This window comes from Marinobacter sp. F4216 (assembly GCF_019931195.1).
Taxonomy (GTDB): domain Bacteria; phylum Pseudomonadota; class Gammaproteobacteria; order Pseudomonadales; family Oleiphilaceae; genus Marinobacter; species Marinobacter suaedae.
This window is the reverse complement of record NZ_JAIOUO010000002.1, coordinates 688165-745835: the sequence shown is the minus strand read 5'-3', so window position 1 is coordinate 745835 and position 57671 is coordinate 688165. Positions and strand designations below refer to the sequence as shown.

Annotated in this window: 41 protein-coding genes and 1 other RNA gene (1 of these 42 running past the window's edge); 19 read left to right on the top strand and 23 right to left on the bottom strand. The window is 53.9% G+C overall.

What is annotated here, in order from left to right:
- The 5 genes in view from K8I84_RS03905 to K8I84_RS03885 are tightly spaced (at most 9 nt apart) and all read right to left on the bottom strand, a layout consistent with a single transcriptional unit that may run on beyond the window.
- Window positions 1–329 carry the 5' portion of a hypothetical protein gene (locus tag K8I84_RS03905; RefSeq protein ID WP_411722652.1) on the bottom strand. It extends 28 nt beyond the left edge of the window, so 329 of the gene's 357 nt are visible here — the first part of the coding sequence; it begins with the start codon at window positions 327–329; its stop codon lies beyond the left edge, outside the window.
- 9 nt (window positions 330–338) lie between these two features.
- Entirely contained in the window at window positions 339–818 is a 480-nt protein-coding gene (locus tag K8I84_RS03900) for a tetratricopeptide repeat protein (protein ID WP_223793399.1), read from the bottom strand.
- Complete coding sequence (locus K8I84_RS03895; protein WP_223793398.1) at window positions 805–3615, bottom strand: tetratricopeptide repeat protein; 2811 nt, start codon at window positions 3613–3615, stop codon at window positions 805–807. The genes K8I84_RS03900 and K8I84_RS03895 overlap by 14 nt, the downstream gene beginning before the upstream one ends.
- Window positions 3612–5267 (bottom strand): hypothetical protein, encoded by a 1656-nt coding sequence (locus K8I84_RS03890; RefSeq protein ID WP_223793397.1) that lies wholly within the window; start codon window positions 5265–5267, stop codon window positions 3612–3614. The genes K8I84_RS03895 and K8I84_RS03890 overlap by 4 nt, the downstream gene beginning before the upstream one ends.
- Before the next feature lie 6 nt (window positions 5268–5273).
- Complete coding sequence (locus K8I84_RS03885; RefSeq protein ID WP_223793396.1) at window positions 5274–5822, bottom strand: AraC family transcriptional regulator; 549 nt, start codon at window positions 5820–5822, stop codon at window positions 5274–5276.
- A 525-nt stretch (window positions 5823–6347) separates the two neighbouring features.
- Here K8I84_RS03885 and K8I84_RS03880 point away from each other — a divergent pair.
- Window positions 6348–6944, top strand: a complete 597-nt coding sequence (locus K8I84_RS03880; protein ID WP_223793395.1) for a PEP-CTERM sorting domain-containing protein — start codon at window positions 6348–6350, stop codon at window positions 6942–6944.
- Window positions 6945–7027: 83 nt separating this feature from the next.
- On the opposite strand, the gene K8I84_RS03875 is transcribed toward K8I84_RS03880, so the two are convergent.
- The 11 genes from K8I84_RS03875 to K8I84_RS03825 all read right to left on the bottom strand — a co-directional run bounded on the left by K8I84_RS03875 (window position 7028) and on the right by K8I84_RS03825 (window position 15597).
- A complete protein-coding gene (locus K8I84_RS03875; RefSeq protein WP_223793394.1) occupies window positions 7028–8206 on the bottom strand; it encodes a vWA domain-containing protein in 1179 nt (392 codons plus the stop codon).
- 22 nt (window positions 8207–8228) lie between these two features.
- On the bottom strand, window positions 8229–9071 hold the full coding sequence (locus tag K8I84_RS03870) for an AAA family ATPase (protein ID WP_223793393.1): 843 nt from the start codon (window positions 9069–9071) through the stop codon (window positions 8229–8231).
- Between the two features lie 244 nt (window positions 9072–9315).
- A complete protein-coding gene (locus tag K8I84_RS03865; protein WP_223793392.1) occupies window positions 9316–9660 on the bottom strand; it encodes a hypothetical protein in 345 nt (114 codons plus the stop codon).
- Window positions 9660–10106 (bottom strand): YcgN family cysteine cluster protein, encoded by a 447-nt coding sequence (locus K8I84_RS03860; RefSeq protein ID WP_223793391.1) that lies wholly within the window; start codon window positions 10104–10106, stop codon window positions 9660–9662. The genes K8I84_RS03865 and K8I84_RS03860 overlap by 1 nt, the downstream gene beginning before the upstream one ends.
- Complete coding sequence (locus K8I84_RS03855; protein WP_223793390.1) at window positions 10103–10396, bottom strand: YcgL domain-containing protein; 294 nt, start codon at window positions 10394–10396, stop codon at window positions 10103–10105. Before K8I84_RS03855 ends, K8I84_RS03860 begins: the two co-directional genes overlap by 4 nt.
- The gene (locus K8I84_RS03850; protein ID WP_223793389.1) at window positions 10393–11544 is read right to left on the bottom strand and encodes a ribonuclease D; all 1152 of its coding nucleotides are present in this window, start codon (window positions 11542–11544) and stop codon (window positions 10393–10395) included. The genes K8I84_RS03855 and K8I84_RS03850 overlap by 4 nt, the downstream gene beginning before the upstream one ends.
- Before the next feature lie 16 nt (window positions 11545–11560).
- Window positions 11561–12163, bottom strand: coding sequence for a recombination mediator RecR (gene recR / locus K8I84_RS03845; protein WP_223793388.1), 603 nt, complete (start codon window positions 12161–12163; stop codon window positions 11561–11563).
- A gap of 37 nt (window positions 12164–12200) precedes the next feature.
- On the bottom strand, window positions 12201–12524 hold the full coding sequence (locus K8I84_RS03840; protein WP_223793387.1) for a YbaB/EbfC family nucleoid-associated protein: 324 nt from the start codon (window positions 12522–12524) through the stop codon (window positions 12201–12203).
- Between the two features lie 10 nt (window positions 12525–12534).
- Window positions 12535–14574 (bottom strand): DNA polymerase III subunit gamma/tau, encoded by a 2040-nt coding sequence (gene dnaX / locus K8I84_RS03835; RefSeq protein ID WP_223793386.1) that lies wholly within the window; start codon window positions 14572–14574, stop codon window positions 12535–12537.
- A 179-nt stretch (window positions 14575–14753) separates the two neighbouring features.
- Window positions 14754–14850, bottom strand: an RNA gene (gene ffs / locus K8I84_RS03830) — signal recognition particle sRNA small type.
- A 111-nt stretch (window positions 14851–14961) separates the two neighbouring features.
- On the bottom strand, window positions 14962–15597 hold the full coding sequence (locus K8I84_RS03825) for a 2OG-Fe(II) oxygenase (RefSeq protein WP_223793725.1): 636 nt from the start codon (window positions 15595–15597) through the stop codon (window positions 14962–14964).
- Between the two features lie 227 nt (window positions 15598–15824).
- On the opposite strand from K8I84_RS03825, the gene K8I84_RS03820 reads away from it, so the two are divergent.
- The 7 genes from K8I84_RS03820 (at window position 15825) to xrtA (ending at window position 26604) form a co-directional block, all read left to right on the top strand.
- On the top strand, window positions 15825–16745 hold the full coding sequence (locus K8I84_RS03820; protein WP_223793385.1) for a D-hexose-6-phosphate mutarotase: 921 nt from the start codon (window positions 15825–15827) through the stop codon (window positions 16743–16745).
- Window positions 16746–16773: 28 nt separating this feature from the next.
- A complete protein-coding gene (locus K8I84_RS03815; protein ID WP_223793384.1) occupies window positions 16774–17589 on the top strand; it encodes a lysophospholipid acyltransferase family protein in 816 nt (271 codons plus the stop codon).
- On the top strand, window positions 17589–18536 hold the full coding sequence (locus K8I84_RS03810) for an SDR family oxidoreductase (protein WP_223793383.1): 948 nt from the start codon (window positions 17589–17591) through the stop codon (window positions 18534–18536). The genes K8I84_RS03815 and K8I84_RS03810 overlap by 1 nt, the downstream gene beginning before the upstream one ends.
- Before the next feature lie 49 nt (window positions 18537–18585).
- Window positions 18586–20718, top strand: coding sequence for an XrtA/PEP-CTERM system histidine kinase PrsK (prsK, locus tag K8I84_RS03805; protein ID WP_223793382.1), 2133 nt, complete (start codon window positions 18586–18588; stop codon window positions 20716–20718).
- A gap of 137 nt (window positions 20719–20855) precedes the next feature.
- Window positions 20856–22229: a PEP-CTERM-box response regulator transcription factor gene (gene prsR, locus K8I84_RS03800; RefSeq protein WP_223793381.1), complete on the top strand. Its 1374-nt coding sequence runs from the start codon at window positions 20856–20858 to the stop codon at window positions 22227–22229.
- Between the two features lie 150 nt (window positions 22230–22379).
- A complete protein-coding gene (locus K8I84_RS03795) occupies window positions 22380–24992 on the top strand; it encodes a tetratricopeptide repeat protein (protein WP_223793380.1) in 2613 nt (870 codons plus the stop codon).
- A 106-nt stretch (window positions 24993–25098) separates the two neighbouring features.
- Complete coding sequence (gene xrtA, locus K8I84_RS03790) at window positions 25099–26604, top strand: exosortase A (RefSeq protein WP_223793379.1); 1506 nt, start codon at window positions 25099–25101, stop codon at window positions 26602–26604.
- A 17-nt stretch (window positions 26605–26621) separates the two neighbouring features.
- Here the strand turns inward: xrtA and K8I84_RS03785 are convergent, their stop codons facing one another.
- From K8I84_RS03785 to K8I84_RS03770, 4 genes are all read right to left on the bottom strand, one after another.
- Window positions 26622–27464, bottom strand: a complete 843-nt coding sequence (locus K8I84_RS03785) for a formyl transferase (RefSeq protein ID WP_223793378.1) — start codon at window positions 27462–27464, stop codon at window positions 26622–26624.
- Between the two features lie 55 nt (window positions 27465–27519).
- The gene (locus K8I84_RS03780) at window positions 27520–28755 is read right to left on the bottom strand and encodes a GNAT family N-acetyltransferase (RefSeq protein WP_223793377.1); all 1236 of its coding nucleotides are present in this window, start codon (window positions 28753–28755) and stop codon (window positions 27520–27522) included.
- 15 nt (window positions 28756–28770) lie between these two features.
- Entirely contained in the window at window positions 28771–29625 is an 855-nt protein-coding gene (locus K8I84_RS03775; RefSeq protein WP_223793376.1) for a cupin-like domain-containing protein, read from the bottom strand.
- A 204-nt stretch (window positions 29626–29829) separates the two neighbouring features.
- Window positions 29830–30657 carry a GNAT family N-acetyltransferase gene (locus tag K8I84_RS03770; RefSeq protein WP_223793375.1) on the bottom strand — a complete coding sequence of 276 codons (828 nt, stop codon included), beginning with the start codon at window positions 30655–30657 and terminating at the stop codon, window positions 29830–29832.
- On the opposite strand from K8I84_RS03770, the gene K8I84_RS03765 reads away from it, so the two are divergent.
- The 6 genes from K8I84_RS03765 to K8I84_RS03740 all read left to right on the top strand — a co-directional run bounded on the left by K8I84_RS03765 (window position 30547) and on the right by K8I84_RS03740 (window position 47988).
- Window positions 30547–31191, top strand: coding sequence for a 4'-phosphopantetheinyl transferase (locus K8I84_RS03765; RefSeq protein ID WP_223793374.1), 645 nt, complete (start codon window positions 30547–30549; stop codon window positions 31189–31191). The genes K8I84_RS03770 and K8I84_RS03765 overlap by 111 nt on opposite strands.
- A gap of 187 nt (window positions 31192–31378) precedes the next feature.
- The gene (locus tag K8I84_RS03760; RefSeq protein ID WP_223793373.1) at window positions 31379–37966 is read left to right on the top strand and encodes a polyketide synthase; all 6588 of its coding nucleotides are present in this window, start codon (window positions 31379–31381) and stop codon (window positions 37964–37966) included.
- 6 nt (window positions 37967–37972) lie between these two features.
- The gene (locus K8I84_RS03755) at window positions 37973–44413 is read left to right on the top strand and encodes a non-ribosomal peptide synthetase (protein ID WP_223793372.1); all 6441 of its coding nucleotides are present in this window, start codon (window positions 37973–37975) and stop codon (window positions 44411–44413) included.
- Window positions 44414–44495: 82 nt separating this feature from the next.
- A complete protein-coding gene (locus tag K8I84_RS03750) occupies window positions 44496–45302 on the top strand; it encodes an alpha/beta fold hydrolase (protein WP_223793371.1) in 807 nt (268 codons plus the stop codon).
- Window positions 45295–46152 (top strand): hypothetical protein, encoded by an 858-nt coding sequence (locus K8I84_RS03745; RefSeq protein ID WP_223793370.1) that lies wholly within the window; start codon window positions 45295–45297, stop codon window positions 46150–46152. Before K8I84_RS03750 ends, K8I84_RS03745 begins: the two co-directional genes overlap by 8 nt.
- 282 nt (window positions 46153–46434) lie before the next feature.
- Window positions 46435–47988, top strand: coding sequence for a hypothetical protein (locus tag K8I84_RS03740; protein ID WP_223793369.1), 1554 nt, complete (start codon window positions 46435–46437; stop codon window positions 47986–47988).
- Window positions 47989–48003: 15 nt separating this feature from the next.
- Here K8I84_RS03740 and K8I84_RS03735 read toward each other — a convergent pair whose 3' ends face one another.
- Together K8I84_RS03735 and K8I84_RS03730 are read right to left on the bottom strand one after the other, a co-directional pair.
- On the bottom strand, window positions 48004–49197 hold the full coding sequence (locus K8I84_RS03735; RefSeq protein ID WP_223793368.1) for a DegT/DnrJ/EryC1/StrS family aminotransferase: 1194 nt from the start codon (window positions 49195–49197) through the stop codon (window positions 48004–48006).
- 22 nt (window positions 49198–49219) lie between these two features.
- Entirely contained in the window at window positions 49220–50353 is a 1134-nt protein-coding gene (locus K8I84_RS03730) for a glycosyltransferase family 2 protein (RefSeq protein WP_223793367.1), read from the bottom strand.
- Window positions 50354–50733: 380 nt separating this feature from the next.
- On the opposite strand from K8I84_RS03730, the gene K8I84_RS03725 reads away from it, so the two are divergent.
- From K8I84_RS03725 to K8I84_RS03705, 5 genes are all read left to right on the top strand, one after another.
- Window positions 50734–51762, top strand: a complete 1029-nt coding sequence (locus K8I84_RS03725) for a polysaccharide deacetylase family protein (RefSeq protein WP_223793366.1) — start codon at window positions 50734–50736, stop codon at window positions 51760–51762.
- 23 nt (window positions 51763–51785) lie between these two features.
- Complete coding sequence (locus K8I84_RS03720) at window positions 51786–52871, top strand: glycosyltransferase family 4 protein (RefSeq protein WP_223793365.1); 1086 nt, start codon at window positions 51786–51788, stop codon at window positions 52869–52871.
- A 115-nt stretch (window positions 52872–52986) separates the two neighbouring features.
- Complete coding sequence (locus tag K8I84_RS03715; RefSeq protein ID WP_317848196.1) at window positions 52987–54189, top strand: polysaccharide pyruvyl transferase family protein; 1203 nt, start codon at window positions 52987–52989, stop codon at window positions 54187–54189.
- Window positions 54186–55349 carry a glycosyltransferase family 4 protein gene (locus K8I84_RS03710; protein WP_223793364.1) on the top strand — a complete coding sequence of 388 codons (1164 nt, stop codon included), beginning with the start codon at window positions 54186–54188 and terminating at the stop codon, window positions 55347–55349. Before K8I84_RS03715 ends, K8I84_RS03710 begins: the two co-directional genes overlap by 4 nt.
- Window positions 55346–56836 carry a lipopolysaccharide biosynthesis protein gene (locus K8I84_RS03705; protein WP_223793363.1) on the top strand — a complete coding sequence of 497 codons (1491 nt, stop codon included), beginning with the start codon at window positions 55346–55348 and terminating at the stop codon, window positions 56834–56836. Before K8I84_RS03710 ends, K8I84_RS03705 begins: the two co-directional genes overlap by 4 nt.
- Window positions 56837–56893: 57 nt before the next feature.
- On the opposite strand, the gene K8I84_RS03700 is transcribed toward K8I84_RS03705, so the two are convergent.
- Entirely contained in the window at window positions 56894–57661 is a 768-nt protein-coding gene (locus K8I84_RS03700) for a sulfotransferase family protein (protein WP_223793362.1), read from the bottom strand.
- Between the last annotated feature and the right edge of the window lie 10 nt (window positions 57662–57671).

The window sequence follows — 57671 nt, the reverse complement described above, 5'->3', positions numbered from 1 at the left end:
CCGGGAATCAGTGTTAGTGGATTGAGGGATTCCCGAAAGACACGCTGCCTTTCAAGGACTTCTGCATCGACAGGTTGAGTGAGCGAAGGAGCGCTGCTATTGAGCTCCTGGCGCTCGCGCCGGGGTAGTGTTGGCGGCTGCCATGGCAATATGTAGAGTACCCTTGGGTTATCCTCCCCCACGCTGGTTGAGATACCTTCCACGATCAGTCCCAGCTCGGGTGCCTCGGATTCAGAACCCGCCGCGGCCACCACCGACACCGGGCACAATAGAAGTAGCGGGGGTAACAGGGGCAGCGACTTCAATGAATCCAGCACTTTCAGTCTCATGTTTGGCACTTAGTCTAATCTCCGTTCCAGATCCGCAATCCAGCCAGCCACCCGCTGATCGTCCTGACCCGCCAGTTCCCGATACCGCTGGTAATGGATCAGGGCTTTCTCAAGATCCAGAAGGTAAAGCTCCGCTATCACGCCCAGGTTGTAGTGCAACTCGGCAACATCCGGTGAATACTGAATACCGGTTTCAAGGAGAGTGACCGCTTCCCTGAAGTTCTTGTTTTCCTTTTTGAGCAGGGCAAGATTATTGACCACTGCGGCGTCAGCGGGGTTCAGGCTCACAGCCTTCTGCCAGGCAATTTCCGCAGCCTGTTTACGCCCCTGATCAAAGGCCTGCTTCCCCTCGTTGGCGAACTGCGCTGCCAGTTCCGGCTTCGCTGGTTCCTGGGGTACCTTTACCCCGGGGCCCCCGCACCCGGCCATGAGCGTCAGCAGAACACAGGCCGTTCCAATCCAGAACCACTTGCTGTCAGGCGCCATCATTCACCTCCATTGCCCAACTCATCCAGCGCACGGTCCGGTCATATCGCCCCGGATTCATCTTTGCCAGTGCATCCAGGCTCCTACCTATCCACGCGTTGAAACCGATCGACGCGATGCGCTGGTGATTGTCTGAATGCAATCGGATCGCTTTTTCCTCGAAGGGATAGGCTTCTTCCTCAAGCAGCATCTGATATTGCATCGCTTCCATTTCGTTCAGATCATCCGGGACCGAAGACGCCATCAGATCCTGTGCCAACCCCCGGTAAAGCTCGGCACGGCGGTACAGGGACTCAGAGCGAACCACCTCATCCCCGAACTTCTCTGCTTCAAGAAAACGTTGGCGCGCGCTTTCGAGCGCAACCTGCTTTCTGTCCAGCGAATCTGCCAAGGGATGCGTGAGTCGGATTCCGGTGAATGTCGCTGCGGCCTTTGCGCCAAGAATAAGGGCGCTGCGCGCCGCCCAGGCCAGCGTCTCCTCGGAGTGCCATTGGCTGTCAAGTTCGCTGGCAACAATCGCCTCCTGCAGCTTCAGCGGGTCATCCCCGGACGCTATAAGGCGCTGTCGCATGGTTTGCTGCAGAACATGGTGGTCGGCACTTTCTACCACCGGACTTGTTCCAAGGTACCCCGTATAAATGGTGTTTCTGGACTCGATGGCACCGCCCTCATGGTAAAGCGCCGCTGCCTTGAGCCGTGTCGGCCAGGGATTTGATTCGGACCTGGCAACCAGAAGCAGCTCGTCGGCGGCTTGTGCCGGATCACCGGCCGATACGTGGGCATGGACCAGTTTGTCGCTAATCCCGGCCGTCAGAGAATGATCAGGAAAATCAGCCCGGAACCGGGTAAAGGCATCGATGGCATCAGCGTACTGATGTGCGATTAACAGAGTATTGGCTGCATCGTAACGCCCCTTGATGGCGATCTCGGAACCCGGAAGTGCCGACTCAATGCGCTCGAAATGCTTGACGGCCGCATCCACATTTCCGGCCTCAGCAGCCACTTCACCCTGGCGATAGATAACAGTTGCCAATTGATGTTGGGCAGCTCGCGCATCGGTTGCACCTGCCGGGCTGACCTCGCCACTGCCCAGCTGCTCCAGAACGTTATTCCAGGCTCGCTCTGCCAGCGAAAACTCTTCACGATGTTGCCGGACTTTGGCCACGACCTGCCAGGCTGCGTAACGCTCTGAAGCGTTTGACCCTGGATGCAAAACCGCCTTTTGAGCAGTCTCTATAGCCTTCTCAAGTTCGCCCCTTTCAAACCAGCGGACGGAAAGCTCAGCCAGCAGCCCGGCCAGACGGCCATCTCCGGAGAAGTGGACTTCAAAGCGGACGGCTTCGTGAACAAGATCATCAATGTCAGCTCGGAATCCCGGAGAAGTTCGTTGACCGTCCAGGCCTTCCCGCAGCAGAACAATGGCAGCCCAGCCCGCGTCCGCCGCCTCGGGATAGCCACCGAACGTGTAGGCTGATTCCTGGAAGTCAATCAGCGCTGCACTGTATTGTCCGGACTGGAGTCGGGCATCACCGGCAAGACGAAGAACTTCTCCGGATTCCTCGGTTCTTCCCGCGAGTGCTTCGTAGAAACTTGCTGCGGTGGAAAAGTCTTGCTGGCCGTTTACCCGATTACCTGCGGCCAGGTTCCCGGAACCGGAATGGTAGTGAAAATCCGCCAGTTCGCGACTGAATTGAAGCCAACGCTCCTGTTCCGCCCCGGAGAGCGTTTGGTAAAGGTCCGGCGAAGCAAATTGCGCCACATAATTCGCCTTTGCCGCCCTGACCTTCGCCGGCTTGTCCGCCAGCAGCCAGACATCTGCAACCTGGGCAAGGAAGGCTGGATTGCGCGGATGATTGGGGAAGTAATCAACAAAGGCCTGATTTGCGGCAACACTCTCGGTGTATTGTCCCAGCACTGCGTAGTAATCCGCGAGGCGATCGAACACAACATAGGTCCAGTGCCGGTCCTCTGCCCCGTCGAGCCAGGTATAGAGTCGCTCTGCTCCATCGGTTCGCGCGGCCATCATTGCCAGAACTCGCAGCGTATCGTCGATCGTATCGACGCTGGATCTATCGACCGTCAGCAAACTCTCCTGATCCGGCAGAAACCCATCCAAAACCCGAATAAAATTGTCCGCCGCCCGGTTCCAGGCGGAAACGCCCTGTTTGAACTGGCTCCAACCCATCATAAATCGGGCTTTCGAGCCCAAAGGGGAATCGCCGGAAACCTGATCAAGTACCGCGCGGTATTCGGCTTCCGCTTCCGGATAGTTGCCACTGGCAAAAGCTGATTCGGCCACGCGGAATCTGGCCTCTGGCGCGAAGGGAGATTTCGGGTAAAGCCCTGCCAACTGCTTGAGCCGCGTGATTGACTCATCGGCCTGCCCAGTTAACGCGTGGGCCTTTGCCATCTGGTAGAGCAGTTCATCGAGACGACCGCTGTAGGAACCACGACCGATGATCGATTCGTAGCTCCCGATCGCTTCCCGATAGATCGCGGTTTCTTCCTCTGGTGTAAACCCGATGTCTTCACCGGATAACGTCTGGATATTGCTCAGGCGATTCAATGCATCGATACGAACCTCCGGCTCGTCCGATGAACGGAACAATTTCTGGTACCGCCTCGCCACCTCTGCCGGAGAAATAGCCGGCATCGGTCGTGATTCAAAGGGAAGAAAAACCGGGCGCATGTCGCCGATGGTTTCTCCCTCGCCGCCCAATTCGACACGGAACGCCTCCTGCGCCCATGACAAAGTCGCTACGCCAAAGGAACACAGCAAAGCTGCTACTAGACGCTTCATGGTTCGCGCCCCTCCATCTTGCTGACGGCAAGATATTCGTAGAGATGCGCAATCTGTTGCTCGGCTTTATCTTGTACAAGAACCATCCTGCGGTCCTGCTCCGACACAAACTCGAGCGCCAGCTCATCAAGCTGCCGGTCGGCTTCGCGCCTGAGAACCTGGACCTGCCCGTAGAGACGTTCCGTAGAACTCTTCAACGAGCGGGCTTCGGCCAGCAAGCGCTCGAGTTCCAATGGCTGATTCTGGACAGAACGCCCAAAGGTAGTGAGGTCAGTGGACGTTTCCGCAAGGGTTTCAGCAACGGCGTCGAGTCTGGCCCTCTGGATGGCAGACAATGGCTGCGCCGACAGTGCGGACAGTTCTTTGTGCAGGAATCGCTGGGTGGAAAGCAAACCGCCAACAACATCAGGTTTTTGGCGGGACAATGTCGTCAACTGCGACTTCAAACTGCGGATGAAGACATCAAGGTCCCGCGCTTCCCGCTCAAGCTCACTTCCAACCGCGTCCAGTTCAGCAACCCTTGAAACCGCTTTCTGAGCCTCCGGCTCCTGCAACAGCTCGTGCAGATAGGCAATCCTGGGCTGGGTTTTTATTCGATGGTCTGCCAGGAACCACTCGACGCCAGTATCGCGAGCCTTCGCTAAAAGCGTGTTGTAGGCTCCACCTTCACGAATCTGTTCAGCCAGATTCCGAAGAGTCACGCGTTCGCTTTCAAGCGCGGCAGTTGCAGCCAGGTAGGCCTCACCCGATTGTCCGAGATAACCAGAAAGGTCGTACCCCCGCCCCATCCCAATCCACGAATCGGCAACACCCGGATAAGCCAGCGGGTACTTCTTCGCCCTGTGCCAGCTCTGCATTGCCGCCCGGCTGCTGCCTTTTTTGGACAGCGCCAAACCATGAAAATACAGTGCCTGAGCCGTCAAGTTGTTATCGCCGTCAAGGGACACTCCCTCAAGGAAGCTAATCGCCTTGTCGTAGTCGTTGTTCTGAAGCGCCAGATAACCCGCACGAACGAGCAACCGACCAGTCAACACCTTGCGACGACTCACTTCAGGGTCCTGCTCCGCCATGGCCAGGGCGACTCTCAACGAAACCAGGGCGCGAACAGCATTGAGATCTTCGCGAGCATAATCGCTGGCAAGGTTCATATAGCCGACAGCGGCCCAGTACCCGGCAGCCAGGCCACCCAACACCTGACCGGCTTTTTCGGAATGACCGTTTGACCGGTGCAGTTCAGCCAGATAAAAGCCGGCCTCCGAACCTGTTTCACGCCCTCCGACTCGTACTGCCAGCTCGAGCCATTGCTGAGCCTCCGGATCCTGGTAGTGCAGCAGGGTTTTCCCCAGAAGGAGCGCTGCATCCGCCCGGTGATAATCGCCGTCAATAACGGCTTTAAGCTCGGAGATCGCATCTTCGGTTCGCCCACTTGCCAGTAGCAACTGGGCCCGAAGGAAGTCTGCCGACGGCCCTTCCAGACGGCTGGCAGAGTTCAGCACAGGCGCAAGTTCATTATTCGCGAGGGCAAAGCGCACCAGACCGTTACGTAACTGCTCCGCTGACATGGGTTCTTTACTGGCACCGGCAAATCCGCTGCCAGTTATCGCAAGCCCGAACGTGACCAGCGCGAGCTTCTTCAAAAACACATCCTTCATGGGCAGTTATTTCCACTCATGAAACACAACACGAGGTTCGAAATCCGGTGCCTGGGCATCCAGGCTCATCTGAATCCGGAAGGGGCCGGGACGTTTGGTGAACCGGTAGACGGACTCCCGCCGGACAAAGTGGTCATTCGCAGCCTGGGCGGACACGACGGTTTTCAATTCATGCTCGCCACTGGAGAGGTTACCGGTGAACAGTTGCTGGACGCCGCCGTTATCGAGGGAGCGCAGTTCACGGGCGCTGTATAGGTGCGAGGCTACTGGCTCGCCATCGAGATAGAGCTCAACGGAGTCTAACTCCAGCGTATCCCCGGCCCCGAGTGTCAAAAAGACTGCCAGTCTGGTGTTGGCGGGATGAAGAATACTTTGCTGCAGGGCAAACACATTGGCGCTGTGCTCATGAACCTGGCTCTTGAGCGCCTCTATCCTGGAGTCCAGTTCCGATGCCCGGCTGAGAGAGGTAACACACGCTGAAACTGCGAATAAAAGGACTACTGCGGTTAGCCTGCGGGTTTTGACGGCTTTCCGATCCTTTTGAGCACCGAACATGTCTCTGTCTACCCCCTGCCTTCCTGGTGAAGGTCTTTATTCTTATGTAACTGTTCGAGAGGGAGCGTAACACTTGGTAAACACCAATAACGGTATCCAGATCACCAAATAAGAATCTCCAGACCCAAAAACGTCAGGAAGTGTCGATCAATTTGACAGGTTTTTCGATAAAGAGACGGAACGGTTCGAGGATCGCCGAGATATGGCGCTTACTTCTCTGATTATAAATATCTTTTTACCAATGGCCTTGTAATTGCTGGATCAGAAACCGCGGGATTACTTTTTCAGGCAATCCCGTTTGAAATGCCGAGCTTTGCCGATGCCCTCAACCGCATCGGCTTTTTTTATCAGGTCAGGCTGTTTGAGACTCTTGAACTAAACCTCCGAGTCTAAAACCAACAAAACGACAGCTAAAGAGCCGACAAACTTTACATGTCTCAAAAACCATCTAATCGATAGAAGACCTTAGCTTTTATATTTCTTCAAAATCTGGTGAGTGGGCCTGATTAATGCTTACGGAGCGGTGTGGCTGTATTCACAAATACACCTAAAGCACAGGACACAACAACAATGAGGGAATTAACGAAAGTATTTGCTGCAATACTGGCATTACTGTTGGCTAACACTGCCTCAGCTCTTCTTGTTTATGATCAAAATAATCCGTATGTCTTCCTGGAAAGTGGAGAATCCAAAACCATTACTCATGATCTGACAGACTATGGTGTACCGGACTCTTATAGGGTGACGTCGGCCAAGCTTGTTTTGGGTTTCTCTGATGGGTACTCGTCGGGCGACTACTACAAGGATTTCGCTGAAATCTCTGGGGATGGACTCAGTGGCATTTGGGAAGTGGATGGAACACACGCATACGGCTTTGACATCCGCTGGCTTGAAGTCGGCTCAGGTGGAATAGATAGCCTGAACACTTCGGGGTTGTTGGCAGTTACTGTGACTGCACTGTCTTCCTATGACGGAAAAGATCTGCTGCACAACGATTTCTGGTGGAAAACCTCGAAGCTTAAAGCGAATATTGAGCCGATACCTGTCCCGGAACCCGCTACTTTAGCGTTACTCGGTTTAGGCATTCTTGGTCTTGGAATTTCAAGACGCATTAGCAAATAAGCAGTATTCTAAACGCCAAAAGCCCTCCGGCCCTCCGGGGGGCTTTTTTACCATCGAGAAGTCGAAGCCTTGCCTCCACCGCTCTATTTACTCAACTGCCTCATTGCCCCTTCCAGGCCCTCGATAGTGAGCGGATACATCTGGTCATTCACTAACTGACGAGTCATTCCCAGGGAGCCACCAGTTCCCCAGTAACTCTCGGGGAGCGGGTTCAGCCAGACCACCTTCCTGAAATGATCGTGCACTCGCTGGAACCAGGTGGCTCCGGACTCTTCATTCCAGTGTTCGATCGAGCCTCCCGGATGGGATATCTCATAGGGCGCCATGGTGGCGTCCCCCACAAAGATCACCTTATAGTCCGGCGAGTACTTGTGGAGGATATCCCAGGTGCTGGTGGCTTCATTCATCCGGCGAATGTTGTTCGTCCAGACGCTCTCGTAGATAAAGTTATGGAAGTAAAAATACTCCATGTGCTTGAACTCGAGACGGGCAGCGGAAAACAGCTCTTCACAAACCCGGATATGCGGATCCATGGAACCGCCGACATCAAAAAAGATCAGCACTTTCACCGCATTGTGCCGCTCCGGAACCATTTTCAGATCCAGATAACCCGCGTTTCGCGCCGTCGAGCGAATGGTATCGTCCATGTCGAGCTGGTCCGCCGCCCCCTGACGAGCGAACTTTCGCAACCGTCGTAACGCCACCTTGACGTTACGAATGCCCAGCGTCAGGCTGTCATCCAGATCCTTGAACGCGCGCTTTTCCCACACTTTCACGGCCCGGCCGTGACGACCGTTCTTCTGGCCGATGCGGAAGCCCTCGGGGTTATAGCCGTTGGCACCAAACGGAGACGTGCCGCCCGTCCCTATCCACTTGTTACCACCGGCGTGGCGTTCATTTTGCTCTTCCATGCGTTTCTTGAAGGTTTCGATCAGTTCCTCAAGCCCGCCCAGAGAATCAATTTTGGCCTTGTCTTCCTCTGACAGGTGCTTTTCAAACTCTGCCCGCAGCCAATCATCGGGGATCAGCTGCTCCATGAGATCGTCGAGATTTTCGATGCCCTCAAAGTAGGCTTTGAACGCCCGATCGAACTTATCGAAGTGGCGCTCATCCTTGACCAGGCAAAGCCGGGAGAGGTAATAAAACTCCTCCATATCGGCAAACGCCAGTCGATTTCGAAGCGCCTCCAGCAGATCTAGGAATTCGCGCAGACTGGCAGGCACCTTTGCCCGCCGGACCTCGAGAAAAAAATCAATCAACATAACGCAAGACTCTTGCTGAGTGTCAGCCGCGGCGACGAGCCATAAATGCCAGTTTCTGCAGCAGGTGTACGTCCTGTTCGTTTTTCACCAAAGCCCCGTAGAGAGGCGGTAGCGCCGTACTTGAGTCCTTTTCCTGCAGCAACTTTGCGGACAACTCGTCGGCCATCAGCAGTTTCAGCCAATCAATGAGTTCGGATGTGGACGGCTTTTTCTTCAGTCCAGGCACCTTCCGAACGTCGAAAAACACTTCCAGAGCATCGCGAACGATTTCCTGCTGCAGCCCCGGGAAATGGACATCGACAATATCCTGCATGGTGTCGTGGTCCGGGAAGCTGATGTAGTGAAAGAAACAGCGACGCAGAAACGCGTCGGGCAGTTCCTTCTCGTTGTTGCTGGTAATCACCACAATCGGACGCTGTCTGGCTTTGACGAATTCCTGGGTTTCGTAAACAAAGAACTCCATCCGATCGAGTTCCAGCAATAGATCGTTAGGGAATTCGATATCGGCCTTATCGATCTCATCGATCAAAAGGACAACTTGCTCATCCGCCTCAAAGGCCTCCCATAGCTTGCCCTTCACGATGTAGTTGCGGATGTCGTTGACTTTTTCGTCACCCAACTGGGAATCCCGCAGCCGTGAAACGGCATCGTATTCGTAAAGCCCCTGCTGCGCCTTGGTTGTGGACTTGATGTGCCAGGGAATCAGCTTCATTCCCAACGCGGCGGCCATTTCCTCCGCCAGCAAGGTTTTCCCGGTTCCAGGCTCGCCCTTGATCAGAAGGGGCCGTTGGAGCGATATGGCTGCGTTCACGGCCATTTGCAGGTCATCGGTGGCAACGTATTTTTCGGTACCGGTAAACTTCATGGGTCAGGTTCCTGTCAGTTACTTTTTTCTGTCTCGGTTGATTCGGAATCTGTGTGGTTGCCTGTTTGATCGGTCGCCACTTCTCGAACGTCGTCAAATTCGATACAAAACAGAACATTAAAGGACAAACACCTTTTTCAGCTCGCTCAGAATCTGTATCAGTATCTACGAGCTTCGCTTGCTAAGGTTCATCCTCGGGTGCAGCGTCTGTTTCGCTGGGGAGACTGACCGTAGCAACCGACAATTAACGGGTGGTCAACCGGTAACGGACGAGATCCAGTATCCAGACCAGTGCCATGATGAGACCGGCAATCGACAGGTTGAACAGAGCCCGCCCGGCTTCGTCACTATTGCCCAGAATCATCTCGTAACCACCGTGCAGCCAGGCGGGAATCCACCAACCGGCCAGTTCCTTGGATTCAACGGGGGTGAGCAACAACGCCACCAGGGTGGCCAGCAGTAACGTCTGCAAACCGTAGAGAGGAAGTATGCGAAACAGTTTTTTCATCATGTAAAAGAAAATGACGAAAGCGACGGCATAGGCCGCCCAAAAAATGCCATAGGCAAGTTGTGCGTCAGTATCGATCATTACAAAACCCAGTGAATTATATGTTCTTCCCAGTCTTCCTCTGGAACCTGGTCGTAGGGTATTACCTTGGAACGAACCGACACGCCCGCCTCGTGAACCGAGTTGGGGTCACCGCTTCTCAGCGGGTGCCAGTCTGCCAGCGGGCGCCCATCAGCCAGGGTCCGGTAGGCACAGGTGTAGGGCAACCAGTGATAATCACCCACGGTTTCCGGTGTTAACACCGTACAACCGGGTTCTTTCTGCAAACGCTGCGAGTATACGGTGCATTGGCACGTCGCTTCATCCATGAACCGGCAAACCAGGTCCGTATGGTAAACATCGCCGGTGTCCTCATCCTCCAGCTTCTGGAGACAGCACTTTCCGCAGCCGTCGCACAGCGACTCCCACTCGGCGGGACTCATCTCGTCGAGACGCTTCCTCTGCCAGAATGGAATCTCCGCAATCATTGCTTGTGGCGCTCCAGTTTCTTCCGGAATTCAACCACGTAGCTATCCTGCTCCTCAGGCATCTGGAGGTAAAATCCTCTGTCTTCAAGCGCTTTCAGCACCTGCTTGCCTGTGGTACGGGCCAGTTTGCGCTCGGGTGTCAGCACCAGATCCATCGAATGGACCGGCTGGCCAAAGATGTCCTTCAAGGCATCCGGCAGCTCTTCCCAGTCCTGCCCGCGTCGGACAAAAATGAAGGTATCGTCTTTTTTGCTGCTTCGAAAAACAGACACAAACACTTTTTCACTCATGATCTAAGTAGTTCCTCAATCTCTGTCCTGACGGGCTCCAGCACTTTCGACCGCCAGCCCTGGAAAAATGCCTGATCCCTGACGGAACGATCCTGAATTACTTTTTCCAGTCGTTTTCTCGGAGCCAGAAGCTCAATGGGGACGCCCGACACCTCGGCAGATTTCCTGAAACGTTTTTTGATTTCCTTTAATACACCCTGCTCATCCCGGGTCAGGGGCGGTGCGATTCGTTTCAACGTTGATGCGTCACCGGATTCCCGGGCCTGATTCACCAGCGACACCAAAAGCTCACCGTATTTGCGTACCACCACCGGTGGCAATCCATCAATACCAGACAACGCCCGAGCTGTGTCCGGCATTCGCTCGGCTATGGCAATTAATATTGGATCGGCCAGCACGCGGTTGCGGGGCCGATCAAGTTTCCGGCACTGCTGTTCCCGCCAGAGAACCAATTCCCTTAGCGCTAATTGTTGCGTGGGTTTCAGAGTCCAGCCCGCACGCAACTTGAGATAATGCTGCTCCGGGTTTTCCTGGCCGCTCTGCTCCTGTGCGAATCGCGCCGATTCCTCGATCATTGCCTGCTCCAGGCCCCGCTCACGCAACCGGGGAATGACCCACCGGTAAAGCGGCTCCAGAAACCGGATATCCTCCACCGCATAGCGCTGCTGGGCCTCTGAGAGAGGACGCTTAAGCCAGTCTGAGCGTGTGGCCGTTTTATCGAGCGTTTCGCCGAATAACTCTTCCACCAGTCTGGCATAGCCCACGGAAAAGCCGGCCCCGGCCAGCGCGGCACCGATCTGGAGGTCAATGACGCCGCGGGGCTCAAGATCCAGCCAGTGGCGAAACAGCTCCAGGTCCTCGCTCATGGCGTAGAGCAGCTTGATCACACCCGGATCACCAAGGACAGACCGGAACCGATCCGACTGCTCGGCGATCCCGGGATCAACGAGGAAAAACTCGCTACCGGCTCCCAGCTGTACAAGGCCCGGGATCGGATGAAACGTGTTCACCCGCTCGAACTCGGTGTCCAATACCAGAGGGAGGCCGGACACCCGATCGAGCCACTGATTCAGCGCTTCCGGAGTTTCTAGCCAAACAATGGTTTCTGGTGCCGGAGGGACTTCAACGGCCGCAGCGGTAGTTGCCATAAAATTTCCTGGAGGGCTATTCGGAGAGTGGTTTGCGGCCCCGGAAGGCATGGGTCAGCGTGAAGCCATCGACGTAACCGAGCTCGCCTCCGACAGGAATACCGTGTGCAAGACGAGTAATCAGAACCTCCCGGCCGTCCAGCCGGTCCGCAATGTAATGGGCCGTGGCTTCGCCTTCAACGGTCGGATTGGTTGCCAGAATCACTTCCGTGATGTCTTCCTGCACGACCCGATCAATCAGGCGCTCCACGCCGATTTCCGCCGGCCCGATTCCGTCGATCGGGGACAAGTGCCCCATCAGTACAAAATACCCACCCCGGTAGTCGCCGGACTGTTCAATAGCCAGCAAATCCGAAGGACTTTCCACCACACAGAGCGTCCCGGTGCGCCGCCCCGGGTTTTCGCAGATGCCACAGGTCTCGGTGTCCGAAAAATTCTGACAGCTGTCGCATCGGCGGACGCCATCCATTGCCTTACCCAGCGCATCTGCGAGACGGACACCGCCGGACCGTCCACGTTCCAGCAAATGGAAGGCCATGCGCTGAGCCGTTTTCTGACCTACGCCGGGCAGACACCGAAGCGATTCGACGAGTTCATCAACCAACGGGCTGAATGCCATGAAGACTCCTCAAATTTCGTATGAACCTGATCCCGGATCAGAACGGCATCTTGAAACCGGGCGGCATCCCCATCCCGGACATCATGCCTGACATTTTTTCTTTCTGGTTGGCCTCAACGCGACGCACCGCATCGTTAACCGCTGCCGCCAGCAGGTCCTCCAGGATTTCCTTGTCTTCGCTGAGCAATGAGGAATCGATATCAACCTTTCGAACATCATGGCGCCCGTTCATGGTGACCTTAACCAGCCCGGCCCCTGCTTCGCCGGTCACTTCCGCCTTGGCGATTTCTTCCTGGGCTTTCTGCATTTCTTCCTGCATCTTCTGGGCTTTCTTCATCAGGTCGCCCATATTATTCATCATCACCTGTCTCCTACTTAATCTGAGTCGGCCGGATAGTGTCTTCGACTACCCGCCCTTCGAATCGTTCAACGATGGCCTGTACCGCCGGATCCTGTCGGATGGCTTGTTCTGCCGCCTGCTGGCGCGCGACCCTCTGTCGCTCCTCAAAGGCAGCCGGCGTGTGGGGCCCCGGTTCACCAACCTCTACGCGCAATTCAATGGCGTCACCGAACCGTTTTCTCAAGCCCGCGAGGATCTTTTCCTCATGCCGTTCGTTCAGAAGGCGGAAGTGTCCCTCGTCGATGGTCAATACGACTGCCTGACCATCCCAGCTCATCGAACACTGACTGCCCAGATTCCCGGGCATACCAACGATTGCCAGCGAACGGAAGTCCCGCTCCCAGACAAACTGCCCTTCTGGTTCTGTGGGCAGCTCAACGTCAGTTGCTTCACTGTGAATCTCGGTGGCCTGTTCCGGGACCGGGTTAGCACCCAGCCCGTCACCCGGTTCCACAGACTCGCTTGCCAGCGCGCTGGTCGGCTGGCTGGTGGATTCCTCTGGATGTGGCGTCACATCATCGAACGAATCGACATCCCCGGCACCCGCCTCCGCCTGCGCATCCAGGCTCGCCAGCCAGGCGTCATCACCGGTATCGTCAGATGCCATTTGCTCTGCCGGAGGGATGGCTTCTCCAGACCCAGCAGCACTGGAATCCGCTGACTCATCGGAAACAGCAGCCTGTTCCGGCCCATCGGCCAAAACCTCTTGCGCAGCCGGCTCGCGGTTAGCTGGCTCTTCGGCTACGTCATTCGCTTGTTCACTTGGCGCTGTTGACTGAGGGGCGGTCTCCGCCTCCACCGATGTTTTTTCCAGACTGGTCTCAGCGGGAGCGGATGCCGCAGTACCCGCAGGTTCGGGCTCTTCCTTGGTCTCCGAGCTGGCGGCCGGGGCGGATGAACTCATTTTGGGAGGTTCGCGCCGTTCAGTGCCTGGGCGGAATGCCAGCATCCGCAACAACGTCATTTCAAAGCCCATTCGGGCATCGGGAGTGATCGACAGGTCTTTCCTGCCCGCCAGCGCCACCTGATAGAAAAGCTGGGCGTCTTCGGCACTCAGTTTCTTGGCCAGCGCCTGAACCTGCCGGGCGTCGCCAAGTGCATTATCGGCGCTACCGGGCACCACCTGTTCCATGGTGACCCGATGGAACAACGCCAAGAGGTCGGCCAGAATCACACCGTAGTCCGGAGCAAAATCCGAAATCCGATTGATTTCCGTGAGCAGCCCCGGCCCATCGCGTTCGACCAGTGTGCTGACCAGGCGCTCGATGTCGCGCTGATCAATGGTTCCCAGCATGTTGCTGACATCACTGGCCGCCAGGTTCTGGTTACCAAAGGCAATGGCCTGGTCGGTCAGGCTCAGTGCATCGCGCATACTGCCATCCGCCGCACGGGCCAGCAGCCAAAGTGCCGGTTCCTCAAACGGAATCTGCTCTTCGGTCAGTACATGCTGGAGATGCCCGGCAATGTGCTCTGGCGTCATGCGTTTCAGATTGAACTGCAGACAGCGGGATAGAATGGTAACCGGAAGCTTTTGGGGATCTGTTGTGGCCAGCAGGAACTTCACGTGTTCAGGTGGCTCCTCCAGCGTCTTCAGGAAGGCGTTGAAAGACTGGTTGGTCAGCATGTGCACCTCGTCAATAAGGTACACCTTATAGCGCCCGCGGGTCGGAGCGTACTGGACGTTGTCCGTCAGTTCCCGCATGTCGTCTACGCCGGTTCGAGATGCCGCATCGATTTCGATCAGATCAACAAACCGACCGTCCTGAATCTCAAGACAGCTGGAACACTCGCCGCAGGGGTTGGCGGTTATACCAGTTTCACAGTTCAGGCACCGCGCCAGCAGCCGGCCGATGGTTGTTTTCCCCACACCGCGGGTACCGGTAAACAGATAGGCATGGTGCAATCTCTGGCTTTCCAATGCGTGAATCAGTGCTTGAAGCACATGTTCTTGGCCCACCATGTCCTGGAAGGTGCGAGGGCGCCATTTTCGGGCAAGTACCTGGTAGCTCATGTTCCGCCAACTGCAGTCAAAAACGGGGCTTAACCATAGCACGGACAGCCTTCGAGAAGAAGCAAGCGCGACGCTGTACCGAGTGTCACGGAAGCACACCTGAACTAACGGACTGAAGCACGCTTAAGCTAGCGGTAAGTTATTGGGAATGAAACAAACGGGAGGATATTTGGGGGTGCCCCCATCAGCGACACTCCGGCACACAATTCCACCGCTGCGGCTGCTCCCTTCCGGGCCTGACCGGGTTCACGGTTTCATGTTGCGGAGGCACCAATGGGGCCACCATAACGGGCTCGGGAAATGTTCCCCGAAAGCGGCGCGCATATTAGCAAATGGCATGGGCGACTACAACGGCATTTATTAACCCGGCACGAAAAGGGCACCCATTCAGAGCGGCAACGGGACTTCGTCCTGCCGGAACCAGCAGGCAAGACTAAACCGCGTTCGGTTCGCTGGCAGTACCTCGTGGGGAATCTCTTCGCTGAGAAAAACCGCCATACGTCCGGCTTCCGGCAGCACCAGGCCGCACATTTCATGTTCGCTGTCACGATTAAAAATGCACAGCTCGCCACCATCCTCCGGCTGCCAATCCTCATTGAGATACAACACCAGACTCACGACACGTGAAGCGCGCCCGCGAAAGCTGTCCAGGTGCTTGCGGTAGAAGTCTCCCGGACGATAGGTCGCGTAATGACACTCAAACCGCTTGAGCCCCAGAAAAAGCCTTTGGTTCAACCCCTCACGGATGCGCTCAAAGTTTTCGAACAAAGCTGCCTGGGGAGACGTAATGCCCTGAAGCCACGCGATCCTGTCCCTCCGGATCGAACGATCCTGTACATGATCCGACCCCCGGCCTACTCCTGCTTTCTTCATGGCATCCGTACTTTCGAGCAGCATCACTTCGGCCGCGAGCGCCTGAAGTAACCGGGGCCCAAGGAACGAGGACGCATCGAAGGTCATCCAGCCATGCTCACTCAGCCCGTCTGCCAAATGGTTCAGACAAGTTTCTCTCGCCTCATCCATCCCCGCAACAAGGTCAGATGCCGAAAGTCCCAAACCCACCGACGAAGCATTCAATGACGATCCGAGGCCAACCGTACGGGCGTCAATTACCTTCACAACGTCCTCAACCATCTGGCACCCCACAAAAAAATTTTCATATTTTAGGCATAGTTCTCGCGGCAGCGGGAGAATTAATTTACTCTCTTTATACGCATGTACGCTTAACCTCCTGCAAACCGATAAGAACCATGTCTGAGAGCAGTAACCGGCCGCCCCTCTCGCTGTCGCCGGGCCAATGGTCCTTCACGAGATGGAACACAATTGGGCAACTGGAAGCCCTGGAGGTTCGCCACCCTCTATTCAGGGCAACACTCTTCCTGCAGGGAGCCCACCTGACTCAGTTCACCCCTCAGGATGATGCGGACTGGCTCTGGCTGAGCAATACTGCACGCTACGAGCCTGGTCGTGCCATTCGGGGCGGCATTCCAGTTTGCTGGCCCTGGTTTGGAGACCCCAAACGCAATGCACCAGAGGTCCGAAAACGCATATTGGCCGACAGCGCTCACGGCTTCGCTCGAACCGCACTCTGGAAGCTCGAAGATGTTCGTGAAAACGCCCATGAGGTAGAGATCAGCCTTTCCCTGGATGCGACGGAAGATTTTGAGCCGTACTGGACGGGTCATGCGGTGGCCCTGATCACCTTCAATTTTTCGGTACGTGGTTGCCAGATCGCGCTGACCACAACCAACCTGGACCTGGAGCCTCTGGCATTCAGCCAGGCCCTGCACAGCTATTTCCCCACCGCCGACATCAACAGAACACGGGTTCTGGGACTGGGCAACAGCAATTACATCGACACGCTTGATCACTGGGAATACCGGAACCAGGAAGGCGCGGTCTATTTCGACGGAGAAACAGATCGAATCTACGAGAGCGGCGAACCACTGACCATCGTGACACCCGGCGGCAGCAGACGGCTGAGAAGCGTCGGCAGCGATTCCACGGTCGTCTGGAACCCCGGCCCGGAGAAAGCAGCCCGGTTATCGGATTTTTCAAACTCGGCATGGAAGAATATGCTTTGCATTGAAACCGCCAATGCCGGCGGTGACTACCGGGTACTGAATGAAGGCCAAAGCCACACCGTGGGTGTACTGATCGGCCGCATGTAACGGATTTTGCAGGTAACAGGGAGTCGGCATGGGCCTGACATCGTTGATCAAATCGAAGCTCGTCTCTCCTGCACTGGAGGAGCACGTCAACCGCATCCAAAAACCAATCGGCAGCCTCGGTTACGATCCCTGGGGCTACAATAACGAGGCCATAAAATACGGCTTTGGCCTGCTCAAACCCATTTACGAACGCTATTTCAGGGTGCAGGCCTACGGAGTAGAGCAGATCCCATCGGAAGGACCTGTTCTGATCATTGCCAATCACAGCGGACAATTACCCATTGATGGTCTTCTGATTGGCTATGCCCTCGCCTCTCGCAAGGAAAATCCTCGCATCCCGCGCGCCATGATCGAACGCTTTTTTCCTACGGTTCCGTGGCTTGGCAATCTTTTGAACGAAGTCGGGGCCGTTCTGGGCGACCCGGTTAACTGCGCGAAAATGCTGGCCAACAACGAAGCCGTGATCGTGTTTCCTGAAGGGATCCGCGGTTCCGGCAAGCTCTACCATGATCGATACGAGCTGAAGCGATTCGGTAATGGTTTCATGCACCTCGCCATGAAATACAAGGCACCGATTGTACCCGTGGGCGTTGTGGGCTGTGAGGAAACCATTCCCGCCATCGCCAACATCAAGCCCCTGGCCAAGGCCCTTGGCGTTCCGTATGTGCCCGTTGCCCTGCCCATGGTTTTGCCCGCCAAGGTGCACCTGAATTTTGGTCCCCCCATGTATTTTGATGACCGGGAGATCCCGGAGGAACAGGTTACTGAGCGGGTTGAAGCGGTGAAAGCAGAGATCAACCGCCTGATCGACAAAGGACTGAGTGAACGGACAAGGCTTTTCTGATGGGAAAACATCGCAGACCCCACATTCTCGTGACTGGCGCCGCAGGCGCACTGGCTCAGCAGGTGATCAGCCGCTTAAAGGAAGACTGCGACCTGGTTGCCATTGATTTCCGCGAACAGGTGTACCTTGGTGATGACATCCCAAGCTACTGCATCGACTTCAACAAGCGCGTTTTCGAAGACCTGTTTCGGCGCTATGAATTCGACGGCGTTATTCACCTCGGACGCATCCAGTCAAGTGAGCTGACCCGGATGCGCCGCTATAATGCAAACGTCCTTGGCACCCAGAAATTGCTGGACCTCAGCCACAAATATGGCGTTCACAGGGTGGTGGTGCTGTCGACATACCACGTGTACGGTGCCGTTGCCTACAACCCTGCCCTGATTGACGAATCAGCCCCCCTGAAAAGCGCGGGGCTGAGTGCAGACCTGATCGACTCCGTAGAACTGGAGAACCTCGCCAACATCTACCTGTGGCGCTATCCGGACCTCAACATCACGATTCTGAGGCCCTGCAACATAGTTGGCCCGGGTGTCCGCAACTCCATCAGCACGCTGCTGGCCGGGCAAAACGCGCCAGTTCTGGCCGGTTTTTCCCCGATGATGCAGTTCATTCACATCGACGACATGGCAGACGCCATCGTAAAAACCTATCAGAAGCCAACCCGAGGGATCTTCAACGTCGCTCCGGAGGATTGGGTGGCCTGTCAGCACGCTCTCAAGCTGGCTGGCTGCCGGCGAATACCTATCCCTTCCGTACCCCCTATTATTCCGACAGTCATTCTCAGGGCCCTGAAACTCAGACGTTTTCCGTCTTATCTGATGGCCTTTTTCAAGTATCCTGTGGTTATCGACGGCAGGGCCTTTGCAAAAGAGTTCAACTTCAAACCGAAGCGACCGCTCAAGGAAATTTTCCGGTTTTACCGGGATAACAAAGAACCCGTATGAGGCTCGCTGCCCGACAGCGCAGTGAGCCCGGTAACGCAGGATGCGATGAATGCTAAGTGATTTTAGCGTGATCAGTTATGCGGCAGCTGCCCTGACCTATGCGTTGTTGATGGGCCTGGTCGCAGTGCGATACCTGCGACGAGGGGTCGACCGCGCGCTTTTTCTTTCAGCTACCGTAACCGCTCTCTGGGCCGGCGTACTGGTTTCCCAGAGCCTGTTCAGCGTTCCGGGTTTCTTCACTCGTTACCTGCTTGAGTTGCTGCGGTATGGCGCATGGATTGGCCTGCTCTTCGCCATGCTCCGCAATGCATCCCGTCATCGCGAATTAACCGGCCAATTCAAACGGATACTCGGCGTGTCCGCCGCCGCTTTATTGTGTCTGCTGTTGGGGCTGGCAATCTTTGAGTTTGCGCTCAACGAATCCTTGCTCACTGGCAAAGCCCGGGTTCTCGGCCAGATCGCCCTGGCTCTGCTCGGGTTATCGCTGGTGGAACAGATCTGGCGAAATTCACCCGGTTTTGGCCGCTCAAGCATCAAATACCTGTGCATTGGCACCGCAACACTCTTCGCCTTTGATTTCTTCATGTATGCCGACGCCCTGCTATTCGGGCAAGTTGACGAATCCTTCTGGAACGCCAGAGGGTTCGTCAACGCATTGCTGGTACCCCTGTTCGCCATCAATGTGATCAACACCCGAAAGCAGCCCGTCGACTTCCAGCTCTCCCGATCTGCTGTTTTTCATGGAAGCACCCTCATCTTCGCCGGCACCTATCTGCTCTGTCTGGCGGTTGGCGGCTATTACGTGCGCATTCTTGGGGGCAATGTTGGCGATGCTTTACAGGTCCTGTTTTTTACCGGTGCACTGGTCTTTCTGGCGACCCTGATTCTCTCAAGACGGATACGCTCAAGGCTCATGGTGGTCATCAGTCGTAACTTCTTTGACTACAAATACGACTATCGGGAGGAGTGGTTAAAGATGACCCGGGAGCTGGCGAACCTGAGCGACGACCCGCCCTTGCCCGAACGAGTCACACGCATTCTTGCAGGTTTGGTGGAAAGTAACTCTGGCGCTATCTGGCTTAAAAATGACCAGGGCACTTTCGTGCTGAAGACATCAGTCAACCAGCCTTCTCCCAGGTACACAATGATTGATGCGGATTCGGATCTCCCCCAGTTCTTCAAACGGCGTGAATGGATCATCGATCTCAACGAGTACCGGGCAGATCCGGTCCGTTATGACCTTATTGAAATTCCCGACGCAATCGCCCAGATGGACGATGCGTGGCTGCTCATACCCATGTTTCTGGGCAACGAACTTTACGGAATAACACTGGTAGGAAGATCTTATGCCAAGGTGGAGCTGAACTGGGAAAACTTTGACCTGGTGAAAGTGGTCGCGCGTCAGACGTGTAACCTGCTGGCACAGGAAGACGCCCAGAACCGATTGTCCCGTGCGATGCAGTTCGAAGCAGTCAGCAAGGCGTCGGCTTTCATGGTTCACGATCTGAAAACGGTCATCGCCCAGCTGTCATTGCTGGTCAAGAACGCGCCGCGACATCGTGATAATCCCGCCTTCATCGACGATATGATCCAAACCACTGATCACGCAGTGAAAAAGATGTCTCGTCTGGTCGATCATATTCGTCGCCCCTCTGAAGATACCAAGGCTGAAACTGAGATCCTCAATCTCACGATCCTCACGAAGGAACTGGTCGAGCATTACGGACACCAGAAACCCGTCCCCCGACTGGAGGGAAGCCAGCCCGACGCCCTCGTCAACGCTAACGAAGAGCAACTTCGGAGCGTGCTGGGACACCTGATCCAAAACGCCAAAGATGCCACGCCGCCCGACGGAGAAGTCACTCTTACCATCAAGATCGCGACCGGAAATGCGGTCCTTTTTATCCAGGACACCGGGTGCGGTATGACTGAACAGTTCATCAACTCTCAGTTATTTAAACCGTTCGACAGCACCAAAGGGCTGACAGGCATGGGGATTGGCGCATTTCAGGCGCGGGAATATATCCAGGGGCTGGGCGGAAGCATTGATGTTACCAGCAAGCCTGGTGTTGGCTCCTGTTTTTCCATCAGGATTCCTCTCGCCGAGGCTCCAGGCCGCGAACCAGCGGAAGGCCCTGACGATAGTTTGGCGACACGACAGGGCGAGCCAAAAGCAAATTGACCGGCTTTTCTGCACAAACGCCGTACAGGAACGTTGCAATGAGACATTGTTCGGTCGAGAATCAATCATGATGGCGGTGTTGGAACAGTGAGTTCCAGAAGAAAAGAAAGCAATCAAACAAGGGAATTGTTGCTGTTGTGACTAGACGACTTTTAATCGTAGAGGATGACCCTGGCCTGCAAAGCCAGATGCGGTGGTGTTTCAGTGACGATCTGGAGGTCACCGTAGCCTCAGATCGGGAATCCGCCCTGACCGCTCTGCGCCGCGCCGAGCCGGATGTCGTGACCCTGGATCTCGGGCTCCCACCCGATCCCGGCGGAGCTACAGAAGGCTTCAGCCTTCTGGAAGAAATTCTCCGCCTTTCACCGGGCACCAAAGTTATCGTGGTTACTGGCCGGGAAGACAAGGAAAACGCCGTCAAGGCTATCGGCATGGGCGCCTGTGATTTCTACCAGAAACCACTTGATGCAGACATTCTTTCGTTCGTTGTAAACCGTGCTTTCCGCCTGGCTGAGCTCGAACGAGAAAACGAATATCTGGCGATTCAGCGCAGTGGAACCAACGTAAAAGGCATTGTGGCCGCAAGCCCACAGATGCTGGGGATCTGCAGAACTCTGGAAAAAGTTGCCCCGACGGATGTCACCACCCTGATTACGGGTGAAACCGGCACAGGTAAGGAGCTTCTTGCGCGGGCAATTCATGACCTCAGCCATCGGGCTGACAAGCCTTTCGCCGCCATCAACTGTGCGGCCATTCCCGAAAACCTGCTCGAAAGTGAACTGTTTGGTTTTGAGAAAGGCTCATTTACAGGCGCAACCCACACCAAGAAAGGAAAGATTGAGAGTGCCAATGGCGGCACCCTCTTTCTGGACGAAATTGGTGACATGCCAATGGCGTTGCAGGCAAAGCTTCTGCGCTTCCTTCAGGAGCGAATGGTAGACCGGGTAGGTTCGGTACAACCGATCCCGGTTGATGTCCGGGTCGTCTGTGCGACGCACCGGGATGTGCGGGCACTGATCGAAGCAGGAGATTTTCGTGAAGATCTCTATTACCGTATCAGTGAAATCACCCTCGACGTCCCCCCTGTTCGTGAGCGCGACGGCGATGCACTTGTTATTGCGCAGTCCCTTCTCAAGTCCTTGGGAAAACAGATGGATCGTCCCAACCTCGCATTCTCTGAGGAAGCAGCCAATGCCATTAATGGTTATGGCTGGCCCGGAAATGTCCGTGAAATGATTAACAAGGTGAAACGGGCCACCATCATGGCAGATGGCAAGCGAGTAACGGCCGAAGATCTGGAGTTGGTGAATGGCCAAACCAGTGACCAGATACAGCTAAACCTCAGACAGGTCCGAGAAACCGCTGAACGCCAAGCCATTGTTCAGGCCTTGCGGGCCTGTAATTTCAATATTGCACAAACCTCGCGATTGCTCGGCGTCACCCGGCCAACACTCTATAACCTGACAGACAAATATCGTATCAACACCTCACCGGAAACCTCGGGCACCTAAAACAGGAAAGCGCTTCCAGGCAACATCAAGGGATCAGGGAAGCAAGCAGGAAGGAATCGCGTTATGAATTGGTTAGCGGCATTACGCTCTGCTCTATGCGCTCTGGCATTAGCTTTCTTATTAACGGGGTGTGGAAGCGACGAAAAGGAAATGAGCCAACAAGAGATCCGGTACTTGAGTCATCTGGATCAGGCTCGTTTTTATCAACGCCAGGGTGAGCTGAAAGCGAGCACCCAGGAAGCCCGAAGCGCCATTGAAATGCAACCGGGGCAAACAGAGCCTTACTTCCTTATTATCGATAATCTGTTAACGGCCGGCGATGCTGTCAGTGCTGAGCGTCAGGTCCAACAGCTCCTGCAGCGGATTTCCAAGAAAGCCGTCGGGCCAACGGTGAACAATCGGGCGACCCTGATCCTCGCCGAAGCCTACCTGAAGCAGGCGAAATTTAAGGAAGCGCTTGCCGCACTGAAAAGCATCTCCTCCGCTGACCACCCAACCGAACTGAAGGTTGAGCTCCTGCAGGCTGAAGCCCACTTGACCGCTGGAGACCTGGAGACAGCAAAGGAAACCTATCACAAAGCGCTGACAATGGACCCAGGTTCCATCAAGGCCCTTATCGGCCTTTCCAAAGCCGCAATGGCCTCCGGTGACCCCAAAACGGCCCGTTCGTTCGTTTCCCACGCCAATGAAATTGACATGGACAATGGCGAACTCTGGCTATGGAAAGCACAACTTGCTCACCTGGATGAACACTGGGAGAGCGCAGAAGAGGCCTATGTTCGCGCCCTGGATGAGATTGGCCAGTACGACATTATGACGGCAAAAAAATACGCCACTATGACAGCGCTGATTCACGTGCTCAGGGCTCAGAGCAAGTTTTCGGAGGCCTACGTTTACGAAGAAATTCTGGCCAAATCCCCACTTGGCCGAGTCAAAAGCAATCTTCTTGCTGCCAGCGAGGCGGTGGAATCGGGCAACCTCACCGAAGCCGAGCGCTACCTTAGCGACATTTTGGCCCAGGCCCCTGATCACCAACAGAGCAATCTGATGCTCGCGCTGATTCGCTTTAAACAAGGTCGCTCACGAGATGCACAGGAATTACTCGCCCCGATTGTTCAGAAAGGCGGCTCTCCCCTTGCAAACAAAATGCTCGCGGCCTCATTACTCCAGATGGGGGACGCCCAAGGTGCGCAGTCGACCCTCGCGCAGATTGACACGAACGAGTCTGACCCGGAAATGCTTGCAATGGTAGCCATAGCAGCACTTGAAAACGGCGACTGGGAAAACGGCGAGCCCCTGATGGAGGATGCGCTGGCACTGAATCCAGACAACCATGACCTGAGACTGAGATACGCCACCTACCTTAGTCAGCGAGGAGATTACGCGAAGGCCCTGTCCCAGGTAAACGTTGCCCGCTCCAGGAGCCCGGACTCCCATGAGACCCGGAACCTTGAAATACAGATTCATCTCAGAGCCGGCGATACCGCATCCGCTGTTTCGACTGCCGATGCGTGGGTAAACGAAGAGCCAAAAAACATGCACGCTTTGTTGGCGCGCGGGAATCTCGCCATTGTTCAAAACCAGCCACACAAGGCAGAAGAATACTTCACCAAAGCCCAGTCACAATCGCCCAAGTCGGTAGGACCCTTAATCGCACTTGGGCGTCTTGCCCTCATGCAAGGGGAACGGGAGGAAGCCAAACGCGAGTTTCAGAAAGCTGTCAAAGTGTCCCCCAACAGTGCTCCAGCGATTCAGGGTCTGATTGCCTCACAGAGCATGAAAGATTCCAAAGTCTTCATGCAATCGATAGTCGCCAAGCACCCCGATGCCCTTGGCCCGAAACTTTTGCTGCTCGAAATTGCCCTGCTTGAAGAAGATTCAACCCGCGCTGACGATCTCACAGCCACTCTGCTTGAACGAGAGGACGAGGTGACGCCATCACCCAACGCTCCTCTGGTTGAAGACGTATACAGCAGGGTAATTGCCACACTGTCAGACAATGGACAGCAAGATCAGTCAGATTCACTCCTGCAACGAGCACAGATCCTGTTCCCGGGCAGAGAATCCATTGCGATTCTGGCTGCAAAGGCGGCTTTCACCAGGAATGACGAGGAAGCGGCAAGAGCCATTCTTCAGAAGGCCCGAGCAGATTACCCAAACTCTGCTGCCCCATTGATCGCGGAAGCAACATACCTTGAGAAGAAAGCCCACTACCAGCGCGCGGCAGAACTCTATAAGGAAGCTCTAAACCTGAAGTCCAGCGTCGCCCTGGTATCAGGTTATGTCCGAAATCTGCAGCTGTCCGGAGACGATGAAGAGGCCCTCTTGTACCTCGAGGAAGAGATTCGCTCCCATCCGTCGAGCAAACAATTGCGCTTGAATCTGGCCTTGCTCCAGCAGTCTGCAGGTGAAGACACCGCCGCTCGAGACAACTACGAACGCTTGCTGGAATCCGAGCCTAACAATACCGTGATATTGAATAATCTCGCCTGGATCTATCAGAAGCAGGGCGATACACGGGCCCTCGAACTGGCCCGAAGAGCCTATAATCTAAACCCGAAAAGCGGCGCGGTGGCAGATACCTACGGGTGGATTCTTTTGCAAACCGGTAACCACCAGAAGAGTATTTCGATCCTGGAGAAAGCCTATGAACTGGAGCCGGATTCCGAGGAAATCACCAAGCACCTTGCTGAGGCCTATCGAAAAGCGGGCATGACGTCTGCCGCAGAACGACTGCTGGAAAAACGAGGAGATCGGGGCTGATTCCCATTCAAAACCTATCCGACCACGGTCAAAACTGTCACGATCAGAAAAGTTGGAGTATGGTACAGACAACCATCCCGCTATAACGTTTGACCAAAAGGACGTTATGAGCCGTCTAGAAACGAACATACTCCAATATCTTTGGCTCCTCTCGTTTCCGCTGCTTGCCTTCAGCCTGTGGTCAGAGTGGCAGGAGTTTTTTGCCCTCTGGAAAGAATCCATTGTCTACCATCATGGCTACCTTGTCCTGGCGGGTGCCTGCTTTGTGCTATTCAGCCGCAGAGATCGATTCAGCGCATTAACCATTAGTGGCTCACCACTGGCATTACTCCTTCTTGCGGTCTGTAGTGCAGTACTCTTGTTCTCTCAAGCAGCCGATATCCGCTTTATCCGCCTGATGCTGGTTCCGGTAATGATCGTGCTTTGGGGCTGGTCGATATGGGGTGCCGGATTTCTCCAGATAGCCGGCGGCCCAATTCTATTGCTCATGTTTGGAGTACCTGTTTGGGACGACTTATCGCCGCTCCTGCAGCACATCACCGTCTTCTTCAATGATATTCTCCTGCGCCTATTCAACATTGACGCCATCATCAGCGAATTTTTCATTGAGCTTGACGTAGGCGTTTTCCATGTTGAAAACGGCTGTAGTGGTGTCCGATATTTGATGGTGGCGCTGTTTTTGGCCGCGTTCTACGGTCAGATTTTTTACAGGAAGCTCAGTTCAAAAGTCCTGCTTGTTCTTTTCGCTGGATTGCTTTCCATGCTGTCCAACTGGATTCGGGTATTCGGCATCATCCTGGCCGGCCATTACACCAACATGGAAACGTCACTGGTTGAGGACCATGAACTCTTTGGCTGGGGTATTTTTATGATCTTCACGCTGATGCCTCTCTTCTTTCTGTCAGGCAGGTTCGAAGCCTTTCCAGCGAGGAACACAGAAGGGACACTACGAAGGCGGCCAGCAACACCGAATAAAAGCATTTCGTCCTGGGGCTGGCCAGCGGTCGCTTCCAGTCTTCTAATCTGGCCTTCGCTATTGCCGATGGTGCTTGAAGCCAAGACCGAACGAATTGCAGAAAGCTGGCAACCCGAGCTTGTCACTCCCTCACCGGGATGGAAAGGTCCAATCCCCCACGTGACAATATGGACACCCAAATACATCGCGCCCGATTTCAATTTGAGTGGGGTCTACGTCTCTGAGGACCTTAAACAAGTCCAACTGCAGATTACTGGCTATAAACGACAGGTTCAGGATAAAGAGCTTATTTTCTTCAAGAATAAGCTCTTCGATCCCGAGGCCTGGATTCTTTTGTCGAGCCAGAAGCGCCCTCTTCCGTCATACAGGGGACTGATACCACCCACCGTCAATGAGACTGTCATTCAAAATAAAGAAGACGCATCAAAGGTGATCGTCTGGTCCTGGTACGAACTCGGAGGCTACCTGACCGACTCCAGGCTCGAAGCCAAAATTGCGGGAGCAATCAAGAAATTATCGGGAGACAATCGCGGCGCGTTATGGGCCCTCGCGGGTCCCTGCGGAACAGAGTCGAAGCTGACTTGTGAGCACCAGCGCGATGTATTTCAGCGCTTCATGCAAAGCTCGCTCCAGTAAGGTCGTAAAATCAACGTCTACGAGCGAGGACACTGGAATTCGTTGATAAGAGCCTGGCGAACTCGTTGGTCCCTCTGACCTTTATTGGACAAGTAGTCCGATACTACCCCATTCTTAATCTGACTCCACGCCTTCCTTTTCGCGTGGACGTCAAACATATCGTTGAGATAAAGGGCTCCCCTTGTCTTCAGGGGAATGGCTTCAATTGACGCACGTTCCAGGTCAGAAATGGCCTGGACCATCATTTGAACCCCCAACCGCACCACTTTTTCATAAAGGCTATTCGGGTGATCGTCCGCGGAAATTGACGGCCGCCCCTGATAGACCACATCGCCATCGTCAACGCCCGGGGAAACAAAGTGGATGGTCGCCCCGACGCACTCAGGCTCACCGTTGTGGATCGCCCAGTCGGTTGGAAACAGACCGCGATAGAACTGCGAAAGGCCGCCATGGAGATTCAGAACACCGTGTGTGGGAATAGAAAGCAGATCGCTTTTCATGATCGATGCCCCACACACTGCGATAACATCAGGCTGCCTGGCTCGGATCCAGGCGCAGTTTTCAGGGGCATTAATGTCGTTCACGCCACGGGTGTACAGTACTTCAGTGTCCTCGTCAGGGAAGAGCTGTTTGCCCTCATCGCCAAATGATAAAGCGAACTCCGGGTTGTTGTATTCCTGGTGCTTTTCAACGAATGTTCTATCCAGGACTTCCGTCACTTTCTTAAAAAACACTGGCGGATTGCCAACATACTTCATGGCTTTTCTTGCCAACGAGGACCGATCCTTTTCCGGGATTTGATTCTCGATCACGACGCCCACCACATTCAACGACTTCATCAGCTGGTTGGCGAAAAACAAGTCCGACTTATCCTGACTGACGACGACCACAGTACGCATCGCCCTTCCTCCCTGTTCATCCGTGTTTGCCAGACCCGGTTCCGGTGCTTCGTAATGGCTTGATAAAAGGCTTGAGTTTAGGAATGACGCGATATTCCAGAAAGTGCAGGGCCCGAAGCTTTACGCTGTCACCATACAGTTCGATGGTACAGAGATCCTTGTAGTCGGTAGCCCAATGACTGAGGTACCAGTAATCGTCGGCGCAGGTGTAGTACTGTCGGCAGGTTCCGTCGTCAAAAAGGTGCTTCAGCGCGGTATATTCCAGTACCGAGCCTGGGGAAACTGCCCTGTACTCCTGATCGTAATCAGCCCGAATCGGATAAACGACGCCGTCGAAGGTCAAATGTAACTCGAACGCCACCGGTCGCTCCCTATCACGAGCAATCCATCCGGTAATGCATCCCGATGGCCCAAGCTTCTCGATAAGATTCAACAGAAACTGGCGACTCTTCAGGTTTGATCCCAGATCATTGCCAATGGTCGACTTCCAGCTCCTGGAGGAAATCGTCACGAGTTCGCTAACCAATCTCTGATCCACACGGGTAATCGGCTCAGCGTTCACCGATAACCCCGCGTGATTTTTAAACCGGTTAAGCTTGTGGTTCACACTCTTCTTCAGCGTTCGGGGCCTTGATCGATAAAAATCATCCCAGGGCTGATCAATATTAACGATGGGTGTTCGTATGCTCGGCTTTTGGCCGACTCTCTCGGAAAATCCGGAGGTGTCCGCCAGCAGGAACGCTTTTAGCGCACTGCTCTGGTCAATCTTGAAAAACAATCCCAGTTCCCTGGGAGCCACATGCGACAGTAACCTGAAGGTCACATCTCGATCAGCGGCGGACAGATCAGAATCAACAACGATGGCCGAGTAGGGAGAATGACCATTGGCAGCGAGCTTGAGCAGGGTGACGGGAACGCCCCTGTGACGCTGCACCTGGCGCACGAGAGGTGCAATCCCAACGAGCCGGCCTCCTTGATAGGCACACCGGAACTCCATTTCCATGCCTCTGTCCTGCCCAAACGCTTTCCACCAGGACGAAAGCCAGAAGGACATCAGAGGTAAAGGCACGGGATCCAGCCTATTCAGAAATTCATCCCATTCACCGGCCACCCGAGCAAAATCATCGAGCGAGCACACCACTCGTAACGCGATTTCCGGACCAGTCTGGAGAAGGCCCGAAACCAGCGCAACGGATCGGTGGCCGCCAGAGGTTTCAGGGCTGGAAAAACCAACCGGAATGCGTTCTTGCAAGAGATGACTCCTTGCCTAGGCGGCTGATAGCTTGTGCTTGACCTTGCGAAGCGTATCCAGCACATCGATAGCCCGACGCTTGATCCAGAAGTTGAGCAAGGGTTGGTGAAGCCAATGTGTGAGACTGTTCTGCATCCAGAAATAATTCACGGAGACGTTGCGCCCCTCGGCCTGAATGTAGTGCCAGGTGCCGGCCGGAATGAACAACGCCTGCCCTTCCTCAAGCCAGCCGGCCAACCCGCGAGCCTGACCTAGCTTGGGAAAACTCTCCAGATCCGGTGCTGCACAATTCACTTTGCTGTCCACCACACGGTTCTCGCGAATCGCTTTCAGGCTGAACGGGCTGTAGGCATACATGCAGTCACTCTGTTCCGGTGAAAACAAAATGAACCGCTTACGGCCCTCCAGCATCATCAGCAGGCTGTGAGTCTCGTCATAATGCAGAAGCGAGGTATTTTTCCCCGGCCCAACGTACAGATTCGATACTCGAAACCCCTCTTCCGGCACAAACGGAGGTAACGAAACATCGATTTCAGGCGGCAGATCATCAGAAACCCCTCTGCCCTTCAGTGGTTCCAGCGCATACCCGTCATGAGTCGTTTCCATCATCTGATCAAAATCATCCATTGGAATACGCTCAAAACCTAGATAGTGAAAAATGCCATCCTCTGACTTTCTCTGGACCCGAATACTTTGTAAATGGTGTTTAAAGTAGTCGTAGTCCCACTCACGGGTGAAGGGCAATGCTTCCCGTATCCCGTTCAAAAGAACCGGCCTGCGCTCCTGGATATAGGGAAGCAAGCCGTCTTCTGATGTTGGGAAAGGTATGGATTCAATGGCTTCTGAGCCTGCGAGGTCGAACAAGTCCATTTTGAGGTCCCTTTTCACCGAACCATTGCAGCATTATTCGGAGTCTTCGCCGACACCAAAAGATGTGACTCCGTTAACAACGCCGATTCCATTAGGGTATAGGCCATGCCCCAAGAAGCCGCAAGGCGCAGCGGTCCCGGCGCCCATACCCAATATAGTTAATTTCTTACTGCACTTTTAAAAACGGGAGGAAAGAACGTTTAACTAGCTAAACTGAAGCTGGTCAAATTGAGGTTGGGCCCAGGTCAGCCTTCCATCCTTTAAAGCCAAACTGAGAACAACCCTGCCAAAAACCCGAAAACTCCAGTAAGTAAACAGAGGCTGAAACCCCACTTTCTTCAGCGCCGCTTTGGACGCGGTGTTATTGCTGTCCACTGCGACCAGAGCAACGTTGGTCTCTACTCCTTGAGACTGCATCATCGAGCGGAGAAGGGTCTGGAAATAGCCTTTACCCCGATGCTCTTCGGGTGTTGCACAGTCCCAGATGTATAGCGCGTGCTCAGGAACGCGCATATTTAATTCGTGAAGAATGCCAACCTGCGCACCAGGCCCGGCCACCCAGCCGTAAGAGACCGGATTCCCGTCCACAAAAAGCTCGTACAGGAAATTGCCCTGCTGGCTGCGTTTCTCAAACTCCTTGAGAGAAAAAGGCAAGCCCGCCCGGTGGGTCTGTGTCCGGACAAAACGGCACCGGTCGTCCGATCGTGACGAATCCCTTACTACCGGCTGCTGCATCATGGTGCCGATCTTGAATTCAACACGCCGGTTAAACCAACGCTTGCCCGTCCCTAGCCAACGCCTTAATGTGCTCAATGTCCCTGCGTCCTCTTGGTCCCGTTGCCATAATGAGCAAAGCGCCCAACGAACAGTCCAGTCGCCCCAAAAAAGCGGCAAAACAGATGGCCCAGCAACTGATTCCTTATGATCAGCTATAGCACAGATCACATCGAAAAGCGCCTCAGCGCGCTTGTCGGAGCACCCGTCTTTGTGGCCTCTGGCGCGCTTTGCGGCGATGAAAGTGACTATGAACAAGAGCGAGAGCTCGTTCGAAACGCTGTCCCCAAACGAAGAACCGAATTTTTCACCGGTAGACGTTTGGCCCGACAAGCCATGATGCGTGCAGGGCTTCCTCCGGCCCCCGTCCTTAGGGGGGCCGTTGGCAATCCGCTCTGGCCCGATGGCATCACTGGCTCAATCTCTCATGGCCAGGTCCATGCTCTGGCTGCCGTTGCCTACTGCCCTCCCCTACGCCAACTGGGCATCGACCTCCTGGAGGACCCCTCCACCGTCACTGACGATCTTACGGCCCTCATTCTCAATTCCCATGAATCAGAGCTGTTGCGAGCCATGTATCCAGATCATCCTCCCAGCGCCCTGGCTTTCTCTGTTAAGGAATCCGTCGTCAAGGTGGCGTCGCCCGAACTCGGCTCTTATCTTGAAATGCTCGATATTCGACTGAAGAATCAGGGGGATAGGCTCGTTGCTGAGGTGCCAAGCCTGCCCGCCGCCGTGCCTTGCCTTGTGCTGCCAACCGAACTGGGCCTTCTGACCGCCAGTTTTGCCTGAATAATTGCGGTAAATCAGATTTTCTCACTGAGTAGCTAAACGCCACGCCACATGGTCCGTTACACTTGGTTATGCTAATTTAACATACTGTAACACCCCAGCTATTCTACCCGGGTGAAGCGCGGATTCTCGGTACGGAGTTCAACCGAGTTTGTATCGGTATTCTCTATCTAAGGAAGGCGACGAGATGATTCCAAAGGTGTCTTCCCGCAGCGCGGCCAGTTTTCTTGCAAAATTCGAACAAAATGCCGAGGCATTTGCTGGCAACCCTGCACTGTGGTTCCGGGGCAAGTTCATCAGTTACGCAGAACTGTTAGATAATGCGCGGGTTATTCAGGCCCGGATTCAGCGGATGGGCGTTAAGCCGGGTTTGCCCATCGCCATCCATGCTCACGACCGCGAATTGGCAATCACGGCCATCATCGCTATTTTGCGCCACGGCAGCCCTTATCTCCCGCTCGACCCGCTCTATCCGGCAGACAGACTGGATTACATGGTCAGTCATGCTCAGGTTGCGCTGACCATCTCCGACAATGACGACTTTCGCTCTACCGTTGGCGATCACCTCGATCTAGGCGAACTTTCCTTTTCCGGGCCTTCGGATGTCGACGCGGGCACGGCCAACATTACTCCGGACTCCAGCGCCTACGTGATCTACACATCCGGGTCTACAGGCACGCCCAAGGGTGTGCTGATGAATCATGGAACACTGGATAATCTGATTGCGTGGCAGAATGAGCGATACGAACCAGAGGCCCGTTACCGGACACTGCAGTTTTCCGCATTCAGCTTTGACGTCTCCTTTCAGGAAACCTTTTCCACCCTTGCCATGGGCGGGACACTCTACCTGATTGAAGACACCACTAAACAGGATTTTCGGCGGCTGCTGGAGTTCATTGATGAACACCGGATCGAGCGGATTTTCCTGCCCTACATCGCTTTGCTGCAACTGGTGATGTGGGCCAACCGGCTGAAACTTTATCCTTCGTCCCTTAAAGAAGTCATCACTGCGGGCGAGCAACTGGTCATCAGCAAAGAACTTCGTACGGCCTTCAGCGGTCTTGAAAACGCCATGCTGTGCAATCAGTACGGGCCCTGCGAAACCCATGTAGTGAGCGAATATCAGCTGCACCAACCGACTGATAACTGGCCGGCGCTACCGCCGATTGGGCTCCCGATCACCTCTGCCGAGTTGCTTGTACTGGATGACCATCAGCAACCAGTAACGCCCGGCGATGTCGGGGAACTCTATATCGCCGGTCCGGTCCTTGCCGACGGCTACATCAACAGTCCTGAACAGACCGCCGAGCGTTTCATTGAGCTTCAGGGACCAGAGCCCAGGCGGGCCTATCGCACCGGGGATCTGGTGAGCGTGAATAGCAACGGAGAATACGCCTATCACGGCAGGATGGACAATCAGGTCAAGATCCGTGGTTATCGGATCGAACTCAGTGAAGTAGAGGTCCGACTACTCGATACAGGCTTGGTTTCCGAAGCCGCGGTCGCCGTTCAGCAAGTCGGTGAGCAAAAGAGACTCATAGCCTTCGTAACCGAAGCAGAGCGCGGTCAGATCAGCGACGACGCTATCCGTAAACAGCTCAAGTCGCACATGCCCGACTACATGGTGCCGTCCCGTTTTATCTGGGTTGACGCTCTGTTAAAGACACCGTCGGGGAAGATTGACCGGAAATCCATGCTGGAGTCGTTGGAACCCACCACTGAGCAGCGAACCGAGACCACAAGCAGCGAAGTCTTATCCGAGCAATTGATGTCCATTATCCGGGACGAATTGAATCACCCTGGCCTGATGAAAGACCAGAACCTTCAGGATCAGGGGATGGACTCCTTGGCCGCAAACCGAATCGCGGCCTCTTTCCTGGAAAAAGCAGGGCTCTCTGTACCGGTCTATTCGCTCTTTCAACACCGTACGGCGGGTCACTTCCTTCGATACGCAACCTCCCGGCACAAAGCTGTTCAATCTGGCGAATCCCAGGCCAACAACGCCCCATCACGGGATGAATCACTCCGGGATGTAGCCATTATTGGCCTTTCGGCTCGTGTTCCCGGAGCCAACTCGATTGAGCAATTCTGGCAGAACCTGCTGGATGGCAAGGAAACTGTCACCTTTTTCGAGCCGGAAAATCCCTCAACCAATCAGGTAAACGCCCGCGGGGTTCTGGATGACCCGCTCGGATTTGACGCCCGTTTTTTTGGCATCACCCCCATCGAGGCCGAGTTCGTAGACCCGCAACAACGGCTGCTGCTTGAGCTTGCCTGGCATGCCCTGGAAAACGCGGGGGTTGACCCGGAAACGTTCGCCGGCAAGATCGGCGTGTTCTGCGGGGTCGGCAACAACACCTATTACCTCAACAACGTACTCAAGAATCACGAAAAGCTTGAAGATTACGGCCCGCTTCAGGCCATGGTCGCCAACGAAAAGGATTACGCGGCAACCCGCCTTGCCCATAAACTGAACCTGGTTGGCCCCGCATTGAGCATTCATACCGCCTGCTCGACCTCGCTGGTCGCGGTTGCTGAAGCGGTCGAGGCGATCCGTCACGGACGCTGTGATATAGCCATCGCAGGTGGCGCCTCGGTTGCATTCCCGCAACAGCAGCCGCACACACATGAAGAAGGCAGCATTTATACCCGGGATGGACATACCAGGCCATTCGACGCCAACAGTTCCGGTACCGTGTTCAGCGATGGCGGCGGCATGGTGGTTCTCAAGCGCCTTGATGAAGCCCTGAAGGACCGGGATTACGTCTACGCGGCCATTACCGGTATCGGGGTCAACAACGATGGCGCCGAAAAAGGCAGCTTCTCCGGTCCGAGTGTTGAGGGGCAAAAGTCGGTCATCCTCTCAGCCATCAAAGATGCCCGGCAAACCGTGAGTGAGATTGGCTATGTGGAGGCCCATGGAACCGCCACGCCCATTGGCGATCCCATCGAGGTTACAGCGCTGAGCTCTGCGTTCTCGCAGTTCACACCAGACAGGCAGTTCTGCAAACTGGGTTCGGTCAAAAGCAATTTCGGTCACCTGACAGCGGCGGCGGGTGTTGTCGGCCTCATCAAATCTGCCCTGGCTATTGACCGTGGTGTGATTCCCCCATCCATCAATTTCGAAACCCCCAATCCGGAACTGGCTCTGGAACAAACGCCCTTTGTTGTTGCCGCCACATCCAGTCCATGGGACGCCGAGAAGGAGAAGCGAATTGCCGGTGTGAGCTCATTTGGTATTGGCGGAACCAACGCTCACGTTCTGCTAAAAGGCGTCCAAGCCGATGCAACCGACACTTTCGGAGCCACACCCAACTGGGTTCCGCTCTGTTTCAGTGCCCATTCGGCCGAGGCGCTCTCGGCTCTGATAAGCTCACACCGGGGCCTGCTGGAAGAATGCAGCAGCCCGGCAGCCCGTGCCGACCTGGTATCTGCCCTCATTCGCTCCCGTCGCGCTTTCCCTTTCCGCGAAACCGTCTTGCAAACGGTTGGTAACGAGGCACTGAACAACGTCTCTGAAAACGCAGCCGACAATGACCCCGCGTTCGGCGAACCCACCATCGTCTTCGCCTTCCCCGGTCAGGGATGCCAGGTAGCCGGTATGGGACGTCGGTTGTATGAGCATGTTCCCGTGTTCAGGGAAGCCATTGATCACTGCGACGACATTCTGAAGCAGGAATACAATGTTGATATCAAGGAATTGCTATTCCATTCCGGTGACCCGCTAAAAGACACCCAGAAGACACAGATTGCACTGTTCTGCGTCGGTTTTGGCCTGGCTGAAGTGCTCAACCGACTCGGCGTTCAGCCGGCTGCAGGCATCGGACACAGTATTGGCGAATTGGTTGCGGCAACAGTAGCCGGTGTCTTTGATCTACCTACTGCACTTCGCGTTGTACTGACACGCGGCGAGGTGATGCAGGCTCAGCCTCCCGGTTCGATGATGGCAGTAAGAGCCGATATCGACGAGTTAACGCCCTTATTGCCCGCTGGCGTGGTCATTGCGGCAGAAAACACAGAAGGCAGTGTCACCCTGTCCGGGGAGTCTGAGGCTATAAAGGCGTTTGGCAAGATTCTTGAACAGCAAGGCATCAAATACAGGGAACTCAACACCTCCCATGCCTTCCATTCACCCTCCATGGACGGTGCCAGCAAGGCCTTTGCCGAGCGATTAGAAGACATTGAACTGCATCCCCCTCGCTTCCGGTTCATATCCTGCGTGTCTGGCGACTGGATAACCGATGGTCAGGCAACGGACATCCACTACTGGGCCCGGCAAATCCGCCAGCCGGTTCAGTTCCGGAAAGGCTGCCAGACCCTTGGTGAACTGAATCAACTGGTCGTCCTTGAATGTGGTCCTCAGGGCACCGTGTGTGGCATGGCCATGCAGAACCTGGCTGAAAAATCCGATGTAGTCCTCGTTCCCCTGGTTGCAGATGCCGGCGATGACGAGAAAGAGCTGGCATCGTTTTCTACAGGCCTCGGAAAGGCATGGTGCGCTGGCGTTGACATGGATTGGCCTTGCGGTGAATTCCCGCCCAGCCTGCGGTCCAGCCTGCCCCAGTATCCTTTCCAACATAAGACATTTGTGATTGAACCACTGGCAGAAGCCGTCGTGCCGGGGCCCTCAGAGAGCTATTCTCCAACTCAGCCCGACTTTGCTGCTGCGATTCCCGATTCCCCGAGTTTGACTGGACAAAACATGAACGACGCCATCAAGGAACAATTGCGTACCCTGTTTTCCGACATCTCCGGCATTGACCTTAGCCAGGCGGATGGCGAAGCCACATTCTTTGAGCTGGGACTGGACTCTCTGCTTCTCACCCAGTCCACCCTGAAACTCAAGAAAAAGTTCAAAGTGAACCTGACGTTCCGCCAACTGCTGAATGATTGCGGCAGTCTGGACAAGCTGACGGACTACCTGATCAAGGAAGGGGTCACGGCGGGAACCCCCCAGGCTGCGCCAGCGCCTCAGGCGTCTCAGAGCATGCAGCAAGGCGGCGAATTGCCCGGGACACCTCCGGGCCAGATACCGCCTGGCATCATGAACACACCGCAGCCCGCCATGGCGCAAGCGCCTTCCGGAGATATCCAGGCGCTACTGCAACAGCAGATGCAGATCATGCAGGGTCAACTGGCTGTGCTGTCTTCTCTGGCGTCACAGGGCCCGCTGCCGGTAACGCCCGCATCATCTGATTCGGGCAAAGTAAGCCAAACCAGATCCTCCCATGAGGGCCTGAAGCCGTTTGGCGCAGGCACCCGCATCAACGTCAAACGCAGTAACGACATGACACCGGTGCAGAAGCAAAACTTCGATCACCTGTCCGAGCGATACAACCAGCGCTTCGCCAGGTCCAAGCAGTTTGCCCAGGACAACCGTAAACAGCTGGCCGATCCCCGTGTGGTATCCGGTTTTCGGACAGTTATAAAAGAGGTGATATACCCCATCGTCGTTGAGCGCTCAGAGGGTCCCTACCTCTGGGACATCGATGGCGGGAAGCTTATCGACGTAACCTGCGGATTCGGCTCGAACTTCTTTGGAAATTCGGCTCCGTTTATCAAGGAAGCCATCGCACGGCAGCTGGACACCGGCTACGAAATCGGTCCGCAGCACCCGCTGGTTGCGGAGGCCTCAAGGCTTTTCTGCCAGGTTACCGGGAATGAACGGGTCGCATTCTGCAATACCGGCTCCGAGGCGGTGCTTGGTGCCATGAGACTGGCGCGGACCGTAACCGCAAAAGAAAAAGTCGTGCTGTTCGAAAACGACTACCACGGCATCCACGACGACGTGATCGTCACACGGGGAAGCAATGGCTATGCGGTGCCAGCGGCGGCCGGCATTCCGGACTCCGCGGTAGAGAACATGATTGTCCTCGATTATGGCAGCGACGAATCGCTAGACTATATTCGCGAACATGCCGACGAAATTGCCGCTATTCTGGTCGAGCCCGTCCAAAGCCGACACCCCAGCCTCCAGCCCAAAGCCTTCCTCGAAAAAGCACGCACGCTGTGTACCGAGCAGGGCATTGCCCTGATCTTTGACGAGGTGATTACCGGATTCCGTATCCATGCAAGGGGCGCACAAGGCTACTACGGCATCGATGCAGACATTTGCACCTACGGAAAGATCGTTGGCGGTGGTCTGCCTATTGGCGCCATTTCGGGCAAAGCCGGATTCATGGACGCACTGGATGGTGGCCAATGGCAGTTCGGAGACGATTCCTCACCAGAGGTTGGCGTTACCTACTTCGCGGGTACCTTCGTCCGCCATCCCCTTGTTCTCTCGGCGGCAGTGGCCGTATTACGGCGACTGGTTGAGGAGCCCGAACTCCAGTCTATTCTCAATGACCGCGCCGACCGGATGGTGGAGGAAATCAACCAGTACGCCAGGATGATCGGTGCGCCGCTCAAAATCGAAAACTGCGGTTCCATGTGCAAGATCAAGATCCCCCAGGACATTGCCTTTGAAGAGCTGATTTACATCCTGCTTCGTGAGAAAGGAATCCATGTCTGGGACGCCAGACCAATGTTCATCACAACCGCTCATACCGACGAGGATATTCAGAGCATTATCCAGGCGTTCAAGGAGGCGATGGATGACATGATTGCCATGGAATTTTTCCCGGTTACGGAAGATCCGACTAAAGTCAGTATGACGGAGAGTCAGAAGCCCCCGGTCGAGGGTGCGCGCCTGGGAAGGGATGAAAATGGCAAAGCCGCGTGGTTCGTCCCGTCAAGAACGAACAAGAACCAGTTTGAGAAATGGGCAGGCTAAGCACGTATGAATAGCGCCGTTTTCAAGTACGACAAACACCATGATCCTTTCCAGTTTGGCGAACTCGAGTGCACCGTCGAGAGCACCGAGTCCCAGCGGGAAGTTTGGCTGGCGGCCCAGTTTGGCGAAGACGCCAGTGTTGCATTCAATGAATCCGTGTTTGTCCGACTTCAGGGAACCCCGAATCAGGCAGCCCTCGAAAAAGCCCTGCAAGACCTGTGGTTCAGACATCAGTCGGTACGAGGCTGTTTCAGCAATGATGGCGAGGAAATGGTGGTCTACAAAGACCGCCCTGCGCCCATCAAGGTGTACGATTGTCGCCCACTGAGCGACGAAGACACCACGCAGCAGGTCAGCGACCTTGCCAGTAACGCGGTCACAGCACCGTTCGATCTGTTCAATGGCCCTCTCGCCCAATTCGATGTCATTCTTTGCAGCGAAACAGACACGCGGGTGTTATTGACCCTGCACCACTCTGTTTGTGATGGATGGTCTCTTTACGTCCTGGCCAGCGAACTCGGCAAGCTGTACTCGGCCCGCTGCACCGGATCTTCAGTCCCGAATTTGGAACCGGCGCCTCTTTTCAGCGACTACGCGGCCTGGGAGCGCAGTCCCGAAACACAGCCCCTGCGCGAACAGAGCATTGCCTACTGGACACAACGGTTTGCACACGGAATTCCCGCTCTGGATCTTCCTTACGACCGGCCCAGGGCCCCTAGCAGAAGTTTCCGTGCTTTTCGGCTGGATAAAGAACTTCCGCTGCCTCTCCTTGGTGAACTGAAAACGCTGGCTGCCAAAAACAGGAGCACCCTCACAACCACGCTCATGGCAGCGTTCGCGGCCTACCTGAATCGAGTTTCAGGCTGCGAAGAGATTGTCCTGGGGATACCGTTTGCCGGACAGATGGCCAAGGAAGAGCATGAGCTGATTGGTCATTGCGTCAACATTATTCCGCTGCACATCAGCGTATCGTCCAGCGATACCTTTGAGTCCCTGCTGCACAAGGCACAGCAAAACATGCTGGAAGCCTTCGAGCACCAGTACCTGACGTATGGCACATTGCTCAAGACACTCGGTGCCACTCGGGATCCATCAAAGCCACCGCTGGTGTCGGTACTGTTCAACGTCGATCAGTCCAACGAATCCGACTTTGAGTTCGCAGGACTGGATGCGGTGTTTGAATCCAACCCCCGGGTATCCGAAAACTTTGACATCAATTTAAACATCACGCTGTCAGACCGCGATGCGGTCATGGAGTGCACACACAACCTCCACCTTTGGGACACCGAGACCATCGATCGCCGTATGGGTGAGTTTCTGCGCCTTCTCGGCCACGTTGTTTCCGAGCCAGAAGCCACCATAAGGCATCACGACCTGATCAGCGACGCAGACATCGCCCTCTATCAGCAGTTATGGGAAGGTGTAAGGCGCCCCTATAGCCTTGAGCAAGCCAGCCTGCATGGTCTTATTGAAGACGCTTCCGACCAGTTCCCGGATCGAACAGCTCTGGTCTTCGAGGGAGAGCAGCTTACCTATCGTGAGCTCGACGAGCGGGCTAACCAGCTTGCACATTGGTTGATAGACCGCGGCGTGCGCGCCGAAACCATCGTGCCGGTACTGATGGAACGGTCCATGGAAATGCTCATCGCGATCAACGGCATTCTGAAGGCAGGCGGTGCCTACCTCCCGCTTGATCCTGATCATCCTCATGATCGGCTCAAATTCATCGTTGATGAGGTTCAGGCAGAGCTGGTTCTGACTCAGTCGGCTCAGGCCGAAAAGGTCCCCCAAGGCATTAAGACTGTTGCACTGGACACGCCACCGGCAAGCCTCGTTGACTGTCCCGTTACCCGACCCGGAATCGATTACTCTCCCTCTCAGCTCGCGTATGTGATCTACACCTCGGGTTCAACCGGCAACCCCAAAGGCGTCATGCTTGAGCATCGTTCGATCTGCAACCACATGCTATGGATGCAGGAAGCGCTGCCGTTGAACGAATCCGACGCGGTGATGCTGAAAACGCCGTACACCTTTGATGTTTCCCTTTGCGAGCTGTTTGGCCCCCTCATGTGTGGCAGCAGGCTGATCATTGCCCGGCCCGGCGGACACAAAGACCCCCACTATCTTGCCAGTCTCGTTAATGAAGAAAAGATAACCCACATCCACTTCGTACCCTCAATGGCGTACCTTTTCCTGGACCAGTACGCCCAGGCCCAATGCCCCAGCCTTAGACGTTTTGTCTTAACCGGCGAAGCGGTCAGTACCGAGCTGGAAGCCCGTTTTTCAGAGGCATTCCCAAAGGCAGAGTGCTGGAACCTGTACGGACCAACAGAAGCAGCCGTTCACGCCAGCCTATGGTTATGCGGTCAGAAGCAATCTACTCACACAGTGCCAATAGGCACGGCCCTGTCCAACACTCGCCTTTACGTCGTGGATGAAGATATGCGGCTCCTCGCCCCGGGTCTGGTTGGCGAACTCCTGATTGGCGGCGTGCAAGTCGCAAGGGGCTACGTAAACCGTCCGGAGCTCAACGCCGAGCGGTTTATCCGAGATCCGTTCAGCGATGAGCCATACAACGCCTATCGTACGGGCGATCTGGTAAAAATGCGCACCGATGGCGTCCTTGAATATCTTGGCCGCAACGACTTCCAGATCAAGCTTCGGGGACTGCGGATCGAGCTGGGGGAAATCGAATCCATCGTTCTTACCTATCCGGGCGTCACCCAGTGTGCGGTTTTAGCGCGGGAAGATCGCAAGAACGACCAGCGTCTGGTCGCCTACATCGTATCGAAAGATGAGTTGGCAGATGTCCTGCCACAGCTCAAAGCTCATATGGGCCGGCAGTTACCCGACTATATGATTCCGCAACACTTCGTTCAGCTGCTGACCCTGCCGCTTACGTCCAGCGGGAAAGTGGATCGTAAGGCACTTCCCGCGCCCAAAATCGAAGCGCTGAACAGCGACACCTTCGAAGCACCGGAATCGCAACTTGAGGTAGAGCTGAGCAGGATCTGGAACGATATTCTGGGAACTCCGGAAATCAGTGCATCGGCCAACTTCTTTGACCTGGGAGGGCACTCGCTTCTGGGTACTCAGATGCTCGCCAAGGTGAAAAGTCAATTTGGCGTGAGCCTTGGGCTGGGAAGGCTGTTCGAAGCACCGACCATTCGCGAGATGTGTCGCGTCATTGAGTCAGAGCGCGTCTACATCGAGGAAGTACCACCCATCGTCAGGCATACGGAAAACACCCCTGTACCTGCCATCCACCAGCAGCAGGTCTGGTATCTTTACGAAAAAATCGTCCCGGATTCCTATGCCTTCAATCTGCCAGCCGTATTTCGACTGCAGGGGCAGCTGAATACCGAAGCACTGGGGTTGGCGCTGAACAAAATTCTTCAACGCCATGAAATTCTGCGGTCGAATTTCGTAGAGCTGGATGGTGAAGTTCACATCGTTGTGGATGAGAACAGGCGGATTGATTTAAAACCACTCCCACTGTCCCACTACAACGCAAGCGACCTGGATTCACTGGAAACGGCATTAAGAACAGAGGTTGCCGAGCCGTTCAACGTCTCTTCCGGCTCCTTGTTCAAGGCATCACTGATCGAAGCAGACTCCCAGGACTACATCCTGTTTTTCCTGATCCATCACCTGGTGTTCGATGGCTGGTCTTTTGATTTGCTGCTGAAGGAGCTCTGCACTCTCTACAACGCCTTTGCAAAGGATCAGGCCAATCCCCTGCCCGACTTGCCGCTGCAGTTTAACGACTTTGCACTTTGGCAATCCAACTGGTTGCAAAGTGAACGCCTCGAAGAACACCTCGACTACTGGAAAGAAACGCTCTCCGGAGAGTTGCCCGTACTGAATCTGCCAACCGACTTCGATCGCCCAAGCCAACAGCCCCATCGCTCGGAAGGCATCAAGTTTGATATTGATCAGACCAGTGTGGAAACACTCGAAGCGCTTGCTGCGCGACACCAGACCACGCTGTTCATGGTTGTCATGTCGCTATACGTTCACATGCTGCACCGCTACAGCCGGCAAAACGAAATCATCGTGAATGTGCCGGTATACGGACGACATCTGGATGAATTCAAGGGTCTTATGGGGCCGATGATCAACGTTCTTGTCTGCCGTTTCAGATTAACGGGTTTACAGTCCTTTGATGGGTTAGTACGCCATGTAAAAGACACCATACTCAGTGCCATGGAGCATCAGTTCGTTCCTTTTGACCTGTTGGTGCGTACCATAAACCCTCACCGTGATACCTCTCGAAATCCCATCGCCCAGACCCTGTTCAACTATCAGGATGTCCGAAACCGACAAGACGAGATGGATGGTATTCAGCGCACCCAGATAAACCTCGACAGGGAAGGTGTGGAAACCGATCTCGATGTCTGGTTCAAGCGGCACGCCAACGGTATTCAATGCGGATTTGAGTACCCGGTCGCCTTGTTCAACCGCGCGACTGTAGAGGGCTTTGTGATAAGTTTTCAGGAAAGCATCACAGCGCTTCAGGAGCAAAAGGAAGGCTTCGATCTTGTTGCAGGCGCAACTCAGGACGAGCAACGGATGATCCAGAACTGGAACAACACCTACGTCGAACGGCCCTTCGAGAATGGATTTTTATCTCAGTTCGACCATCAGGTTGCAGAGCACCCGGACGACATTGCCTGCATTGATGCCAACGGGGAATACGCCTATCGCGAATTCGATGAACGATCCAACAGGTTAGCAAGGCACTTTTCATCCCAGGGAGTTCAGGCCGGCGATGTCGTGGCAATCCTTCTGGATCGCACGGTTGAACTGCCACTTACCATTCTTGCCCTTTGGAAGCTGGGAGCCTCATACGTTCCGCTTGACGCGCTCTTTCCTGTCGAGCGAGTAAAAGCGATCCTTGGCGTCGCAAATGCACATCATCTGATTAGCGTCACCCACTTTGATAGCGTGGTAGGGGCGCATGAAGGAACCACCATCCTTCTCGACCAGGATCAGGACACGATAAATAACCAGAGTTCGGATAAGCTGCCGGTTACCCTAAAACCTGACCAACTGGCCTATGTGATATTCACCTCAGGTTCCACGGGCGTTCCCAAAGGCGTAGAGATTAGCCACGAAGCCCTGAGCAACTTTCTAAAAGCGGTTGCTGAGAAACCAGGGCTTACGTCAGAAGATCGTCTGCTGGCCATCACCACCCCGGCTTTTGACATTTCCATATTGGAACTATTTTTGCCGCTGGCTGTTGGCGCAAAGCTGGTCATTGCCTCTAGCAGGCAAAACAAAGACCCTCATCAGCTGCTCTCCCTGATCACTCAGCATTCAATCTCTGTGCTACAGGCAACACCAGCGACCTGGCGCATGTTGGTTAATGCCGGCCTGGCAACGGAGACACCACTGCGGGGCCTGGTGGGTGGTGAAAAACTGCCCCCGGATCTGGCATCAGCGCTGCTCACCTGCAACGTTGAGCTCTGGAACATGTACGGCCCGACTGAAGCCACCGTGTGGACCAGTTGTTACAGAGTGCACCTCCCGGACGAGCAAAGCACCCCACGAGTACTGATTGGACGTCCGCTTGCAAACACCCAACTCTATGTTCTTGATGAAGAAAGTACCCCCTTGCCTCCCGGTGTGTATGGAGAACTGTGGATCGGCGGGCTGGGCCTGGCGAGGGGCTATCGGGGCAATCCGGAACAAACTTCTGAACGTTTCGTGCGTTTCCCGGATGGCCGGAGACTCTACCGAACCGGGGACTTTGCACGCTGGACCATGGACGGCCAACTGGAGTTTGGCGACCGTTTCGACAATCAGGTAAAAATCCGCGGGTTCCGGATTGAGCTGGAAGAAATCGAAATCCAGTTAAGGTCACACCCCGATGTCGCAGATGCCGCTGTCGTAGTTCAGGATCTGGGCGTGGATGACCAGCGACTCAGCGCCCACATTGTCTATCAGGGCGAGCAGCAGCCGACAGGCAGCGAACTTCGTAAACACCTTCGGAATTATTTGCCGGATTACATGATCCCTCAACAATTTGTAACTCACGAGGAACTACCGCTGCTTCCGTCCGGTAAGGTCAACCGTAAAGCTCTCGCGCAAACCACCAGCGTGGTTGAGGCTCGCAAACCTGAACGTCCACCAACGATCACTGAGCAGAAGCTTATTGATATCTGGACGGCTCTGCTGAAACGGGAGCACGTGACCATCGATGACCAATTTCTGGAGGTTGGCGGGCATTCACTGCTTGCGCTGAAGGTCATCGTAGAAATCGAGAGAACGTTTGGTGTCAGCCTCATGCCTCAGGATTTGTGGGTCAATACACTTGAGCAGCTGGCGAACCTGGTAGAACAAAAAGCGGTGCCCAAGGAAGCGATTGATAAGGATGCGCCCCCCGACGCTAAACAAGAGAAAAAGTCCGGCCGCTCGGTATTTCAGCGGCTTTTCGGCTCATAATTCAAACGATTTGCGACTACGATAGTGATATCGAGGTCTACTTACGCAGCAGTTCAGGGTAGACGTTTGCAGGGAGAATCGATTGGAAGCGTTTTTTTTTGGACCATCACAGAGCTATCTGCTGGGCGTTTATCACCCCAGAAAAACAGGTCATCTTGATGAGGGGATTGTCCTCTGTAATCCATTTGGACAGGAGTACTTGCGTGCCCACAAGTCGATTCGCAGGCTGGCAATAAACCTGAGCGAGCTTGGTTATCCCGTTTTGCGTTTTGACTATCGCGGCACAGGGGACTCTGCCGGGGATCTGTCCGATGTAACGGCCGACGAGTGGGTCGAAGATATAGGCCATGCCATCCAGGAGCTTCGGGACATGGCAGGCGTCTCCAGAGTAGCGCTCGTAGGACTTCGTCTTGGGGCCATACTCGCTGCCAGGGCCGCCATCGAAAGCAATGATATCTCCCGACTAATCCTCTGGGACCCGATCACAGACGGTGAAGGATACCTTGAGGAGATAAAGACTGCCGTCGCAAACGCTCAGAAACTGGGAAGTCGTTCGAAAATACTGACACCAGACGGGACCATTCATTTCAATGGATTCTCAATGTCCAAGGCCTTCCAGAACTCTCTTGAGGCATTCAGTTTGGGTGAACTGGCTCAAGATATTGCCTTGCCCATCGCTCAGTTCGTTTCCCACGAAACCGATGAATTTGCCAAAATTCAGAGGCAACTGGATCATAGGAAAATGTTCTACTCCGAGCTCGCACCGGCTCCACACGACTGGAATTACGTTGACCATGTCGGTGGAATCTTGTGGCCAAAGCCTGTTATCGACGCGATCGAGCGTCATTTCAGCGCGACGACCCAGTACGAGATGACACACTATGCGTGAACAAGTAGTGATGGTTGGTGACGACCGCCCTCTTGTCGGCGTTTTCTGCGAACCAAGGGCCGGGGAACTTGCAGATCCCAGAACCGCCGTAATACTCCTGAACTCGGGCGTCATTCACCGTGTCGGCTCTTGTCGTCTGACGGTGACTCTGGCCAGAGCGATATCGGAACGATCCGGGTTGAGCACGTTTCGCTTTGACTTTTCCGGTATCGGTGACAGCGAACCCAGACGAGGCACGCTAACCGCCGACCTGGCGGCTGTTGAGGAAGTTCAGGAAGTGATGAACTACCTCTCCAACTGGAAACAGTTCGACCGTTTTATTCTCTACGGCCTTTGCTCTGGCGCATTTGCCGCCTACCGGACAGCACTGGAGGACCCTCGAGTCGTCGCAACAGCTCAATTGGATGGTTACTGCTATATGACGACCAAGAGTTACCTGATTCACTATATTCGACGGTTGCGCTCACCGGCACGATGGCTCAAATTCGTGCTACGGAAACTCGGTCTGCTTGAGCAGAAAAGAGGCGCGGACTTATCGGGCATCGATGAGCGCTATTTCGAGGTGCCGGACTTCGCCAGTTATCCGCCCAAAGCAGAGGTGGCTGAAGGCCTGGAGAAGCTGAACCAGAGGAATCTCCAGATGTTATATGTATTTATGGGAAATGAGCATTACCGGTATCCCGAGCAGTTCTCCGATTGCTTCAGCTCCGTTCGCTTTGGCGACAATCTGAAGGTTATCCATCGCCCCCAGGCAAGCCACATCCTCTCCGAGCCGCACGATCGTCACACGGTCGTTGACGCTATCGTTGACTGGGTCAGAACGACGTCAAGAGCACTACCTTCCACGTAATCCGATAGATACTTACCTCGCACCGCCGACCGGTTGTTCATTGGTTCAATTACACTCCCCACGCTTTTAGGGGACTTCCTGCCTGTTCCGCATTTCCTCCAGCCCCGGCAACTGAGAATCAACAGCACAGTGTGGGCGTTACACGTTAAATACTATTTTTTTATCAACACGAATTTTATAAAAGCAGAAAAACTAAACTGCCAAGTGCTTTATCACCCCCATATGCCATGCTTTTGATGTTCTGAATATCTATACAGATTAATCCGGCTCGAGGCTTACCAGATGGCCAGGAATAAGAATCTTTTGCTTCTGTCGATATCGAGCTCGTTCGTTGTCGGTTGTGCCACCCAGATGCCAGAAGAGCTCGAAGAACTGGAGCCAACAGCAAGCGGTTTTCCCGAGCACGTTATTGATCGGGACGATATAGGATTCTTTTCCGATGGCGACTGGCGGGTTTCAGATTCCATTTCTGGATTCCAGGGCAGTGACTACCTGATTGTCGGGCCGGGAACCGGGGCCAACACTGCAACATGGAACCTCAATATCATTCGTCAATTCGATGTCTACGTTAAGTGGACATCAACCCCTCGACGAGGTTCAAACGTAAAATATACCGTTCACTATTTAGACCAGGCCAATAACCTGGTGACCGATACTGTTGTGGTTGATCAGCGAGAGAACGGCGGGGAATGGTTCAAGCTGGGAACCTACAAAATGTCTACCCTTACCGGCCGCGTAACCACCAACGACGATGCAGACGGATGGGTGGTAGCCGATGCGGTTCTTTTTCAGGAAATCGGTGTTTCCGGTGGCGACGATGTAGCCGACACCACGGGGGATTCCGATGGCGATGGCATGAGCGATGAATGGGAAGTCCAGTATGGTTTCGATCCCGACGATCCATCCGATGCAACTCTGGATTCCGATGGCGATGGTCTTTCAAACCTCGATGAATTCCTTGCACTGACGAGTCCAATCTCCCTGGACACTGATGGGGATGGCATTTCAGATGGTTATGAGGTTGAAAACGGACTCAACCCAACAGCTGATGACGCGGCCGAAGACTCGGACGGTGATGGATTTACCAACGAGCAGGAGTTCGCCGCTGGAACCAACCCGAACGATGGCACTAGCCTGCCAGACGCAAATACCGTCATTCTTACCTGGACTACCCCCACCCAGCGGACCGATGGCAGCGCGCTTGCCGAAAGCGATATCGCGCAATACGAGCTGTCGTATCAACCAATGAGCGCCACGTCCTCATCGGAAGAAACAGTGGTGGACAACGAGTCCGATGCCTTTATCACTTACGGCGGCGGCAGGACGTCGAGCAGCTACGAAGGTTTCATCGGAGCAGACTACTTCCTGATGAATCCGGGCAGTGGTGAAGTTATCGCAGAATGGGCGGTTACCAACCTCGCGGTCGGAGTGAGCTACGATATTTATGCACACTGGGTATCGTCAGGATTGCGTGCATCAAACGCGACTTACCAGTACACATTCACCAATAACGAGGGACAGGAGAGCACCGGAAGCGCAACTGTGGATCAGCGGGCTAATGGCGGATCCTGGCAGGAAATTGGCTCGTTCACGACCAGTGATGGCCAAATCATGATCAGAATCGACAATGACGCAGATGGCTATGTAGTGGCTGATGCCATTAAATTGACCCCCGCAGCTGCACCGGAAACAACAGAAACGATTGATGCTGATGGAAACAATTCCTATGTCGTAAGGAATCTGAATTCAGGCCAATGGCAGTTCAGGATCAGGGCGATTGATACGGAGGGCGTTGCCGGAGAGTTTTCGGAACCAAAGACTCGCACGGTAGAATAAAATCCAATGGAGTACCTATGACACCCGGTCAGCCTCACTTGCCCAGTCATCCGAGTACAGCTTTTTCATTATCTTTACGATCTTATGAATATCCCCAGGACGCACATCTTCGTGGCACGGGAGGGTCAGCAGACGAGAGGAGAAGTCTTTCGCAACCGGGAAATGAGCGCTCTCAAAGAAACCCTCAAGTCCTTCAAGCTCGGGGAGAATTGCACCGTAAAAATTAGTCGCTCCGATGCCGGCACGATTGAGCGCTAACTCGGCATGCTCCCGGGCAGTGCTGCTTGGTGCAAGCAAAGCGATCCTGACCCTTGGCACCGAACAGCCAGGATGATCCATTCTTTTGCAATCGCTCCCTAGCAACCGCCAGCCATTGTCGCATAGCTCATCTAACTCTTTCCGATACAGGTCGCCCAGATAGGGCCTTTGAAAAAAGTATTGGATACCTCCAAAAAGCAGTGTGTCAGGCAAGATGGCCCGCCGGATATAAGGGCACTCCTGATAGCGCGTCTGGCCAATGTGCAAAAAAGGGACCTTTTCAACGGCCCAATAGGGCAATCGCATCATCAGCCAGTTAAACACTAAGCGTTTGAATCGCCATAATATACCGACCGATTTGGCCAGAGAGGGTGTGTTACCCAGAGCCTCCTTTACCAGCCGCTGAAGTTTCCTCTGATAGATCAAGGCCCCCCCACCCATCAAATTGATCGGCTTACCCCGGCCAAAACTCAGAACGATGGCATCCGCATGGGAAAACGTAATGCCGGACGGAGGAAAACACTGGGCCGAATCTTCTATCAGGAAAATCTCCCGCTCTCGACATATTTCGGACAAAACCTTTAACCGCTCGGGCACCCCAAGGAATCCAACAGCGACAACGGCTACACAGCCAGGGCCAATAGCGTGACAGAGCCGGTTATCATCCATTTGCGCCGTATTCGACAACAGATCGACAAGGACTGGTTTTGCCCCCTGGGCCACGACAGCCGCGACCAGATCCGGACAACCATAAGCAGGCAAAATCACCTCCGGCGCGGAGATATCCCGTTTCTTTGCGATGGCAATGGCTATCGCTAAGGACAGAGCCTGGGTACCATTTTCCAGAAATTCAGTCAGGTAACCATTAATCGCCCACGGATACCTGAAGTTGCTGGGGACCGGTTCAGGGCGTGGAACTCTGCTACCGACCGGCCTGACTTTACTCATCATATTATTGGCTTCTCCTTGCCTGTCAGCGCTCGGACGGTGTCCAAACCGTCATTCGCTTGCCCCCCATAAAGGAAACCGTTGCATGCGCTATAGCAATGTTTACCTGAACGAAGAAATACGGGATCTTGATCAGAGTCTGCTGCCGGACGCCTGGTATCAGGCGACCCGTAAGCACCAACGAATAGAAACCAATCTGTGCCAGTAACACCAATAAGTAGAACCAGCCGGCCTTAGCCAGCACTATGGAGGTAGCCAGTAAAAGGATTTGAAACCAGGGCACAGCCCAGCGCATCACTTTGTGGCCAAAGACCTGAAACGAGAACATTCCGTACCTAAACGGATTCAGAACGTCGGGATGTCGGGTTAAAGCGGTCAGCCCCCGAATCACCGTCCGGATCTTTCTCTGATACTCTTTTGTCGAATCACTGACATCCTGATAGAAACCGAGAACATCTGGTGCAGTCACTGCCACCAAACCCCTCCGCGCACAGTTAAGGGCGGTATTGAAATCACTCGGTGAGTAGATGTCCCAGTTTTCCTCGCAGACCTCTCGTCGAGCGGCAAAAAAAGACCCGGACAGCCCTACAATGCCATTTCTATCGGACTCAAGGCGGCGCAACCACATTTCATAGCGTACGTAAGCGCCCTCGCCCACCACACTGCCATCACGGCTGAGGAACCGGTCCTCACTGGATACAGCCCCGACCATCGGATTTTCAAAATAACGAACCAGGTTGCGGATTCCGTCCTCGGGAATAGCCGTGGCTACGTCTGAGAAGACCAGAATGTCACCGGTCGCCCTTTTAATGCCCTGCAATTGCGCGTGCTCTTTCCCCTTCCTTTCTTCAGCACGAGCAAGGAGGACACCCTGGGCCGAATAATCGTCCACGATCTGGTCTGTCGCATCGACTGAAGCGTCGGATGCAACAATGATTTCCATATCCGGGTAATCCAGTTTGAGGCAGTTTTCAATCTTGTCACGAATTCGGAGTTCCTCATTATGTGCGGTAACAATGAGGGAAACCTTGGGCAAAGAGCAACCAGCCCCGCTTGATGCAAGTTTATTCCGCTTTGGAATAAACACCAGAACCAAAGGGTAAATGAAGTAACTGTAAACAACGCCAATGAGTGCTGTCCAAAACAGGATCACCGTCATAACCGACCATCCATGCGAGTGGTTCTACCCGGTTACTGCGGACACTTCTGAAAGACGCGCAATGTGCGGAAGTAATTTCGTGACGAAATACCCAAACTATAGACCAGATTTCAGGCCCGGCCATGAGCATTTCAGACTCAATTAAGGATTTTTTTAGAAGTTTAGTAGCCCGGGGTGCCAGATCATAAGGTCAGCGAGTCTTGGAACGCGGCCAGAGCTCAATCAGAGCCTGACTGGATCTCAAGAGGCAGCCCGCTCACCAGAGTGGGATACCCGGCGATAATGCAAAGTACGGGATTGGCTGATAGATTGATGGGTACAGGCTTTAACGGGACGCTACAATCAAATAAAGCCGTAGAGACTATCAAGGAGGCATGGTCTTGGCCCATCTCAGAGCTGGTGTGAAATTTATCGCCACGGCCATTCTCGCTGTGATCGCGTGGTTCAGGATAAAGCTGTCTTCCAGGCCCTCGCTTATTATCCTGACCTACCACAGGATTTTGCCTCAGGACCACCCTGACCGTAAATTTGAACAACCTGGGATGGTGACCACCCCCTCTGCTTTACGAGATCACATTGGCATCATGCGTTCCATTGGCGCAGAGCCGGTCCATCTCGATGAATGGCTTGCCAGAAAGCGCAAAGGCGAACAGCTCCCCCCACTCTCTGTTTCATTCACCTTTGATGATGGATGGCGTGACAACTTTCAGTTCGCGTATCCGGTTCTGAAGGAAACCCGTACGCCCGCAACCATTTTTCTTGTCACCAAGCTTCTGGACTCGGATCGAACATTCTGGCCTGAAGCCGTCCTGCATTTGCTGACGTCAACAGGAGTTCCCAACGGCAAGGCTGAGTTTCAGTGGCTGATACCTTTTTTACCCAAGAGGGCTATATCCAAAGCCCCGCTCTCCCTGAACGAGGCTGACCAGGTTATCAATCGCCTTAAAGAGCTTGATGATCAGGCCATTATCAGCCATTTGAAGTTAATTGAAGACTCGGGCCTCATGCCAGAGTCCCCAACATCCGAAAAGCGTTCTATTCTCTCAAGTACTGAGTTGAAGGAAATGGCTGCGGAGGGTCTCGTAAAATTCGGCGCCCATACCCGCCACCATTACAGACTGAATCGTTTGAACGATCTTTCTGCCCTGGAAAATGAGATCAGGGGTTGCCATAACGATCTCAAGTTAATCAAGGAAGGCGCCGTGTCGATTTTCTGCTATCCCAACGGAGATATCACACAACAGGGAGAACAACTCGTTCAGTCTTGCTTTGACGCCGCCTGCACCACCAAGACTGGCTGGAACCGCTCTGACCGTAACCCTTACGACCTGCATCGTTTTAATCTGCACGACGGCAATAGCAGCAATGGGCGAAAACTTCTTGCAACCCTCGGGCGAGGCATCGTATGAGCAGCGGGGCAAGCAGAACCGTTGTGACCCAAATTGTTTCAGGAGATCTGTGGGCAGGTGCTGAAGTCCAGGTATTCAACCTGTGCAAGGCGCTTCTGGCTACGAACACCGTGGAGGTTACGGCGGTCGTCTTAAACGAGGGTGTCCTGTGCAAAAAGCTCAGAAATCTCGGTATCCACGTTGACTTAGCCGATGAAACGAATCTCAGCGCCCTTCAAATGATCAGCGCGATCCGAAAACACTGCGAGCAACACAACACCAGAGTACTCCACACGCATGGCTTTAAAGAAAACGTCCTGGGAATCGCCGCAAAGAAACTCGCCAGAGTTCCCCGCTCCATAAGGACCGTTCACGGCAATCCTGAAAACCAGATCACGCCTGCCCAGCCGCTGAAATGGCTCGTTCAAAACATCGATCACTTGCTCGGACGAACCATGCAACAAGCCGTCATCGCCGTATCTTCCCAGCTTGAAGAAACCCTCACGCCAATGTTTCCCGGCAAAGTACACAAAATATTCAATTTTATAGACATCGACACAATTCGCGAACAGGGCGCTGTAGAACACACATCGGCTCATCAGGAACCGAAAGTGGGCCTGGTTGGGCGCCTTGTACCGGTAAAGCGAGTGGATATTTTTCTACAGATGATTCGGCAGTTGAACCAACGAGGCATACGCTGCAAGGGCATCGTTATCGGATCGGGCCCCCTTGAGCCGGAACTCAAGAAGATGGCCAGCAACCTGGGAATAACCAATCACATCGAGTTTCGCGGTTTCGTGGAACCCGTGTACCGGGCCCTTAAAGACCTGGATGTACTTGTCATGCCGTCGGACCATGAGGGCTTGCCAATGGTCCTGCTCGAGGCTCTTGCACTTGAAATCCCGATCGTTGCACATCGGGTAGGAGGCATCCCGGAGGTACTGGCAGACGGACACTGCGGATGGCTCGTGGAAGACCACTCACCAAGGGGGTATGCAGCGGCTGTTACCGAAGTACTGAACAATGAGAGCGAAAGAACGACCAAATTAGATGCGGGACTTGCCCGCGCGCACCGCCTGTTCGGTGCGGAGGCGAACGTCAAGTTGTATGAGGAGCTGTATGGAACATAGTTGTCTAGCTGCGTCGCCAGCCAATTGAGATGGCACTGGTCAGCATCTCTCGGGCCGGCATTCTTGTTAAAAACAAAAACATGTCAGTTTTTGTATGACTTAGAGTATATGGAACATGCCTAAAATCTTAATGCTATCTGACATTACCGGGCTCGGCCCAGACTACCACGTAGGTGACGAGGCGATGGCGGAAGTAGCCATCGAGCGCTTGAGCGATCTAATCGGAAAGGAGAATCTAATCCTTGGATGCGCGAATCCAGAGCGGGTGCCGGCCACCTATGGTATCCGGGCCTTTGCCTTTTACCACACAACGGACAAGCAGCACCGGATGATGCTTTGGAGCAAGCCGTTATCCTATTTCAAGTCATTCATGACCAACATTTATCAGGTTTTACGTTGCGACAAAGTGGTGATTTGCGGTGGAGGCAACATGACAAGCGTGTGGCCGGAAGTGCTTGAATCACGTCTTCGATTGCTGAAAGTCGCCAACTTCTTTGGCAAGGATGTTGTCCTGGTGAGCCAGACCATTGGTCCCTATGAGGAACATCATCGCCAGCAGGTAGACCAGATTTTGGCGAAAGCCCGGTGGATTGGCGTCCGGGACATTCATTTTTCCCAGACACAGATCAGTGCCCCCGTACATTTTGCTCTCGATGACGCATGCTTTCTGGATCATCGCCATAGCGATTACAGCCGCAAGATATCCGATGAACAAAAACATTTCGCCTGCGTTTCCATGCGCAAGTTCGGTGGCATGAACGACGATGATGTCCTCCATGTTGCCAAAGCAATAGAGCGGGTAACACAGGCGAATGGTGTTAAAACCGTATACATTCCCCACCACGCCCCGGGTGGAGTCAAAGGCGACATCGAACTTGGCAAAAACATATCTCACCTTTGGCCGAAGGGACAGTTCCACATGGTAGATCCCATTCCCTTGGCCTCAGAGCTAAAAGCATTGACGGCGGACAGCCAGTTTGTCGTTTCAATGCGATATCACCAGCTCATTTTTGCACTGTCCATTGGCATCCCTGCGGTCGGGGTTTATGTAGATCAGTACACCCAGGCCAAACTGACCGGGGCGTTTGAAGCTATGGGGCTTGAGCCTTTCGTCACCTCGGTAGAGAACATTGATAATGATCTCGAAGCCTTGGTAGCCAAAGCCATCGCGGCCCAGGAAACGTTCGAGGCCGCCGCGCAAAAAATCCAAAGCCAGGAAAGGGCGAGCAACCTCCGTCCATATTATCTTCTGAGCGATTCTGACGAAGCCGAGCGAATCGGCAATCTGGAGGGCGTCCGTGAGGTGAAGAGTCTATGACCGCAATGATGGTGCTCTTCCATTGCGAATCCAATCCGGGCTACGCCGCATCCAGTCACGAACACACTTTTCTGGATGTGGCGCTGGAAATCGTTGGGGACTATTCTCGCGTCCACTATGCCTATTCACGACTCGACGGGGGAATGACCCCTTCCCTACCGGCGGCGCTGACCAACGTCATTCAATTGGATACTCAGTGGTCGGCACCAGACCAGCTCGCAGATATCGAGCAATACGTGCGCCAAAACAGGATTAAATACCTGCTGGGCTTCGATCAGCCCGTTTCTCGCCCCATGTATCAGGCACTGCGGCGCGGAGGTGTCGAAACCTTCGTTTCGTACTGGGGTGCACCCATGAGCTCACTCAATACCGGGCTGAAACTGTTCCTGAAAAGACTTGAGGTATCCACCAAGCGGCTTGGTCCTGACCATTACATATTCCAGTCCGCCGGTATGCGAGACACAGCCGTTCAGGGCCGCGGGATTCCGAAACAGAAAACCTCTATCGTAAAAACAGGCATCGACACAGCTAAATACGTGCCGGATCCACAACTCCGCCATTACGCACACCAGGTATTCAATATTCCCAAGAACCGAAAAATCGTCATATTTTCCGGGCATATGGAGCAGCGAAAGGGCGTTCACATCATCCTGCAAGCTGCACACTATCTGACACAAGAGCTGGGCCGTTCCGATGTTCATTTCCTCATCCTCGGCAACCGCCCCGGAGAAAAGGAACGTTTTAACGAGTTCCTGCAAGATGAGAAATCCAATCGCCACATAACGTTCGGGGGATACCGAACAGACATCCCGGACCTGCTCAAAAGCTGCTCAATCGGCATGATCGCTTCAGTTGAGTGGGATTCCTTCCCCATGTCTTCCCTGGAGATGGCCTCTACCGGCTTGCCTTTGCTGGTATCGGACCTCCCCGGACTCAATGAAACCGTAACACCGGAAACCGGTTTACGATTTCGAACCGGGGATCATGTTCAGGCAGCAATCGAGTTAAACAATCTTCTGAAGAACCAGGAAAAGATGCAAAAAATGGGAGAAAGTGGGCGTCAACGAGTCATTGACCACTACTCACGACACTCCCAGGCACAAGGTATCCTAAGGATCTTCAGGGAGATGGAAGAACAGAAAATGGAGTACGTAAATTGAGTAACGCCCGTCAAATGGTAACCCATTCGACGATATATGCCATCGCCAATATATCACGGCAGATAGTTGGCTTCGTAATGCTACCTGTCTACACCACCTATCTGTCACCATCTGATTATGGTGTTGTCGGACTTTTAATATTTGCGGTAAGCCTTTTCGAGATGTTGTTGGGGGCACAAATGTTTCAGGCAGTGCCCAAGTTCTATCATCAAGAGACCAACCTGAAGTCTAAGAACTTCGTAGTAGCCAGCGCCTTCGCCATAACGGGTCTGTTTAGCCTTGTAGCTGTAGCGGCGATGGCATTCAACTCGCAAACAATATCTGATCAGCTTTTTGGGTCCGTTGAGTATGAAGTCTACGTACAGATATTTTCAGTACTCATCCTCACACACTCGCTGGAACAATATGGACTGGCTTACATCAGAATAATTCGAAAACCATGGCTATTTTTCTGGTTCAGCATCGCGAAGCTAGTTCTCCAATTAACACTCAATATAACGACAATCGTTGTACTCGAAATGGGCCTGATGGGCCTGGCCCTGAGCAGCTTGATTTCTTCGCTGATCATCGCTTTAGCCTTGGCGGGCTACACCCTTCATAAAACCGGCCTGAAGACCAATGCTGCCATATCCATGAGAATGCTGAAATTTTCCTGGCCACTGTGGCTTACTGGCCTAATTGGTCTCTATATTGGTTCGTCCAACAGGTATTTCATCAGAGTTTTCTCATCGATTGATGATGTGGGGCTTTTTGAACTCGCTGCAAAATTTGGATCAATTGTGGGAGTTTTAATATGGATGCCCTTCTCCCAATACTGGCAAACGGAAAGATTTTCAGTTGCCCAAAAGGAAAACCCTTACCCCGAGTACTCACTGGCGTTTAGAACGATTGCCTCACTGCTTTTAATAGGCGGCGTGTTTGTTAATATATTCTCGGACATCACGATAGTTATAATGTCGGCAACAGAGTTCCACCCTTCTGCCAGCGCAGTGCCCTATCTAACCATATCCGGCATATTGCATTGCCTTATCTTCTTTAATAACTTCAGCTTCATGCACAAGAGCGAAACCATCAAGATGACGAAGCATAATGCTATTGCCGCTGTCATCATCACTGTATTCTATCTATTGCTAATACCGAATTTCGGCTTCGTTGGTGCCGCTTTCGCTCTTATGGTCAGCTACTTCATCCAGTACATTTACGTCCTGTCAGCGGCTAATAAAACCTATCCGCTCAGAATACCCCAAAGACCCTTCATGCTGTCATGCCTGATACTGCTGGTTGCCTCACTTATAAACGGAGCAATGTCCAACACGACGCTATCACTATCCACAATATCTGAAAAATTTGCGTTGGCAATTGTGACCTCAACAGTGATAGTTATGTTAATGTTTAAAAAGCCAGAGATAAAGGCAGCTGTTCGGGAATTCATGAAAATCATAATAAAATTAAAAAAACCAGCAAAAAGCATAGAAAGATCAAATTAGTGTATTGGGTGACATGGGCGTCATGATTTAAACACTCATATTTTTTTACCCAAGTGCCTAACTATTAGATGTTTTGTTAAGCGATAGTTTACAACTCTGATAAGCAGACTCCGCTGCTCGAAGAAGCTCCGGAGGAATATTGATGTCAGGATACCCTGTTGTCTTTATGACTCTTCCAGCCCGAATCTTTTCTGATCGGTCCCCGTACCCTGGTTTTCCTGTATTATTGAAAAACCTGTAATCACTCGTTAGAGGAGAGCTAAGCCCTAGCCACTTAGTTAAGTCTCTTAATACCGCCTCTGTTTTATTTACCAGATCATCAGATTCCAGAAAGAAATAGTCCGGATCAACAGCCTCGGCATACGCAGTTAGCCTCATCAATCTTGAACAATAATACTCTGACGCTTTTTCCGGGTCTTCATAAATTTTCATACCTGAAATTTGCCCCATTTTTATGATACTTTTAATTGAGCTCCGAGGATTTCTCAATAGAAATAACACCTTAGGCTCTACCGCCTTTAAAACTTCTCCTGAAATTTCATGCTCGTTATGCAAAATTTTATCTAGGAGATACTTTCCTCTCAAATCAACCTTCAGATCGTGATACAGCGCAACTCTCATTTTCAAAATATCCATATAATTAATATAGGATCTGTGTAGCTCACTGTACCCACATATAGAATCATTACTGCCCAATATGTGAGACAGTACCGATGAACGGCTTCTCATGTGGCTCAAAACAAACAAATACCTTAAAGGACTTGTAATAACACTAGGATTAAAGATAACTTCTTTTATTTTCGTTACTCTGATTGAAATAGACATCTGAGCCTCT

What these genes read in the sequence shown, in the direction of transcription:
- K8I84_RS03875 (WP_223793394.1), bottom strand. Translation starts at nt 8,206, where the DNA reads ATGTTGATTGATTTTTTTCTCGAGGTCCGGCGGGCAAAGGTGCCTGCC.
- K8I84_RS03865 (WP_223793392.1), bottom strand. Translation starts at nt 9,660, where the DNA reads ATGATCGATACTGACGCACAACTTGCCTATGGCATTTTTTGGGCGGCC.
- K8I84_RS03765 (WP_223793374.1), top strand. Translation starts at nt 30,547, where the DNA reads ATGATCAGCTATAGCACAGATCACATCGAAAAGCGCCTCAGCGCGCTT.
- K8I84_RS03760 (WP_223793373.1), top strand. Translation starts at nt 31,379, where the DNA reads ATGATTCCAAAGGTGTCTTCCCGCAGCGCGGCCAGTTTTCTTGCAAAA.
- K8I84_RS03885 (WP_223793396.1), bottom strand. Translation starts at nt 5,822, where the DNA reads ATGTTCGGTGCTCAAAAGGATCGGAAAGCCGTCAAAACCCGCAGGCTA.
- K8I84_RS03870 (WP_223793393.1), bottom strand. Translation starts at nt 9,071, where the DNA reads ATGAAGTTTACCGGTACCGAAAAATACGTTGCCACCGATGACCTGCAA.
- recR (WP_223793388.1), bottom strand. Translation starts at nt 12,163, where the DNA reads ATGGCATTCAGCCCGTTGGTTGATGAACTCGTCGAATCGCTTCGGTGT.
- K8I84_RS03890 (WP_223793397.1), bottom strand. Translation starts at nt 5,267, where the DNA reads ATGAAGGATGTGTTTTTGAAGAAGCTCGCGCTGGTCACGTTCGGGCTT.
- K8I84_RS03740 (WP_223793369.1), top strand. Translation starts at nt 46,435, where the DNA reads ATGGCCAGGAATAAGAATCTTTTGCTTCTGTCGATATCGAGCTCGTTC.
- K8I84_RS03825 (WP_223793725.1), bottom strand. Translation starts at nt 15,597, where the DNA reads ATGGATGAGGCGAGAGAAACTTGTCTGAACCATTTGGCAGACGGGCTG.
- K8I84_RS03855 (WP_223793390.1), bottom strand. Translation starts at nt 10,396, where the DNA reads ATGAGTGAAAAAGTGTTTGTGTCTGTTTTTCGAAGCAGCAAAAAAGAC.
- K8I84_RS03810 (WP_223793383.1), top strand. Translation starts at nt 17,589, where the DNA reads ATGGGAAAACATCGCAGACCCCACATTCTCGTGACTGGCGCCGCAGGC.
- K8I84_RS03850 (WP_223793389.1), bottom strand. Translation starts at nt 11,544, where the DNA reads ATGGCAACTACCGCTGCGGCCGTTGAAGTCCCTCCGGCACCAGAAACC.
- K8I84_RS03795 (WP_223793380.1), top strand. Translation starts at nt 22,380, where the DNA reads ATGAGCCAACAAGAGATCCGGTACTTGAGTCATCTGGATCAGGCTCGT.
- K8I84_RS03860 (WP_223793391.1), bottom strand. Translation starts at nt 10,106, where the DNA reads ATGATTGCGGAGATTCCATTCTGGCAGAGGAAGCGTCTCGACGAGATG.
- K8I84_RS03730 (WP_223793367.1), bottom strand. Translation starts at nt 50,353, where the DNA reads ATGACGGTGATCCTGTTTTGGACAGCACTCATTGGCGTTGTTTACAGT.
- K8I84_RS03820 (WP_223793385.1), top strand. Translation starts at nt 15,825, where the DNA reads ATGTCTGAGAGCAGTAACCGGCCGCCCCTCTCGCTGTCGCCGGGCCAA.
- K8I84_RS03775 (WP_223793376.1), bottom strand. Translation starts at nt 29,625, where the DNA reads ATGGACTTGTTCGACCTCGCAGGCTCAGAAGCCATTGAATCCATACCT.
- xrtA (WP_223793379.1), top strand. Translation starts at nt 25,099, where the DNA reads ATGAGCCGTCTAGAAACGAACATACTCCAATATCTTTGGCTCCTCTCG.
- K8I84_RS03710 (WP_223793364.1), top strand. Translation starts at nt 54,186, where the DNA reads ATGACCGCAATGATGGTGCTCTTCCATTGCGAATCCAATCCGGGCTAC.
- K8I84_RS03735 (WP_223793368.1), bottom strand. Translation starts at nt 49,197, where the DNA reads ATGATGAGTAAAGTCAGGCCGGTCGGTAGCAGAGTTCCACGCCCTGAA.
- K8I84_RS03755 (WP_223793372.1), top strand. Translation starts at nt 37,973, where the DNA reads ATGAATAGCGCCGTTTTCAAGTACGACAAACACCATGATCCTTTCCAG.
- K8I84_RS03815 (WP_223793384.1), top strand. Translation starts at nt 16,774, where the DNA reads ATGGGCCTGACATCGTTGATCAAATCGAAGCTCGTCTCTCCTGCACTG.
- K8I84_RS03715 (WP_317848196.1), top strand. Translation starts at nt 52,987, where the DNA reads ATGCCTAAAATCTTAATGCTATCTGACATTACCGGGCTCGGCCCAGAC.
- prsK (WP_223793382.1), top strand. Translation starts at nt 18,586, where the DNA reads ATGCTAAGTGATTTTAGCGTGATCAGTTATGCGGCAGCTGCCCTGACC.
- K8I84_RS03895 (WP_223793398.1), bottom strand. Translation starts at nt 3,615, where the DNA reads ATGAAGCGTCTAGTAGCAGCTTTGCTGTGTTCCTTTGGCGTAGCGACT.
- dnaX (WP_223793386.1), bottom strand. Translation starts at nt 14,574, where the DNA reads ATGAGCTACCAGGTACTTGCCCGAAAATGGCGCCCTCGCACCTTCCAG.
- K8I84_RS03745 (WP_223793370.1), top strand. Translation starts at nt 45,295, where the DNA reads ATGCGTGAACAAGTAGTGATGGTTGGTGACGACCGCCCTCTTGTCGGC.
- K8I84_RS03840 (WP_223793387.1), bottom strand. Translation starts at nt 12,524, where the DNA reads ATGATGAATAATATGGGCGACCTGATGAAGAAAGCCCAGAAGATGCAG.
- K8I84_RS03900 (WP_223793399.1), bottom strand. Translation starts at nt 818, where the DNA reads ATGATGGCGCCTGACAGCAAGTGGTTCTGGATTGGAACGGCCTGTGTT.
- K8I84_RS03700 (WP_223793362.1), bottom strand. Translation starts at nt 57,661, where the DNA reads ATGTCTATTTCAATCAGAGTAACGAAAATAAAAGAAGTTATCTTTAAT.